This is a genomic window from Streptomyces hazeniae (assembly GCF_031845485.1).
GTDB lineage: Bacteria > Actinomycetota > Actinomycetes > Streptomycetales > Streptomycetaceae > Streptomyces > Streptomyces hazeniae.
Genome location: NZ_JAVREQ010000015.1, coordinates 112,761 through 163,571 on the forward strand (window position 1 = coordinate 112,761; position 50,811 = coordinate 163,571).

45 protein-coding genes (1 of these 45 cut by a window edge) are annotated in these 50,811 nt (G+C 74.1%); 15 read left to right on the forward strand and 30 right to left on the reverse strand.

Going from position 1 to position 50,811, the window contains the following annotated elements:
* Positions 1-202 carry the 3' portion of a wax ester/triacylglycerol synthase domain-containing protein gene (locus RM572_RS17500; protein ID WP_311674297.1) on the forward strand. 1,058 nt of this gene lie to the left of the window's left edge, so the window shows 202 of its 1,260 coding nt (coding positions 1,059-1,260); the start codon falls outside the window, past its left edge; its stop codon occupies positions 200-202.
* A gap of 107 nt (positions 203-309) precedes the next feature.
* Here the strand turns inward: RM572_RS17500 and RM572_RS17505 are convergent, their stop codons facing one another.
* From RM572_RS17505 to RM572_RS17530, 6 genes are all read right to left on the reverse strand, one after another.
* Entirely contained in the window at positions 310-1,212 is a 903-nt protein-coding gene (locus RM572_RS17505; RefSeq protein WP_311674298.1) for an SAM-dependent methyltransferase, read from the reverse strand.
* Positions 1,213-1,217: 5 nt separating this feature from the next.
* Complete coding sequence (locus tag RM572_RS17510) at positions 1,218-2,768, reverse strand: ABC1 kinase family protein (protein ID WP_311674299.1); 1,551 nt, start codon at positions 2,766-2,768, stop codon at positions 1,218-1,220.
* 60 nt (positions 2,769-2,828) lie between these two features.
* Entirely contained in the window at positions 2,829-3,353 is a 525-nt protein-coding gene (locus RM572_RS17515) for a hypothetical protein (protein ID WP_311674300.1), read from the reverse strand.
* Positions 3,354-3,473: 120 nt separating this feature from the next.
* A complete protein-coding gene (locus RM572_RS17520) occupies positions 3,474-3,956 on the reverse strand; it encodes an RNA polymerase sigma factor (protein ID WP_311674341.1) in 483 nt (160 codons plus the stop codon).
* A 528-nt stretch (positions 3,957-4,484) separates the two neighbouring features.
* On the reverse strand, positions 4,485-5,717 hold the full coding sequence (locus RM572_RS17525; RefSeq protein WP_311674301.1) for an acyl-CoA dehydrogenase family protein: 1,233 nt from the start codon (positions 5,715-5,717) through the stop codon (positions 4,485-4,487).
* 80 nt (positions 5,718-5,797) lie between these two features.
* Entirely contained in the window at positions 5,798-7,063 is a 1,266-nt protein-coding gene (locus RM572_RS17530; RefSeq protein WP_311674302.1) for an acyl-CoA dehydrogenase family protein, read from the reverse strand.
* Positions 7,064-7,338: 275 nt separating this feature from the next.
* Between RM572_RS17530 and RM572_RS17535 the strand changes: the two genes are divergently transcribed.
* A complete protein-coding gene (locus tag RM572_RS17535) occupies positions 7,339-8,697 on the forward strand; it encodes a WS/DGAT domain-containing protein (RefSeq protein ID WP_311674342.1) in 1,359 nt (452 codons plus the stop codon).
* Positions 8,698-8,771: 74 nt separating this feature from the next.
* The gene (locus tag RM572_RS17540; protein WP_311674303.1) at positions 8,772-9,725 is read left to right on the forward strand and encodes an alpha/beta fold hydrolase; all 954 of its coding nucleotides are present in this window, start codon (positions 8,772-8,774) and stop codon (positions 9,723-9,725) included.
* A gap of 97 nt (positions 9,726-9,822) precedes the next feature.
* Here the strand turns inward: RM572_RS17540 and groL are convergent, their stop codons facing one another.
* Both groL and groES read right to left on the reverse strand, forming a co-directional pair.
* Complete coding sequence (gene groL / locus RM572_RS17545) at positions 9,823-11,454, reverse strand: chaperonin GroEL (RefSeq protein ID WP_136182785.1); 1,632 nt, start codon at positions 11,452-11,454, stop codon at positions 9,823-9,825.
* Positions 11,455-11,570: 116 nt separating this feature from the next.
* Positions 11,571-11,882 carry a co-chaperone GroES gene (gene groES / locus RM572_RS17550; RefSeq protein ID WP_027763338.1) on the reverse strand — a complete coding sequence of 104 codons (312 nt, stop codon included), beginning with the start codon at positions 11,880-11,882 and terminating at the stop codon, positions 11,571-11,573.
* Positions 11,883-12,140: 258 nt separating this feature from the next.
* Between groES and RM572_RS17555 the strand changes: the two genes are divergently transcribed.
* Positions 12,141-12,716 carry a Uma2 family endonuclease gene (locus RM572_RS17555; RefSeq protein WP_311674304.1) on the forward strand — a complete coding sequence of 192 codons (576 nt, stop codon included), beginning with the start codon at positions 12,141-12,143 and terminating at the stop codon, positions 12,714-12,716.
* A gap of 13 nt (positions 12,717-12,729) precedes the next feature.
* On the opposite strand, the gene RM572_RS17560 is transcribed toward RM572_RS17555, so the two are convergent.
* Complete coding sequence (locus RM572_RS17560; RefSeq protein ID WP_311674305.1) at positions 12,730-13,869, reverse strand: polysaccharide deacetylase family protein; 1,140 nt, start codon at positions 13,867-13,869, stop codon at positions 12,730-12,732.
* Positions 13,870-13,980: 111 nt separating this feature from the next.
* On the opposite strand from RM572_RS17560, the gene RM572_RS17565 reads away from it, so the two are divergent.
* From RM572_RS17565 to RM572_RS17580, 4 genes are all read left to right on the forward strand, one after another.
* The gene (locus RM572_RS17565) at positions 13,981-15,267 is read left to right on the forward strand and encodes a class I SAM-dependent methyltransferase (protein WP_449657222.1); all 1,287 of its coding nucleotides are present in this window, start codon (positions 13,981-13,983) and stop codon (positions 15,265-15,267) included.
* Positions 15,268-15,344: 77 nt separating this feature from the next.
* Positions 15,345-17,495 carry a hypothetical protein gene (locus tag RM572_RS17570; protein ID WP_311674306.1) on the forward strand — a complete coding sequence of 717 codons (2,151 nt, stop codon included), beginning with the start codon at positions 15,345-15,347 and terminating at the stop codon, positions 17,493-17,495.
* Positions 17,485-18,819, forward strand: coding sequence for a hypothetical protein (locus RM572_RS17575; protein ID WP_311674307.1), 1,335 nt, complete (start codon positions 17,485-17,487; stop codon positions 18,817-18,819). Before RM572_RS17570 ends, RM572_RS17575 begins: the two co-directional genes overlap by 11 nt.
* 162 nt (positions 18,820-18,981) lie before the next feature.
* Positions 18,982-20,481: a hypothetical protein gene (locus RM572_RS17580; protein ID WP_311674308.1), complete on the forward strand. Its 1,500-nt coding sequence runs from the start codon at positions 18,982-18,984 to the stop codon at positions 20,479-20,481.
* A 58-nt stretch (positions 20,482-20,539) separates the two neighbouring features.
* Here RM572_RS17580 and RM572_RS17585 read toward each other — a convergent pair whose 3' ends face one another.
* The 5 genes from RM572_RS17585 to RM572_RS17605 form a co-directional block, all read right to left on the reverse strand.
* Positions 20,540-20,797: a hypothetical protein gene (locus tag RM572_RS17585; RefSeq protein ID WP_027763346.1), complete on the reverse strand. Its 258-nt coding sequence runs from the start codon at positions 20,795-20,797 to the stop codon at positions 20,540-20,542.
* The gene (tsaD, locus tag RM572_RS17590) at positions 20,794-21,963 is read right to left on the reverse strand and encodes a tRNA (adenosine(37)-N6)-threonylcarbamoyltransferase complex transferase subunit TsaD (protein ID WP_311674309.1); all 1,170 of its coding nucleotides are present in this window, start codon (positions 21,961-21,963) and stop codon (positions 20,794-20,796) included. The genes RM572_RS17585 and tsaD overlap by 4 nt, the downstream gene beginning before the upstream one ends.
* Positions 21,956-22,450, reverse strand: a complete 495-nt coding sequence (gene rimI, locus RM572_RS17595) for a ribosomal protein S18-alanine N-acetyltransferase (protein WP_311674344.1) — start codon at positions 22,448-22,450, stop codon at positions 21,956-21,958. The genes tsaD and rimI overlap by 8 nt, the downstream gene beginning before the upstream one ends.
* 143 nt (positions 22,451-22,593) lie before the next feature.
* Positions 22,594-23,265, reverse strand: coding sequence for a tRNA (adenosine(37)-N6)-threonylcarbamoyltransferase complex dimerization subunit type 1 TsaB (gene tsaB, locus RM572_RS17600; protein ID WP_311674310.1), 672 nt, complete (start codon positions 23,263-23,265; stop codon positions 22,594-22,596).
* A 482-nt stretch (positions 23,266-23,747) separates the two neighbouring features.
* Positions 23,748-25,118 (reverse strand): chloride channel protein, encoded by a 1,371-nt coding sequence (locus RM572_RS17605; RefSeq protein WP_311674311.1) that lies wholly within the window; start codon positions 25,116-25,118, stop codon positions 23,748-23,750.
* Between the two features lie 342 nt (positions 25,119-25,460).
* Here RM572_RS17605 and RM572_RS17610 point away from each other — a divergent pair, with 342 nt between their 5' ends.
* The gene (locus RM572_RS17610) at positions 25,461-26,039 is read left to right on the forward strand and encodes a hypothetical protein (protein WP_311674313.1); all 579 of its coding nucleotides are present in this window, start codon (positions 25,461-25,463) and stop codon (positions 26,037-26,039) included.
* An 88-nt stretch (positions 26,040-26,127) separates the two neighbouring features.
* Here RM572_RS17610 and RM572_RS17615 read toward each other — a convergent pair whose 3' ends face one another.
* The 15 genes from RM572_RS17615 to RM572_RS17685 form a co-directional block, all read right to left on the reverse strand.
* Positions 26,128-26,322 (reverse strand): hypothetical protein, encoded by a 195-nt coding sequence (locus RM572_RS17615; protein ID WP_027763350.1) that lies wholly within the window; start codon positions 26,320-26,322, stop codon positions 26,128-26,130.
* Positions 26,323-26,447: 125 nt separating this feature from the next.
* Positions 26,448-26,993: a tRNA (adenosine(37)-N6)-threonylcarbamoyltransferase complex ATPase subunit type 1 TsaE gene (tsaE, locus tag RM572_RS17620; RefSeq protein ID WP_311674314.1), complete on the reverse strand. Its 546-nt coding sequence runs from the start codon at positions 26,991-26,993 to the stop codon at positions 26,448-26,450.
* Positions 26,917-28,098 carry an alpha/beta fold hydrolase gene (locus RM572_RS17625; protein ID WP_311674315.1) on the reverse strand — a complete coding sequence of 394 codons (1,182 nt, stop codon included), beginning with the start codon at positions 28,096-28,098 and terminating at the stop codon, positions 26,917-26,919. Before RM572_RS17625 ends, tsaE begins: the two co-directional genes overlap by 77 nt.
* Positions 28,099-28,103: 5 nt before the next feature.
* Complete coding sequence (gene alr / locus RM572_RS17630; protein WP_311674316.1) at positions 28,104-29,333, reverse strand: alanine racemase; 1,230 nt, start codon at positions 29,331-29,333, stop codon at positions 28,104-28,106.
* Positions 29,334-29,377: 44 nt separating this feature from the next.
* The gene (locus RM572_RS17635; RefSeq protein ID WP_311674317.1) at positions 29,378-30,355 is read right to left on the reverse strand and encodes a L,D-transpeptidase; all 978 of its coding nucleotides are present in this window, start codon (positions 30,353-30,355) and stop codon (positions 29,378-29,380) included.
* A 113-nt stretch (positions 30,356-30,468) separates the two neighbouring features.
* A complete protein-coding gene (locus RM572_RS17640) occupies positions 30,469-31,908 on the reverse strand; it encodes an NAD(P)H-hydrate dehydratase (RefSeq protein WP_311674318.1) in 1,440 nt (479 codons plus the stop codon).
* A gap of 86 nt (positions 31,909-31,994) precedes the next feature.
* Positions 31,995-32,363, reverse strand: coding sequence for a holo-ACP synthase (locus RM572_RS17645; RefSeq protein WP_311674319.1), 369 nt, complete (start codon positions 32,361-32,363; stop codon positions 31,995-31,997).
* Positions 32,364-32,379: 16 nt separating this feature from the next.
* Complete coding sequence (gene glmS / locus RM572_RS17650) at positions 32,380-34,227, reverse strand: glutamine--fructose-6-phosphate transaminase (isomerizing) (protein ID WP_311674320.1); 1,848 nt, start codon at positions 34,225-34,227, stop codon at positions 32,380-32,382.
* A 36-nt stretch (positions 34,228-34,263) separates the two neighbouring features.
* Positions 34,264-34,515, reverse strand: a complete 252-nt coding sequence (locus RM572_RS17655; RefSeq protein ID WP_311674321.1) for a hypothetical protein — start codon at positions 34,513-34,515, stop codon at positions 34,264-34,266.
* A 112-nt stretch (positions 34,516-34,627) separates the two neighbouring features.
* Positions 34,628-35,437, reverse strand: a complete 810-nt coding sequence (locus RM572_RS17660) for an ABC transporter permease (RefSeq protein WP_311674322.1) — start codon at positions 35,435-35,437, stop codon at positions 34,628-34,630.
* Entirely contained in the window at positions 35,434-36,435 is a 1,002-nt protein-coding gene (locus tag RM572_RS17665) for an ATP-binding cassette domain-containing protein (protein ID WP_311674323.1), read from the reverse strand. The genes RM572_RS17660 and RM572_RS17665 overlap by 4 nt, the downstream gene beginning before the upstream one ends.
* Before the next feature lie 693 nt (positions 36,436-37,128).
* Entirely contained in the window at positions 37,129-38,490 is a 1,362-nt protein-coding gene (gene glmM, locus RM572_RS17670; protein WP_311674324.1) for a phosphoglucosamine mutase, read from the reverse strand.
* 172 nt (positions 38,491-38,662) lie between these two features.
* Positions 38,663-39,166 (reverse strand): 30S ribosomal protein S9, encoded by a 504-nt coding sequence (rpsI, locus tag RM572_RS17675; protein WP_027763361.1) that lies wholly within the window; start codon positions 39,164-39,166, stop codon positions 38,663-38,665.
* A 41-nt stretch (positions 39,167-39,207) separates the two neighbouring features.
* Entirely contained in the window at positions 39,208-39,651 is a 444-nt protein-coding gene (gene rplM, locus RM572_RS17680) for a 50S ribosomal protein L13 (protein ID WP_311674325.1), read from the reverse strand.
* A 449-nt stretch (positions 39,652-40,100) separates the two neighbouring features.
* Positions 40,101-41,729, reverse strand: coding sequence for an ABC-F family ATP-binding cassette domain-containing protein (locus tag RM572_RS17685; protein ID WP_311674326.1), 1,629 nt, complete (start codon positions 41,727-41,729; stop codon positions 40,101-40,103).
* A 55-nt stretch (positions 41,730-41,784) separates the two neighbouring features.
* Here RM572_RS17685 and RM572_RS17690 point away from each other — a divergent pair, with 55 nt between their 5' ends.
* From RM572_RS17690 to RM572_RS17715, 6 genes are all read left to right on the forward strand, one after another.
* Entirely contained in the window at positions 41,785-42,954 is a 1,170-nt protein-coding gene (locus RM572_RS17690; protein WP_311674328.1) for a MalY/PatB family protein, read from the forward strand.
* A gap of 389 nt (positions 42,955-43,343) precedes the next feature.
* A complete protein-coding gene (gene egtA, locus RM572_RS17695) occupies positions 43,344-44,879 on the forward strand; it encodes an ergothioneine biosynthesis glutamate--cysteine ligase EgtA (RefSeq protein WP_311674329.1) in 1,536 nt (511 codons plus the stop codon).
* Positions 44,876-46,240, forward strand: a complete 1,365-nt coding sequence (egtB, locus tag RM572_RS17700) for an ergothioneine biosynthesis protein EgtB (RefSeq protein WP_311674330.1) — start codon at positions 44,876-44,878, stop codon at positions 46,238-46,240. The genes egtA and egtB overlap by 4 nt, the downstream gene beginning before the upstream one ends.
* A complete protein-coding gene (gene egtC, locus RM572_RS17705) occupies positions 46,240-47,097 on the forward strand; it encodes an ergothioneine biosynthesis protein EgtC (RefSeq protein ID WP_311674331.1) in 858 nt (285 codons plus the stop codon). The genes egtB and egtC overlap by 1 nt, the downstream gene beginning before the upstream one ends.
* Positions 47,094-48,065, forward strand: a complete 972-nt coding sequence (egtD, locus tag RM572_RS17710; RefSeq protein WP_311674332.1) for an L-histidine N(alpha)-methyltransferase — start codon at positions 47,094-47,096, stop codon at positions 48,063-48,065. Before egtC ends, egtD begins: the two co-directional genes overlap by 4 nt.
* Before the next feature lie 100 nt (positions 48,066-48,165).
* Entirely contained in the window at positions 48,166-49,017 is an 852-nt protein-coding gene (locus tag RM572_RS17715; protein ID WP_311674333.1) for a hypothetical protein, read from the forward strand.
* Positions 49,018-49,109: 92 nt separating this feature from the next.
* Here the strand turns inward: RM572_RS17715 and RM572_RS17720 are convergent, their stop codons facing one another.
* Entirely contained in the window at positions 49,110-49,940 is an 831-nt protein-coding gene (locus tag RM572_RS17720; RefSeq protein ID WP_311674335.1) for a hypothetical protein, read from the reverse strand.
* Positions 49,941-50,811 lie beyond the last annotated feature (871 nt).

The following is a 50,811-nucleotide window of genomic DNA, read 5'->3' on the forward strand; positions in this document are numbered from 1 at the left end:
CGGCGGCGACACCGCGGTCTCCGCCGGGATGTTCACGGGCCTGGCCGGCGGAGTGCTCTGCTACACGTCGCTGACCGGGTATCACGGAACGGCACGACTCACCCTCGTGCACGATCTCGCGCTGCGAGGCGTCGACGCCCTGACGGAGCACTGGCTGAGTGCCCTGGACCAGCTCGACGACCTCCGTCCGTCGCCGAGATAGGGCGTGCCGCCGGTCCGGCACGACGGGAGCGGAAGCGGCCCCGAAGCCTCCGGGGCTTGGGGGCCGCTTCCTCGTGCCTCGTCGTGCCGGACCGGCGGCACGGTGCCCTACCGTGTTCCGGTGACGAGGAACAGCCACTCCTCGACGCCCTCGACGTCCTCGGCGCTCAGTCCGTCGAGGTGCGGCAGGAGCTTCTCTGCCACGCCGGGGAGTTCGAAGGGGTCGGCGATCTCGGCGTTCCACCCCTGCCGGCCCCACCAGTCCGCGGGGTCCGGGAGGCTCCACTTCCACCGCAGTCCGGCTCCGGCGAGGGCGTCGAGGAACGAGGCCACCAGCGGCGAGCCGCTGCTCTGGGCGTTCACGCACTCGGCCGCGAGGGCACTGCCCGGCGGGGACAACTTTCCCATCGCGTCGACGATGCCCGCGACCTCGCCCGGCTCCAGGTGGTAGAGGAGCGTCTCGCACAACCAGACCGTGGGCAGCCCGGGGTCGAATCCGGCGAAGGCCAGAGCCGCTACCCAGGATCCCGTCGGGTCGGCGCGCACCGGGAGCCGCCTGGCCCGGTGTGGGCGCCGTCCCCCGAGTACCCGCTCCTTGAAGGCGTGGACGTCCGGCCGGTCCACCTCGAACACCGTCACCCCGTCCGGCCACGGAAGCCGGAACGCACGCGTGTCCAGCCCCGCACCCAGCAGGACGACCTGGCGGCATCCGGTCCCGGCCGCGTGCACCAGGTAGTCGTCGAAGAAGCGGCTGCGGACCACCATCCATCCCGGCAGCAGTCGCTGCAGCGGCCCGCTTCCCGGTGGCCCGCCGGTCGCCCCGGCGGCCCGCAGGAACTCCGCGGCCAGCGGGTCCCGGAGGCACGGGTTCCCACCGACGGTCTCCGCGGCGTGCGCCTGCGCGGTCCACAGTGCGACGGGGGACAGACCGGCCGGGCCACCGAGGGCTGGGGCGGGCGGGCCTTCGCCCCGGTCGTGGGCGTCGGAGCGGCCGTCGCGCGTGAGGTTCATCCGGTTCACTTCCTTCTTCTCGTACGGATCAGCAGGGCAAGGAGTCCGAGGGCCATCGCACCGGTGGAGGGCCGTAGGCGACGTTCGCCGCCCATCGCGGACGACGTCCTCGGCTCGTGGACCTGGAGGGCGAGTTGGCGGTTGGCGGTATCGGAGAGAAGGCCCCGCAACTCCTGCGGGACGCTGGACGCGGAGACCAGGAACTCCATGCCGTTGCGCAGGAGCTGCGTGGGGGAGAGGAACTCGCAGAGCAGGTCGCGCAGGATGCCCGGCGCCTCCTCACGGAAGACGTCGGGCACGACGATCTCCGGTGCCAGGCAGCGCACCGAACCGTCCAGGTTGGCGAACGACTTCCCGAGCAGGGAGAGCGCGGGCGGCGAGGCGATGCCCCGTTTCGTCGCCCGCTGCAGCACCTTCGTCAGCGAGACCCCGAAGTTGAAGTCCTCCAGGGAGAGGTGGGAGATCTGGGGCACGAAGGAGGCCATGTCGTGGGCGAACCCCGGCATGTCGGACCAGGGCGTGACCCGTCCCATCTCCGCCCAGTGCCGTGCCAGGTCGTGGCCGTCGTTCTGCACCAGTGCCATCAGCAGCGGAAACAGACGGAGGCTGGTGCGCCGGTCGAGGCGCCCGACCATGCCCCAGTCGATGAGCGTGGCCGGCTCGCCGGGTGCGGCGAACACGTTCCCGGCGTGCGGGTCGGCGTGGTACATCCGGTCGACGAAGTAGCCGCGATACATGTAGCGGACGAGATCCCTGGCGATCTCGAGCCGCTCGTCGTCATCGAATTCGGCACGATCGACATGACGCACGGAGGAACCCGGCGCCATCGACTGCACCAGGACCCGCGGGGTGGCGTGGAGCACCTTCGGTACCCGGAGGGTCCGATACCTGCGTACGTGTTCGCGGGCGTCGTCCATGTTGCGGGCCTCGCCGCGGAAGTCCAACTCGGGCTCCATCGCGTCGAACACCGACGTCAGCATGCCCTCGACGTCCAGGACCTCGTTGAAGCGGGGCGCCACCCGGGCCACGATCCGCGCCGCCTTGCGCATCAGCGCCATGTCCGCGAGCACCCGGTCACGGATCCCCGGCCGCTGGATCTTGACGACCGCCGGGCGGCCTCCGGGGAGCGTGACCCGGTACACCTGGGCCAGGGAGGCCGCCCCGAGGGGCTCCTGCATCTGCACGTCGTCGAACCGCATTTTCCAGTCCGGCCCCAGGTCCTCGGCCAGCACCGGCTCGAAGAACGAGAACGGCTGAACGTCGACCCGGTCGTGCAGGTTCTCGAGCTCGTCGATCATCGACTGCGGCACCATGTCCGGCCGTGTCGACAGCATCTGCCCGAGCTTGACGTAGAACGGGCCGAGGCTTTCCAGCGCCTTCCGCACCGCCCTGGCACGGCGGTGCTCGTTCCCGGCGGAGGACTCGGCCTCCGCCGGGAACGGGCCGTTCCATCCGACGCCACCACGCCTGCCCCTGGCCGTTCCGACCTCGTCGGCGACGAGACCGCCCAGAACTTTCACGACCAGGCGCAACCGCTCGGTGACGTGGGACCCCATCGTGAGGCTTCCTCCTTTCGGTTCAGGTCCGCGCCGCCCGGCGCGGGCCGGGCGGACGGGTCACTTCTGGGTGCCGGTGGCCTGCGTCAGACCGCCGGCCAGACCCCCGAGCCCGCTGGTCAGGGATTCAGCTCCCTGCTGCACCCCCTGCAGGGTGGTGAGGAGCGAGCCGATGAGCTCGGAAAGCTGTGTGATCTGCTGCGGGAGAGCCGCCATCGCCTGGGTGGCGCCTGCCATGCCGGACAGGGCGTTCGCCGGGTTGGCGCCACCGAGGGCCGCCAGCGGGTTGCCCCCTCCGGCGCCGCCGCCGAGGGCCGCCAGGGGATTGGCCCCTCCGAGCGCCGCGAGGGGGTTGCCCGCACCGCCCAGCGCCGTCAGCGGGTTCCCTCCTCCCGGGCCGCCCATCGCGCTCAGCAGGCCGGCCGGGTTCGCAAGGGCCTGAAGACGGGCGGCCTGCGAGAACCAGTCGTCGTCGCCCTTGTCGTCGTCCCGGTCGAGGAGGTCGTCGAACGCTCGCTTGTAGCTGTCGCCGACGTCCCCCAGCAGGTCCTTGAACGTGTTCTGCGTGTTCCTTTTCCTGGCCATGGGCCGATACCTCTTCCTTGTCGTGTGCTTTCCTTCGACTGCACGGGCGTCCGGCCGCGGCCTGACTCCCGTCCTGTGGGGCGCGATGTCCCGCGCTGGGAACGGACCGGCGTCGGGCCTTCAGTGGCCGGTGCCTTCCAGCGCCCTCGCGCAGGCCATACGCAGACGCGCCCGGCCTCGGGTGAAGGCGCCTTCTGCCGCCTTCACGGAAATCTGGTGGATGCGGGCGAATTCCGCCGTCGAGATGCCGCGGGCCCGGGCGAGCATCACCTGCTGCTCCCGGCCCCGGAGTCCGCGCGCCTGCTCCAGCAGCCAGCGCCCGAACTCCTGGTCGCAGACGCCGTCCTCGGGCACTTCGCACTCCACCGTCACCGCCCGCGGCAGTAGTTGCCGGCGCCGCCTCTGCTCGCGGTGGTGGTCGATGCACAGCCGCGTCGCCACGGTGGTGAGGAAGGCGCCGAGGCGGCCGCAGTCCAATCCGTTGTGCACCGCGGCGCGCAGCATCGTCTCCTGCACGCAGTCCTCGGCGTCCTGGCGGTTCGGGAGCTTTCGCCGGACCAGCCTCATGAGGCGTTCCCGGTGCTCGAGGATCTCCTCCCAGATGTGACTCTGCTGTGGCTCCCCGGACCGCTCCGTCCTCTCGAGAGGCGGCTGGGGCGCAGAAGGGACCTCGGGCCCGGTCACGGAGTTCAAGCGGAGCGCGAACGCTGCACGTTCACCCGCTAACAGACGCGGCTCCTCCCAGGGCGAGTTCGTTTCGTCTTCCCACTGCGAGGGGTTTGCCTCCGCTGAGGGTGCGTGTTCAGCCATCACGTAGGCACAGGGCGGTGCCATGGTCTTCCTCCGATGCGCAGGAGAAGGGTGGGCAGGGCGAAGCTGCGGCGCGGCGGCCGCACGGCTCTTCGGGGGCCCGCTGACGCATCCGTGCGTCCGGCCGTCGTACGGACGGCAGGCGGGCAGGGGAAAGGGGGTGGGGGGGGGAAGAGGGTGGCGGAAGAGGCGGGGGACGTCGACGGCACGACGGCCGGGCGTGTGACGGGCCTGCGGGCCGACGTACGGGAACGGAGGGGCGCCGGCGGCGAGGAGACCCCGCGGGGCGTTCTGCGGGCCCGGCCGGCCGGGCCGGCGTGCTCAGACGAGCATGCTGACCGGCTGATCGATGCCGAGCATGGCCTTACCCAGGGCCTCGTATCCCACCGAGGAGACGAGCGCGGCGTGGCGGGCGGCCACGGAGAGGTCACGCCAGATACGCTGCAGCGGATGACTGTTCGCGAAGGCTCCGGCTCCGTGAGCGTCGAGGAGAAGCTCGACGGCCTCGGTGGTCAGGTCGGCCACGTAGCCGATGTCCGCACGGATGCGGGCCCGTGCGGAGCGGTCCAGCCGCACCCCGGCTGCCGCCGCACGGTCGATGACGTCCGCGGCACGGCAGACGTGCATGTGCGCCGAGTCCACCTTCATCGCCGCCTGTGCCACCTGCGCCTGGACGAGGGCGGACTCGGCGCGGTTGGCGAAGAAGGTGTAGGCGAACGTCTTCGTCGAAGCCTCCTCGCTGACCACGCGCAGGGCTTCACGGGCGAGGCCCGGGAGGGGGCCGGCGAGGAGTACGGAGAGCACCGGGGCCACGGAGGACTGGTACAGGGGGGCGTGCGGGTACCGGTCGGCGTTGTCGCCCGCCAGGAACTCCAGCACGGAGAGGACACGGGCCTTCGGCACGAACACGTCGTCGACCACGACGCAGGCGCTGCCGCTGCTCCGCAGCCCGGACACGTACCAGGTGTCCTCGACCGTGAAATCCCTCCGGGGGACGAGCGCGAGAGCGTGGTCCACCGTCGCGCCGGACTCGTCCCTCAGCGGGACGCCGAGCAGAGCCCAGCCGGAGTGCCACGACCCGGAGGCGTAGTGCCAGCGGCCGGTGACCCGCCAGCCGCCGGCGACCGCTTGTGCCTCTCCCGACGGCGCCACCACACCGCAGAGGTGGGCTGTGGGGTCCGCGCCGAACACCTCTTCCTGGATGAACTCGGGGAAGAGCGAAAGACTGAAGGCGTTCGAGTTCCCGACGGCGGCGATCCACGCGGCGCCGGCGTCGGCTTCGGCGAGAACCGCGCTGACCTCCGTCTGGACACGCAGCGACGCCTCGTAGCCGCCGAACCGCCTCGGTACGGACAGACGCAACAGCCCAGCCTCGGCCAGGGCCCGGTAGCTGTTCTCGGGCAGTCGGCGGTCGTTCTCTCCCTGGGCGCTGTACGTACGCAGCAGCGGGCGCAGCTTCCGGGCCCGAGCGACGAGTTCGGCGGGGCCGGTCGGTCGCCCGGTGACTGGACTTCCCTTCTTCGGCCGTGCCGTGGCCGTAGCGGGGGTGGTCATCGATACTCCTTCTACAGATGTGGGGGGACGGCGTGCGGGGTACGGCACCGCCGCGCGGGCGTCGTTCGCGCGCGTGACGCTCAGACGAAGACGCTGAGGTTCTGTGGGACACCCAGCAGGGTCTTGCCGAGAACCTCGTAGCCGATTCCCGGCTGCAGCGCCCCGTGCCGGGCGGCGATGTGCACGTCCCGCCAGATGCGTTGCAGGGCGCCCGCATCGGCGAACGCGCCGGCACCGTGAGCCGTGACCAGCAGGTCGACGGCTTCCAGGACCGACTCGGCGACGAGCCCGACGTCCGCCCGCACCCGGGCCCGTACGGCGGGGTCGAGGGGGACTCCGGCGGCCGCGGCCCGATCGATGTCGTCCGCCGAGCGGTAGGCGTGCAGGTGCGCGGTGTCGATCTTCGTCGCGGCACGGGCGAGCTCGGCCTGGAAGGCGGTGGACTCGGCCTGGTTGGCAAGGAAGGTGTAGGAGACCGGCTTGCCGTGCGCCTTCTGCGTGACCAGCCGCAGCGCTTCGCGCGCGAGTCCGAGCAACGGGCCGACCACGACGAGCGTGAGCAACGACGCCACCGACGAGCGGTACAGCGGCCCGCCGGGGTGGTCGTGCACGTTGTCGCCGGCGAGCCGGGCCAGGGCCGACCCGACACGGCGTTCGGGGACGAACACGTCGTCCGCGACGATGCAGTTGCTGCCGCTCGCGCGCAGTCCGCTCACCCGCCAGGTGTCCTCGACCGTGAAGTCCGTGCGCGGCAGCAGGACCATCGCCTGGTCGATCAACTCGCCCGACTCGTCGGTGACCGGGATGCCGACCGCCGCCCAGGTGGCGTGCCAGGAGCCGGAGGCGTAGTGCCAGCGGCCACTCACCCGCCAGCCGCCGGACTCCCGGTGGCCGTGCCCGGTCGCCGCGACCACGGGTGAGATCCGGGCCGGCTCCTCGACGGCGAAGACCTCGTCCTGCACTTCCTCGGGAAACAGGGCGACGCTGAAGGCGCCGGAGTTGAGGACCATCGTGACCCAGGCCGCGGCTCCGTCGGCCTCGGCGAGGGCGGAGTAGACGTCCAGCAGGGACCGGACACCGGCTTCACAACCGCCGTACCGCCGGGGCATCGTGAGCTGGAGAGCGCCCGCCCCGCTGAGCGCGCGGACACTCTCCTCGGGGAGCCGACGGTCCTCCTCGCCCTGAGCGCTGTGCTCCCGGAGCAGCGGCTTCATGCGTGTCACCCGGCTCAGAACCTCGTCCACGGTCGGGGCGTCGGCCGCACCTTCGGCCTCACGGTCCGCGTGCCTGCGCCGCGTGCGGCGCCGCGTCGGCGACAGGGAGAGCGGGTTGTCGACCGGGGTCATCTCAAGCTCCTTCGTCGTGCGCTGTGAACGCTTTCACCCTAAGAGGCACAAAGCTCGATTCGGAACTTTTCAAGGCATCTCCCTTCTTATGAGTGCATAGTTGGTCATAGTGCGAGGGGAAGCCGCGGTGCAGGCGTAATCTCTCTCATCTGCCGGTGGCGAAGCATCCTTCTCCCGCCATCCGGGTGCAGCCTCGATCCGTCCCGAGGGAAGGCGACGCCGGGCACGTAAGAACACCACGGACACCCGAACGAAAGGATGTGGCCGTGGTACTCATGCGGCGAACGGCGCAGCCTCCGGCGGTTCCCGAACGCGACGTCAGCCGCCGGCTGCCCGCCCTCGACACGTTGATGGCCGTCGGGCAGGAAGCGTGCGGCACCTCGTTCTCACTGGCCGTGGTGGCGACGGTGCAGGGGGCAGCACCACAGATCGGTGAACTGCGCGACAGGGTCGAGCAGTACTGGGCGCCGCCACCGCGCCTGCGGCTGCGCCGTCATGCGGACGAGAACGCTCCGGGCACCGGCCGCTGGACGGAGGCAGCCCACCTCGACCCGGCGGAGCACGTGAGCGTCGTTCCTGCACGGCCGGGAGTCACCACCGCCGAGGTGACGGGCACACTCGTCACGGAACGCATGCCCCGCGTGCCGGGCGGCGCGTTGTGGCACCTGCACCTCCTCCCGGACACCGCCCCGGAACGCTTCACCCTGGTACTGCGCGCCCACCACGCACTGCTCGACATGGCGTCGCTGGGCACGATGATGCGGGCGCTCTGCGACGGCCCGGGCGCGCTTCCCGCTCTCCCGCCGTACCCGGAAGCCACGAGCCCGGCCTTCCGCCCCCGCCGGGGTGTACCGCCGGTGGTGCACGCGCTCTGCGGCATGACACGCCGCTCCGCAGGACCGACAGACGCCCCACCCGACCGCGGCAACCGCCATATCGCCTGGGCGACCGTGCAGGACGAGGTGGTCCAGGCCGCGCGGGAGGCAGCCCCCCTCCTGCGGGCGACGGTCAACGACGTGGTTCTCGCCGCCTTCGCCGGAGCCCTCGGCGTGCTGCCCGCCGGCCTGAGTCCGGCCGCCTCCGGGGGCCGCCGCTACGTGTCCGTCCCGGTGAACCTGCGCTCCCCCTCGGAGGCCGAACGCCTCGGCAACGGGGCCTCGGCGGTCCGGATCCCCCTTCCACCCGCGGCAGCGGACCCCGTCACGCGGCTGCGGGCGGTGCACCGGGCGATGGCCCGCAACAAGGCCCTTCACAGGGCCGAGGGCGCGGCACGGCTCTCCGCCGCCGCCGTCCAGCTTCCCGCGCCCGCGCTCGCCTCCTTCAGCCGCAGCTACTTCGGCCGTCGGCGGCTGTACTCCCTCGTCTGCTCGAACGCCCGGCTGTGCGCAGACCGGCTGACGTTCGGGGGCAGCCCGGTGATCTCGCTGTTCGGTGTCCCCCCGCTGCTTCCCGGGGCGGGGATGCAGGCGATGTTCACCACCTTCCGGGAGACCCACACCGTCTGCCTCTCCGGCGACGACGCCCGGCAGCCGCTGCTGCAGTCGACGGCGGACCGGTTCGTCGAGGAAGTGCGGGCGCTGGCCACACTGGCGCGCCGCGGCGTGCGGCGACACCACAGCACCGCGCATACCTGACGTACTGTCAGATACAGCTCGTAGTGGCGTCTCGCCTTCCGATCCCCGCTCGCCCCACCAGAGGAAGGAATCCCATGGCATCCGCGAACAGAGGAGAGCACCGCGAGGAACGCGGCACCGGCACGGGGACACGCGTCCCCGGCGCGCCGGAGTTCACCGGCCCGCGGGTCGCGGACTTCCTGCGCGCCCCCTACAGGCAGGTGGAGGTGACCGGCGGCGCGCTCCGTTACCGCCGTTCGGGTCACGGCCCGCCGCTCGTCTTCCTGCACGGCCCCCTGGTCAACGGCAACCTGTGGCGCAAGGTGGTCCCCCTGCTGACCGACCGGTTCGACTGCGTGGTGCTGGACCTGCCGTTCGGCTCCCACACCTTGCCCATGTCCCCCGGGGCGCGGCTGGACCCGCCCGCCATGGCCCGGCTCGTCGCGGAAGCCGTCGAAACACTGGGGCTCGCACCCGCGCGACTCGTCGGCAACGACACCGGGGGCGCGTTGGCGCAGCTGCTGATGGCGCACCGGCCGGAGGTCGTGCACGACGTCGTACTCACCTCCTGCGACACCTACGAGAACTTCCTCCCTCCGGTCTTCCGGACCCTGCCGCTGCTGGCGAAGACGCCCGGTGGCATGGCCGTGCTGGCACAGCTGCTGCGATCCGGCGGGCTACGCAGACTTCCGTTCGCCTACGGCCTGCTGACCCGTCGGCCGATCGAGGCCGCGGCGCTCACCTCGTACGTCACACCGATGCGCCGCGACGCCGCTGTCCGCCATGACCTCGCCAAGGCGCTGCGAGACCTCGACGCGCGCCACACCCTCGGCGCGGTGGAAGGCCTGCGTCGGTTCCCCCGCCGGGTACTGCTCGCCTGGGGCGAGTACGACCGCGTCTTTCCGCTGCGGCATGCCTACCGGCTCCACCGCGATCTCCCGGACTCCGAACTCGTCACACTGCCGGATGCGGGCGCCTTCGTACCCGAGGACTCCCCGGTCCAACTCGCAGAGCTCATCCACGACTTCTTCCCCCCGGGCTCGCGCTGAGGAAGACGCGAGGTCGAAGCTGACGGAACGGGCGAGGCCCGGCACATCCCCGCGGGGATGTGCCGGGCCTCGTCGTCGGCGTGCCGAGCGGGCAGGCTCAGTGCGCGTGGCCGTGGCCGTGACCGCCGCCGGCGGCCTCGTCCTCCTCGGCCGGCTTCTCGACGACCAGGGTCTCGGTCGTGAGGAGCAGCGACGCGATGGACGCGGCGTTCTCCAGCGCGGAACGGGTGACCTTGACCGGGTCGAGGACGCCGGCCTTCACCAGGTCGCCGTACTCGCCGGTGGCGGCGTTGAAGCCCTGGCCCTTGTCGAGCTCGGCGACCTTGGAGGTGATGACGTAGCCCTCCAGGCCGGCGTTCTCGGCGATCCAGCGCAGCGGCTCGACGAGCGCGCGCCGGACCACGGCGACGCCGGTGGCCTCGTCGTCCTTCTTGTCGAGCGAGCCCTCGAGCACCTTGGCGGCGTGCACCAGCGCGGAACCGCCACCGGAGACGATGCCCTCCTCGACCGCGGCGCGGGTCGCGGAGATGGCGTCCTCCAGGCGGTGCTTCTTCTCCTTGAGCTCGACCTCGGTGGCCGCGCCCACGCGGATCACGCAGACGCCCCCGGCCAGCTTGGCCAGGCGCTCCTGGAGCTTCTCGCGGTCCCAGTCGGAGTCGGTGGTCTCGATCTCGGACTTGATCTGGGCGACGCGGCCCTGCACGTCCTCGGCCTTGCCGCCGCCGTCGACGATGGTGGTGTCGTCCTTGGTGACGGTCACGCGGCGGGCGGTGCCCAGCACGTCCAGACCGGCCTGGTCGAGCTTGAGGCCGACCTCCTCGGCGATGACGGTGCCGCCGGTGAGGGTGGCCATGTCGCCGAGCATCGCCTTGCGGCGGTCGCCGAAGCCGGGCGCCTTGACGGCGACGGCGTTGAAGGTGCCGCGGATCTTGTTGACGACGAGGGTGGACAGCGCCTCGCCCTCGACGTCCTCGGCGATGATCAGCAGCGGCTTGGAGCTGTTGCCGGCCTGCATGATCTTCTCGAGCAGCGGCAGCAGGTCCTGGATGGAGCTGATCTTGCCCTGGTGGATCAGGATGTACGGGTCGTCGAGGACGGCCTCCATACGCTCCTGGTCGGTGACCATGTAGGGCGACAGGTAGCCCTTGTCGAAGGCCATGCCCTCGGTGAAGTCCAGCTCCAGGCCGAAGGTCTGCGACTCCTCGACGGTGATGACACCGTCCTTGCCGACCTTGTCCATCGCCTCGGCGATCAGCTCGCCGACCTGCTTGTCCTGGGCGGACAGCGCGGCGACCGCAGCGATGTCCTCCTTGGAGTCGATCGGGCGGGCGGTGCCGACCAGGTCGTCGGAGACGGCCTTGACCGCGGCGTCGATGCCCTTCTTCAGGGCGGCGGGGGAGGCGCCGGCGGCGACGTTGCGCAGGCCCTCGCGGACCAGCGCCTGCGCCAGCACGGTGGCGGTGGTGGTGCCGTCGCCCGCGATGTCGTTGGTCTTGGTAGCCACCTCCTTCACCAGCTGGGCGCCGAGGTTCTCGTAGGGGTCCTCGGCCTCGACCTCGCGGGCGATGGTGACACCGTCGTTGGTGATGGTCGGGGCGCCGAACTTCTTGTCGATGACGACGTTGCGGCCCTTGGGGCCGATGGTCACCTTGACGGTGTCGGCGAGCTTGTTGACGCCGCGCTCGAGGGCACGACGGGCGTCCTCGTCGAACTTCAGGATCTTGGCCATGGGAGCTATGGGTCCTCTCGAATGAACCGCGCCCCGGTCCCGGAAGCTCATGCACGGCGGGTACCGGGGCGCGGATCGAAAGCTTCTCTTCGGCTTTCTCGGCTTGCTGGAGGTGCTTACTTCTCGACGATCGCGAGGACGTCGCGAGCCGAGAGGACGAGGTACTCCTCGCCGTTGTACTTCACCTCGGTGCCGCCGTACTTGCTGTACAGCACGACGTCGCCGACGGACACGTCGAGCGGCAGACGGTTGCCGTCCTCGAAGCGGCCCGGGCCGACGGCCAGGACGGTGCCCTCCTGGGGCTTCTCCTTCGCCGTGTCCGGGATGACCAGGCCCGAGGCCGTGGTCTGCTCGGCGTCGAGCGGCTGGACCACGATGCGGTCCTCGAGCGGCTTGATGGCAACCTTGGAGCTGGTGGCGGTCGTCACGATCCGACCTCCCCCTTCGGAGTTCTCAGCGGGGTCATGAATGTCTGGGGTGGCGACCTGGAAGACCCGTCGTCGCGGGTGCCGGATCTGCCCGTCGCGCCTTTGGCACTCACCGGTGGAGAGTGCCAGAACCGAGATTATGCCGCGGTTAGCACTCCGTCAACCAGAGTGCCAACGACCGGAGTGTCCCGGGGCCTCGGCGGTACGCTGAGCGGCATCGACGCGTCGAGGCGTCCGCCCTGCGAAGGAGTGCCGACGGTGAGCGCGCAATCCCTGCCGGACTGGCTGTGGCCGGCGCCCCCGGACGGCTGGACGGCCGACGACCTGGACCGGCTTCCGCCGTCCGCCCCGCGCACCGAGCTGATCGACGGAGCTCTCATCCTGAAGTCGCCGCAGACCGAGTTCCACAGCATCGTCATGCGGCGGCTGGCCAACGCCATAGAGCTCGCGGCCCCGCACCACCTTCGCGTACCCGCCGAGATGACCATCCGTCTGGGTGAACGTCAGCGCCCGGAGCCGGACATCCTGGTCGTGGACGCGCCCCCGAAGAAGCAGCGCACCTCCTACCTGCCCGGGGAAGTCGTCCTCGTCGTCGAGATCGTCTCGCCGGAGTCCGTCGCGCGGGACCGCGAGACGAAGCCGCTGAAGTACGCCCACGCCGGCATCCGGCACTTCTGGCGCGTCGAGGAGGAGGACGACCGGACGGTCGTGCACGCCTACGAGCTGGACGACACCACGGGCGCCTACGTGGCCACCGGCATCCACCGGGACACGCTCTCGGTCGTCGTCCCGTTCCCCATGGAGATCAACCTCACCACGCTGTACGGGCGGTGAGCGGGCGGGCCGCTCACAGGTAGTCCTCCAGCCGGCCGACGGCGTAGCCCTGCTCGGCGGCGGCCTCCAGCACGCCGCGCAGCATGTCGGCCATGGTGCCGCCGTCGCCCCAGGAGGCCGGGCCGCGGTAGTGGGTGAGGATCACGGCGCCCGGGTAGAGGTCGGCGCCGGGCTCCTGGAAGTCGATGCGGTCCGCCCAGGCCTCCATGCCCCACAGCACGACGGCGTCCAGGCCGCAGGCGCGGGCCGCGCGCAGGGTGTCCCGGTCGTAGGCGCCGTACGGCGGACGGAACAGGCGCGGCTGGGGACCGCCCATCTCCTTCTGGATGCGGTCCTGCTGCCCGCAGATCTCGCGGCGCTGCTCCCGGTAGGAGAGCGCCGGCAGGTAGGGGTGGGTGAGCGTGTGGTTCTGGACGGTCCCGCCGAGGATCTCCAGGCGGCGGAAGTATCCGTATCCCGGGCCGAGCACCGCCTCGTCGTCGGCGAGGAAGGACGTCACGGGGATGTCGAGGTCGTCCACCATGCGCAGGAACTCGGGGCTCTTCCGCGCGCCGTCGTCGATGGTGAGGAAGACGACCCGGTCGTCCGTGGGCACCCGGCGCACCACCGTGGCGCCACGGACGCGTGGCTTGACGACGGGCGGCGCGGGGCGCGGTGGCGGCGGCTGAAGCCCCCAGCGGTGGTACGCGGCGACCCGCCGCTGGATGCGTGCGGCGTGCGCGGCGAGGGTGTCGGCGGTGGTCAGCGCCCGGGCGCGCGCGGCGGGGCCCACGGCGGCGGAGAGCGCGAGCGGGCGGCGTGCCGGTGCGGCGAGGCGGTCCGCGGCGCGCGGGCGGGCGGCCGGTTCCCCGCCCCCGTGACCGGGGGGCCGGCCGTCGTCGCGGTGACGCGTCGCGGACGGTGCCCCGGTCCGGCCGTCCCGTCGCGAGGCGTCCTCCCGCTCCCCCGGTGCCGCCCGGTCCTCGCGGGGGCCGGCGGCTCCGGCACCGGTCGCCGTGGCGGCCCCGGGTCCCGCTCCCTCTGCGGCGGACCCGTCCGCCTGCGCCGGGTCGCCGGCGGCCGAGGCGGGCGTCGGCTCGTCGGTCGCTCCCGCTCCGGGGGCGAGGGCGGCGAGTAGCGCGAGGGCGGAGAAGGCCAGGACGGGACGGGTCATGCGTCCGGCCATATTTACCTTTTGTCGTATTACTCGCATGACGCCGGATCGTGCCACCCGCTCCCGGGGACACCCCGCAGACGTTCCGGCGCGGCGGGGAGAATGAGCCGTGTGGCCGTATCCGACACCCCCGACACACCAGGTCCCCCCGACCCGCCGGACGACGCACCGGGCGCCGTACCCGACTCCCCGCCGGACGACGTACCAGCGGACGTCGCCGCGTTCGCCGCGCTGCTGACGCCCGAGGGCGCGACGCTGCTGCACGCGCTGCGCGACCACGACCCCGCGGACGAGCTGGCCGTGGTGACCCGGCTGCGGCGGACGCATCCGCCGTCGCTGGTGACCGCGGCCGTCGCGCAGGCCCGGCTGCGGCAGCGAGCCGTCGCCAAGTTCGGCGCGGCGGACGCGGCCCGGATGTTCTTCACGCCGAACGGGCTGGAGCAGGCCACCCGTACGGCGGTCGCGGAGCACCGCGCCGCCCGGTTCGCCGCGCACGGGGTGGGCCGCGTCGCCGACCTGGGCTGCGGCGTCGGAGGCGACGCACTCGCCCTGGCCCGGGCCGGCCTGTCCGTCCGGGCCGTCGACCGCGACCCGCTGACCTGCGCCGTCGCCCGCGCCAACGCGGCGGCACTCGGGCTGGACGGCCTGATCGACGTGCGCTGCGGCGACGTCGCCGCGGCGGACCTCACCGGCTGCGACGCCGTGTTCGTCGACCCCGCCCGGCGCGGCGGGCGCCGGGGCGGCCGCATCTTCGACCCGGAGGCCTACTCCCCGCCGCTGAGCTGGGCGATCGACACCGCGCGCGCCGCGCGGCACGCCGCTCTCAAGGTGGCGCCCGGCATCCCGCACGACGTGGTGCCGGAGGAGGCCGAGGCTGAGTGGATCTCCTGCGCCGGGGACGTGAAGGAGGCCGTGCTGTGGTTCGGCGGGCCCGCGGGCGGAGACGGTCCGCGCGTGCGGGCCACGCTGCTGCCGCAGGGCGCGACCCTGCACGGCGCCGGGCTGCCCGACCCGGAGCCGGGCCCCGTCGGCCGCTACCTCTACGAGCCGGACGGCGCGGTGATCCGCGCCCATCTCGTCGCGGAGGTGGCGGCGGCCGTCGGCGGCCGGCTGATCGACCCGACGATCGCGTACGTCACCGCCGACGCGCTCACCCCGACCCCGTTCGCCACCGCCTACGAGATCACCGACGTGCTGCCGTTCCACCTCAAGCGGCTCCGCGCGCTCCTGCGCGACCGCGACGTCGGCACGCTCACCGTGAAGAAGCGCGGCTCGGCCGTCGAACCCGAGGAACTCCGCCGCAAGGTGAAGCCGCAGGGGCGCGCCTCGGCGACCGTCTTCCTCACCCGCGTCGCCGGCGCCCCCACGATGCTCCTCGGCCACCCGGCGAGCGGGTAGGCCGCTTCGGCCCCCGGGGTTCGCAGGGCGCACGTCGCCCGGCAGGATGGTGCCCACACGCGACACCGGGGGGCACCGTGGGACGAGCCGTACGCCTGATCCTGCTCACGCTCGTCCTGGTGCTCGCCGGCCCTGCCCCGGCCTTCGCAGGCGAAGGCGAGGGGCAGGTCTCCCGGTCCGCCTACCTCGCACGGCAGTTGGCCGAAAACCCGGTCTACGTCAGCGACCAGGTGCCGAGAGCCGTCCCGCGGTCCGCCGCCCCGCTGTTCGCACGCGCCGCCGCCCGCCTGGACGTTCCCACGTACCTCATGGTGCTGCCGTCCGACGGGCTCGGCGTGAACGACGAGGCGCTGCTGGCGAGCGTGCACGACCGCCTGGGGAAGGACGGCGTGTACGTCGTGCTGGGCGAGGACGGCATCTACGGCGCGGCCGCCGCCTACGGCGTACGGGCCTCCGCCGGGGAGGCGATGCGCGCCGCGCAGTACGAACTTCCCGGCGACGCCGGGGCGGTGGCGGCCTTCGACCGGTTCGTGGAGGTGCTGGACTCCGGCGAGGCCGCCGCCCGCGCGGACGCGGCGGCGCGGGCGTACCGCCGGGGTGAGGACCCCGCCGACCGGTACCCGAGCCGCACCGACCGCAACAATCAGAGCTTCGTCACCGGTGCGCTGATGTCGGGCTCGGCGCTGGCCGTCGTGCTGTGCGGCTGGCACGTGGTGCGGCGCGGCGAACGGCGCCGGGACGGTACGGCCGCCGCCCCGCGCGAGCGCCGCACCGACCTGTCCACGTCGCCCTCCTCCAGCGGGCGTTCCGCCGCCCGCGGCCCTTCCCCCGTCCGCCCCGCACGGCGACGCCCGACCCCCCGCGTCGCGCTGGTCCTGGCGGGTGCCGTCACCGCGACGCTCGTCGGCGTGGGCGGCCACGTGGTGTGCGACGAGACCCGCAGCGACGCCGGCCCGCCGCCCACCGCGCAGGACCTGCGGGCCCGCGTCGAACGCGTCGCCGCCGGCCTGCGCGAGAGCCCGTTCTACGCCGACCCGGAGAGCCCCGCCGTCTTCGACGCCGCCGAGCAGCGGCAACTGCGGGACCGGCTCGCGGAACTGGACGTCCCGGTGTACGTCGCCGCGCTGCCCGTCGTCACCGAGGACGCCTGCGCGGGCGACGAGAGGCTGCTGGCCGAACGCCTCCACGACGAGCTGGGGCAGGACGGCGTCTTCGTCGTCGCGGACTCCACCGGCAGCGGCCGCATCACCGTCTCCAACTACGGTGCACGGCTGGACGAAGCCGCCCTCTACCGCCTTCCCGACGAGGTCGAGAACTCCACGGAGGCGGTCTGGGAGGCGGAGGACCGGCTGCTGCCGGAACGGCTCACCGCCCTGTTCGCCCACATCGAGAAGGCTCCGCAGGGCCCGCCCGGCGAGCCGTACTACGACCCGGAACCCGCCCCCGACGCCGCCGCCGAGGACCTGCTGCCGCCACTGGTGTCGGAGGACTTCTGGCCCGGCCTCACCGTGATCGGCCCGCTCGCGGCGGTCCTGCTGCTGGGCGTCACCGCGGTCGTCCTCGGGCTGGCGGGCCTGAGGTCCCCCACGCGCGCGGGAGCGGCCGCCGGTGCCCGTACGTCTACCGGCGGCGCCCGCGGCACCACGGCGGGCCCGCCGTCCCCCGGCTCCGGCGCGCCCGCTCCCGACCGCCCCACCCCGGGCTGGCTGCGCCGCACACTGCACGCCGAACTCGGCGACCTGGGCACCGTCTTCGACGCGGAAGGGCCCGCCCTCCCGGCCGACGTGCGGAAACGGGTGTGGTCCTGCCTGGACGCCGCCCGCCTCCTCGTCGACGAGGACGGCGACCACCGTCTCGACCGGGACGCGGACCCGCTGGAACTCGCCTGCGCGCTCACCCTGGTCCGGGCGGGCGCGCACGCCGCACGGGCCCGTTCCGTGCGGCACGCCGACGTGCCGTGTCCGCTCAACCCGCTGCACGGACCCGCCACCGCCCGGCACCGCGTGCGGCTGCCCGGTGCGGCGCAGGCGACCCGGACCCCGGTCTGCGCGCACTGCCGGGACGAGCTGGCCTCGGGGCGGCCGGCCGTGGACCTGATGCTGCGGCTGCCGCCGCCCGACGGCGGAAGCGCCGTGCGCTACGACGAACTCGACGGCCCCGTCCAGCTCTTCGACACCGACACCGAGGACCTGGTCGACGACATACGGGAGTACCTCGGTGTCCACTGAACCCCTCGCCCCCCGACGCCTGCGGCCCGTCGTCCTCGTCGCCGCAGCACTGCTCCTCTGGCTGGGCGCCGCCTTCCCCGCCAGCGCCGCACCGAGCCCCGGCGAGGAGATCGCCGACGCCCTCCGCACCTCGCCCGTCTACGTCGGCCCCGGTCTCGAGCACGCGGTCACCCCGGAGGAGCGGCGCGATCTGGTGGCGCGGATCGAGAAGACCGGCATCGACATCCGCGTCGTCCTGGTGCCGCTCGTCAAGGGCGACCCGTGGAACGGGGACGCGGAGCAGCTCGCCCATGTCGTACGGGACCGGCTCGGCGGCGGCGACATGGTCGTGCTCACCTCCGGCGACGACTTCGGCTCCGGCGACGTGCAGGGCTTCGACTGGCCGCGCGACCGGCACCAGGCCCGCGAGGCGGCGAGCGCCGTCTACCACGAGGAGGAGATGAAGGAGGCCGGCCTCGCGGCCCGCATCGAGAGGGCGATCGAGATCATCGACGCCGGGAACGGCAGCCAGGCGTACGAGGACGCGACCGCGGACCTGCGCACGGACGCCCCGGGCGCGGGCACGGGCGCGGGGGACTCCCGCGCCGCGGGCGACGACGACACGGGCGACGACGCCACGGGAACGACGGTCGGCGTGCTCGCGGTGGCGGCCGCGCTGCTGCTCCTGGGCACCACGGTCCTGGTCCGCCGTCGCGGGCGCGGCGGCGGACGGCGTACCGGCCCCGCCTCCCCGTTCGCCGCGCCCCAGGCGGTGTTCGCCGCAGCCCGTGCCGCCGACGAGGAGACGCTGCGGCGGCGCGCCCACGAGGAGGTGGTCGCCCTGGGCGAGGAGACGGGCGACCGCGAGGGCGCCGGCCCGGCCCTGGCGCGTGCGCTGGACGCCTACGCCGCCGCCGGGACCGTGCTGGACGGTGCCCGCGGCCTGCCCGACCTGGCGGGCGTGCTCGCGCTCGTCGCGGAGGGCCGGGACGCGCTGCACGAGGCCGACGGCGGGGGCGGCGGGAAGGGCGCGCGGCAGGCGCCGCTGCCGCTGTGCTTCTTCCACCCGCTGCACGGCCGCGCCGACCGCACGATCCGCTGGCGTCCGATGGGGCGCCGCGACGGGCTGCGGGTGGCAGCCTGCGCGGCGTGCGCGAGCGCCGTACGGGAGCACCGTGCGCCGGAGGTGCTGACGGACCGCGTGGACGGCCGGGACGTGCCGTACTTCGAGGTGGCGTCCGAGGACAGTCTGTGGGCGGCGACCGGGTACGGCTCGCTCGGTGACGCGTCCCTCGCCGCACGGGTCGCCCGCGGCGACTTCCGCCGGACCGCGCGGGGGCGCTGAGACCCCCGGCCCGGCCGGTGGCCCGGGCCGCCGGGACGGCCGAGCGGGTCGCCGGGACGGTCGAACTCCCCCATAACGGCCCGCTGTTCGCCGCCGGTCGAGGGGCGGGCAGGATGGTGGGCCGTTGTGCCCACCTCAGGGGGAATCTTGCTCAGACGTGTCGTGACCCTGACCCTCGTGGCCTTCGGACTGCTGCTCGGCGCGGCCGCTCCGCAGGCCGCCGCCGACGAGCGCGCCGGTGACCGGAGGCAGGGCGGCTACGCCGCCCAGGCCGCCTACCTGGCCGAGCAGTTGCGGAAGAACCCGGTCTACGTCAGCGACCAGGTGCCGCGCGCGGTGCCGCGGTCGGCCGCGCCGCGGTACGCGCGGATCGCCGAACGCACCGGCGTGCCCACCTACGTGGCGGTGCTGCCCGGCCGCAGCGCCGGCACCGAGGGCCACGCGCTGCTCGACGCCGTGCACGCCCGCACGGGCGAACGCGGCCTGTACGTGCTGCTCGACGAGGAACGCGTGGACGCGGCGAAGGCGTACGGCGTCGACGTCCCGGCGCGGGACGCGCTGGCCACCGTCCTGTACGAGACCCCGGAGGACGCCGGGTCGGAGCACTTCTTCGACCGCTTCGTCACCGTCCTGACCTCCGGCGACGCCGCCCGCCTCAAGCAGCGGGCGGAGAACGCCCACGGTCCGGGCAAGCCGCGGCCGGAGGAGCAGTACCTCGACCGCACCGTACGGCTGGACCGGATCGCCCTCGCGGCCGTCGCCGTCATCGGCGTCCCGCTGGCGGTCTTCCTCTGCGCGGGACTCACCCTGAACCGGCGCACGGAGCGGCGCGCCCGTGCGGCGGCCGCCGCACAGGGCTCCGGCGGGCGGAAGAAGGCCAGGAAGGGCTCCGGACCCCTACCGAAGTCCTGGGACCCGGCCACGAAACGGCTGCACGCGCGCATCGGCTACGCCTGCGTGGGGCTCGGCACCGCGCTCCTCGCCGGCACCGTGTTCCTCCTGAGCGGCGGGAGCTGGAAGCCGGACACCATGCCCACGCGGGCGGACCTGGACGCCCGCGCCCAGCGCGTCGCCCAGGGGCTGGCACAGGCCCCGGTCTACAGCGACCCGGAGAGCCCCAGCACCCTGTCCGAGGCCGACCGGTCACGGCTGGAGAAGCGGATCGCAGGTCTCGACGTGCCGATGTACGTCGTCGAGATCCCGAACCTCTCCCACGCCGCGAGCAACGGCGACCTGCCGGTCTTCGCCGAGGAACTCCGGTTCACGACCGGCCGCACCGGCGTCTACGCGTTCGCCGACCCCGTGGGCGGCGACATCGCGGTCACCAATTGCGGCACTCCGATCGACGACACGCTGCTCTGGGACGTTCCGCTGGACGTGGAGGAGCCCTTCGGCCCGGCCCGGAACGCGTCCGACCTGGACGTGCCCGACCGGCTGGACCGCCTCGTCCGCTACGTCGGCGACATACCGGAGGACGACTACGCCTCGGACTGCTACGCCCTCGACGCGGCACCGGCCGTGGAGGACGACGCCCTGCCGTCGCCGCTCACGACCGGCGTCTTCTGGACGTACCTGCTGGCATGGGGGCCCCTGCTGGCCTTCCTGCCGTTCATGCTCCTGCACGGCGTGCACAGGCTGCTCGACCGGCGCGGCGCCTGGTGACCTGAGCCGCACGGGTCCGGCCCGCCCGGCGGCGCACCACCTCCGAGGTGGTGGGCCGTCAGGCGGGCTGGACCTGCTCGAAGCGCCAGCGGTGCACCGGGCGGGCCGTCAGCTCGGCCGGCGGTTCGGGCACTTCGGGGAGGTCGGCGTCGTAGCCCGCGTGCCACCAGGCGATGACGAGCACCCGGTCGCCGGGCGCGCGGTAGGTCTCGCGGCGCAGCGGCGCCGGAGAGAGCACCTGGTGACGGGCCCAGGAGAGCAGCTCGTCGCCGCGGCCCTCGACGGCCTTGGCCTCCCACATCAGCGCGACGGTCATGCGTACAGGTTCTTCCTGCTCAGTTCGTGCACGTGGTCGTGGTCGTGGCGGTGGCCGTGCGCGTGACCGTGGGCCCCGTGAGCGTGGTCATGGCCGTCCGCCTCGCCGTCCTCCTGCCCGTCCCGGCCCGGAACATGCGGTTCCGTGACCGGCAGGGACGAGTCGGCGGGCAGATCCCAGTCGGACGCCGCCCGGTTCCGGGCGACCATCTCCGCGCCGAGCGCGGCCACCATCGCTCCGTTGTCCGTGCACAGCTTGGGCCGTGGCACGCGGAGCGTGATGCCGGCGTCCGCGCAGCGCTCCTCGGCCATCGCCCGCAGCCGGGTGTTGGCCGCGACGCCGCCGCCGATCATCAGATGGTCGACGCCCTCGTCCTTGCAGGCACGGATCGCCTTGCGGGTCAGCACGTCGGTGACCGCCTCCTGGAAGGACGCGGCCACGTCCGCGACGGGCACGTCCTCGCCCGCGTTGCGCTTCGCCTCGATCCAGCGGGCGACGGCCGTCTTCAGGCCCGAGAAGGAGAAGTCGTACGGCGCGTCGCGCGGGCCGGTGAGCCCGCGCGGGAACGCGATCGCCCGCGGGTCGCCCTCGCGCGCGTACCGGTCGATGACCGGGCCACCGGGAAAGCCGAGGTGCAGGATGCGGGCGACCTTGTCGAACGCCTCGCCGGCCGCGTCGTCGATGGTCGAGCCCAGCGGCCGCACGTCGGAGGTGATGTCCGGGGCGAGCAGCAGCGAGGAGTGGCCGCCGGAGACCAGCAGCGCCATCGTCGGCTCCGGCAGCGCGCCGTGCTCCAGCTGGTCGACGCAGATGTGCGAGGCGAGGTGGTTCACCCCGTACAGCGGCTTGCCGAGCGCGTAGGCGTACGCCTTGGCGGCCGAGACGCCGACGAGCAGGGCCCCGGCGAGGCCCGGACCGGCGGTGACGGCGACGCCGTCGAGGTCGCGGGCGGACACGCCGGCCTCCTTCAGCGCCCGCTCGACGGTGGGCACCATCGCCTCCAGGTGGGCGCGGCTGGCGACCTCGGGCACCACGCCGCCGAACCGCGCGTGTGCGTCCACGCTGGAGGCGATGGCGTCCGCGAGCAGCGTGTGCCCGCGGACGACGCCGACACCGGTCTCGTCGCAGGAGGTTTCGATGCCGAGGACTAGGGGCTCGTCAGCCATGGCGGCTTCCTTGGGTCTCGTCGTGCTCGTCGCGCGGCGCGGGATCGCGGTGGCGCCGCATCACGTAGGCGTCGACGTTGCCGGGCTGGTAGTAGCCGCGGCGGACGCCGACGATCTCGAAGCCGAAGCGCTCGTACAGGCGCTGGGCGCGCGGGTTGTCGACGCGCACCTCCAGCATGACGCTGCGGCAGCCGAACGCGCCCTCGGCGGCGTCCAGCAGTGCGGTGAGCAGCCGGGAGCCGAGCCCGGTGCCCTCGTGGGCGGGAAGCACGCCGATGGTCTGGATGTCGCCGACCCCGTCGACCGCGGCGAGCCCGCCGTAGCCGGCGAGGCCCCCACCGGGTGCGGCGGCGACCAGGTAGCGGCGGGTGGCGTGCGGGCCGCGGGCGTGCGCCAGCTCCGACCAGAACATGCCCGCCGACCAGGCGTCCTGCGGGAAGAGCGCCTGTTCCAGCCCGAGCACGGCCTCGATGTCCCACCACCGCATCTCGCGCAGGGCGACCGTCTCCGCCGACGTCTGCCCATCCGTCGTTCCGGTGCCGTCGGCGGTGCCGTCAGGGGTGCCGGTGCCGGACGTCGGGGCGTCGCCCGGGGACTTCCGGGTCTCGGCGGGGCGTGCGTTCCGGATGCTCACCGGGGGGTGACCACCTTGTAGTTCTTGGGCACCTGCGCGTCCGGCCGCCGCAGGTACAGCGGGCGCGTCGGCAGGAACCCGGTGCCGCCGCCGGGGTCGGCGGTCAGCAGTTCCGCCGCCAGCCCGGCCAGCGCCGCGGCCGACACGTGTTCGGGCAGGTCCTCGCGGACGGCGGTGAAGGTGTCGGCGTACAAGCGGGCGCCCGCGCCGGCGGCGGGCACGCCCGCCACGGCGTCCGCGATGTCCGCCGGGCGGTCCACGGACGGTTCACTCCGCCGGGTACGGGCGTCGGCGTAGTGCGCCCAGTACACCTCCTTGCGGCGAGCGTCGGTCGCCACCACGAACGGGGTGTCCAGACCGGCCGCCCAGGCGATGCCGTCCAGCGTGCACAGGCCGTGCACGGGCACGCCGAGGGCCGCGCCGAACGCCTCGGCGGTGGCCAGTCCGACGCGGAGGCCGGTGTACGGGCCGGGGCCGACGCCGGCGACGACGTGCGTGACGTCGGCGAGGGTGCGCTCCGCCTCACGGAGCACCCGGTCCACGGAGGGGAGCAGCAGCTCCCCGTGGCGGCGGGCGTCGACCTGGTCGGCGCGGGCGAGTACCTGCGCACCGTCGTGCAGGGCGACGGTGACGGCGGGCGTGGCGGTGTCCAGAGCGAGCAGCAGCACGGTGCCAGCCTACGGCCGATCGGTCGGCCTCCCGTACCACGTCTCCGCGGCGCACGTGCGCGTCAGGGCTACGCGGAACGCCGCGCGAGCCGGGCCGGCGCCGGGGCGCGCACGGGTGCCACGTCCCACGGGCGGGCCCCGTCCGGCGGCGCGCGGGGCTCCGGGAACGAGACCCGGAGGCGGGCGGAGGCAGGGCGGTGGATCACCCGCGTACGCCCTCGGCAGACGGTCGTGGTCGCGGCGGGCGGACCGGTCGGCACTGCACGGTGCGGACGCACGGGAAGGTGCCGTCGCCCCGCCGCCGTTCGGGCCCGGCCCGTCGCCACCGCCTCCTGGCGGAGTCGACGCGCGTCGGCGCGCGGGCCGAGGCGTACGGCGCCCGGAGGGGAAGAAGTGCGCCGAACCGGACCGTTGCGCACGGCGCCCCGCAAGGCGCGCGCCAGGGGATGCGCGCCGCCCGACGCCGGCGCGCCGTCGCGCACTCAGCGGTCCGCGGTGTCCCCCGCCGTCCCGGGAGGGCTGAGCACGGCGGTGCCGACGTAGGCCGTGACCACCGCGACGATCACCAGCGGCATCACCGTCAGCCCGGCCTTCCCGAGCAGCAGGGTCGCCAGGAGGACCGAGGTCAGGGGCAGCCGGAGCATGGCGGTTCCCATGGCGCCGATGCCGATGGCGAAGCCGGACAGTGGGGACAGCCCGGGCAGGTGGGCGAGGAGCAGCCCGCCGGCGGCGCCCACGAACATCGCGGGGAACACCGGGCCGCCCCGGAAACCGGCGAGGCACAGCGCGTACATGACCGTCTTGCACACCAGCAGCAGCGCCAGGGTGGCCGCCGAGTAGCCGGCGGCGTCCGCCAGCAGCGGGCTGAGCGCGGACTGTCCGGAGTAGAGCACCTCGCTCGCCTCCCGGTCCGTACCCGCCGCATAGCCGACGGCGACGGCGCCGACGGCCAGGCCGAGGCAGACCGTGCCGGTCACCCGCCGGGGCTCGACCCATCGGCGCACCCGGACGGCGACCCTGCGGACGACCGCGCAGGCCAGGGCGGCGACGACACCGGTCAGCACCGCGTAGCCGAACTCGGGAACGGTCGGGTCCTGGGCCGGGGGTACGTCGGTCAGTTCCAGCGCGTAGGTGCCGAGCCCGGTCCAGGACCCGAGGCCGACGAAGAGCAGCGAGCCGACTCCGGCCGCGAGCAGGCCGGGCACCAGCACCGGCCCCAGCATCGCCCCGGCCAGCCCGGACGCCTCCATCAGCAGGAACGCGCCCAGCAGCGGCGAGCCGAGCAGGGAGCTGACGGCCGCGAAGCTCCCCGCCGCGCCGAGCACGGTGCCCGCCTGCGGTGCCGGATCGCGGCGGGCCAGGCGTACGGCGTTCGCGGCCAGTCCGGCGCCCAGTGCGAGCAGCGGCGCCTCCGGCCCGAGCACCGCGCCGAAGGAGAGCGACGCCAGCGCGGCCAGCACGATGCCCGGCAGCTCGACCGCACGCGGCGGGGCACCGGGCGCGAAGCCGGCGGAGGGCTCGTGACCGCCGTTCCCCGGCAGGTGGCGGATGGCCAGGCCCGCGCACAGGCCGCCGACCGCGAGCAGCGGCAGCGGCCACCACAGCGGGGTACCGGCCAGGCCCAGGGCTTCCGGCAGGTCCTTCCACAGCACGTGCTGGAGGCTCTCCGTCAGCGCGAGGAACCCGAACGCCGCCGCACAGACCGGCACTCCGAGCAGGGCCGACGCCACCAGCAGCACCGCGTAGCGGCGGCTGCGCACCAGGGCGAGAGGGTCGTCGACCGCGCCCGTCGGGGCGCCGGGGCCCGGGCGGGGGCCGGGCGACGGTGAAGGGGTGCCGGACCCGGCTGCCATGCGCTGCGCCTCCTCGTCCCGGCCCCGACCGGTCCTCACCTGCCCCCACCGGCCCCGACACGGACTCCCGCGGTCGTGGGAGTCCCGGGATCGGGCGGCGCGTCGGCACGTCGCCTCCCGTGACGACCGGAACGGGACGCGCCACTGTGGCACGGGCGGCGGCGGGCCCGGTTCCGCGGCGCGCGGGTCCCGCCGTACCGGGCCCGAACGGCGCCGGGAACAGCGCCCGAACGGAGCCCTCCCGCCGGGGGATCCGGGCGCTCGGCCACGCCCGGGGGCGCGCCGCCCGCGCGCACTGCTAACGTCGGGCCGCGAACGCAGGCAGACGGAGGGTGGCAGCCGGTGACAGGCAACAGCGGCCGCAGCGCGGGGAGTTTCGTCGCGGTTCTCACCGCGCTCGCCTTCGCCGTGGTGTCCTTCCTCGCCTACCAGGCGGCCGCGGCCCAGGACGACGGGCGCACGACCCCGAACGGCCCGAGCACCGGGGCGAACGGCTCCCCCACCCCCAGCGCGTCCGCCCTGGACCGCAAGGAGTCCGAACGCGCCCTGCCCGCCGACTCCGGCACCGGGGAGCGCGTCGTCTACTCGCTGCGGCGCGACCGCGTGTGGCTGGTGGGCGCCAACGAACGGGTCTCCCGCACGTACGAGGTCTGGCCGGGCACGGTGGACCCGGAGCCGGACGCGTACGAGGTGACCTCGCGCACGGCGCAGGTCACCGGAACCGACGGCGTGCCGATCGAGAACGTGGTGATCTTCGGGTACGCGGACGGGACGGTCGTGGGCTTCAGCGCCGCGGCGGACGGCTCCCGTCCGGAGCTGGACCCGGCGAAGAAGACCGGCGGCATCCGGGAACGCACCGCGGACGGCGAGGCCATGTGGCGGTTCGCCACCCCGGGCACCCCGGTGGTCGTCGTTCCCTGACGGCGCGGGCGCGGGCGGCGGCGCGGGCACCGCAGGCGCGGGGAGCACCTGCGCGGGGACAGGTGGAAACCACCCGTACGGGCGACGCTCAGGCCGCGTCGCGACGCACCTGCGGCACGGCGGGACGCGCGGTGCCCGCCTCCTGCTCGGCTTCCGCCGCAGGGGCGTCGGGCGTGCGCGGCGGCCGGGAGACCGCGTCGGCGGCCGCGCACGACGCGAGCAGCTCGCTCATGGACGGCGACTGGTGCCACGCACGGGGGCGGACCCGCTCCTCTGCCGACATGGACACCTCCGGAAGTTAGGCTGACCTAACCAGCTCTGGGCCTCCATGGGACCACGGGCGCGCCCACCTGCGCAACCTCTTCCCGACGCGTTGTCGGAAACCTTCACCGGGTGCACGTCGCCCGTTCAGCCCAGGAGGGTCAGGTCCTCCCCCGACCAGCGCCCGCCCACCGCGGTGACGGCGACCCGGCGCACGTCGTCCGCCCCGGCGTCCGCCCCCTCCGCCTCGGCGCCCAGCGCGCGTGCGATGACGACGTGCAGCCGGTCGTCGGTCAGCTCCTCGACCTTGCCCTCGCCCCACTCCACGACCACCACAGACTCCGGCAGCGAGACGTCGAGGTCGAGGTCCTCCATCTCCTCCAGGCCGCCGCCCAGCCGGTACGCGTCCACGTGCACCAGAGGCGGCCCGTCGGAGAGCGAGGGGTGGACACGCGCGATCACGAACGTCGGCGAGGTCACCGCGCCGCGTACGCCCAGCCCCTCGCCGAGGCCGCGCGCCAGCGTGGTCTTGCCCGCCCCCAGCTCGCCGGTCAGCAGCACCAGATCGCCGGCCCGCAGCAGCTTCGCCAGCCGCCGGCCCAGCTCCCGCATCCGGTCAGCGGTCTCGATCTCGACGGTGTGCGCGGCCCGGACGGCGTGCGGCCGGGGGGCGCTGTGCTGCGGTGCTTCCATGGGTCCGGATGGTACGCGCCAGCAGCGCGGCGAGGTGCGCGTCGACCACCTCGGGCCGCTCCAGCGGAACCAGGTGCCCGGCCTCCTCCACGGCCACCAGCTCCGTCGTCCCGGCGGGCAGCGCGGCGGCGATGCGCTCGCTGTGCGGGAACGGCGTGAGCTGGTCGCGGTCGCCCGCCAGCACCAGCGCCGGGACGTGCCCGAAGGCCGCGAGCGCCGTCGTCTTCTCGTGAGCGGCGAAGGCGGGATAGAACTCGGCGACCACATCGACCGGCACCGACTCGATCATCCGCTCCACGAACCGGGCCACCGCCGGGTCCGCGTCCGCCGGACTGCCGAAGGAGTAGCGGCGCACCAGGGAGGCGAAGGCGTCGGAGGCCGCCTGCCGGCCGCGTTCCACCAGAGCGCTCTGCGCCGCCATCGCCCGCAGCATCCCCGGCGCCAGCCGCCGCGCGGCGCGCACCCCGGCGGCCGGCAGCCCGTAGGTGACCTCGCCCAGTTCGCCCGCCGAGGTGCTGAGCAACGCCACGCCGGCCACCCGCGCGGCGACGTACTCCGCGTGGTGCTCGGCCAGCGCCATGACCGACATGCCGCCCATGGAGTGGCCGACCAGCACCACCGGCCCGTCCGGAACGGCCGCGTCCAGGACGGCCCGCAGGTCGTGGCCGAGCCGGTCGATGCTCACCGGGCGTCCTTCCGCGCCGCGGCCGGACCGGCCGTGGCCGCGCTGGTCCCAGTAGACGCACCGGTGCGTGCCGGCGGCGCGGAGCGCGGCGCGCTGGAAGTGCCAGGAGTCCTGGTCCAGGCAGTAGCCGTGGGTGAAGACCACCGTGGGGGCGCCCGGGACCGGCGAGTCCGGCTCGTCGGTCTCGTAGTGGAGCTCCACGCCGTCGTCCGTCCACGCCGTGCCGGGGGCGCCCCGCAGCGTGCCGTACGGGCCGGAGGCGTCCAGGGCGAGCCGCGCGCGGCGGCGTACGGCCCGGTTGACCGTCAGCCGCTCCGCCGCGAACCCGGCGGCGACCACGCCGACCACCGCGCCCGCGATGCCGGCCCGGCGCGCCCAGCCCGCCGGGCGCACGACGGCGCCCCCCGCCCCCTCGGCCATCGCCCTCAGCCCCCGACCGGCTCGGTCGCGCCCGGCTCGGCGGCCTCCGGCGCCTGGGCGTGCACGTGCACGCGGGGCACGCGGGTGCCGATGCGGGTGACGATCTCGTACCCGATGGTGCCCACCGCACGGGCCCAGTCCTCGGCGGTCGGCTCGCCACGGTCGCCGGGCCCGAAGAGCACCGCCTCGTCCCCCACCTGCGCGCTGTCCCCGCCGAGGTCGACGACGAACTGGTCCATGGCCACCCGCCCGGCCACCGTCCGCAGCTTCCCGGCGACCAGCACCGGCCCGGTGCCCGAGGCGTGCCGGGGCACGCCGTCGGCATAGCCGGTGGGGACCAGCGCGAGCGTCGTGGCGCCAGGAGTGGTGTACGTGTGCCCGTACGAGACGCCGTGCCCGCCCGGCACCCGCTTGACGTTCGCCAGCGACGCGCTGAACGTCATCGCCGGGCGCAGCCCGAGGTCCGCGGCGACGCCCACCTCCGGCGACGGCGACAGGCCGTACACCGAGACCCCGGACCGTACGAGGTCGAAGTGCGACGCGGGCAGCGTCAGCGTGGCCGGCGAATTGGCCAGGTGGCGCACCTCCGGGTCCAGCCCGGCCCGGGCGGCGGTCGCCAGCGCCTCCCGGAAGGCGGCGAGTTGCAGGGCGATGGAGGGGTGGCCGGGCTCGTCGGCGCAGGCGAAGTGCGACCAGAGGCCGGTGACCCGCACCGTGCCCTCGACCTCGGCGGCACGGGCGGCGGACACCAGGTCCGGCCAGTCGGCGGGCTGGCAGCCGTTGCGGCCCAGCCCGGTGTCGGCCTTGAGCTGCACGCGCGCCGTGACGCCGGAGGCGCGGGCGGCGGCGCGGACCTCCTCCAGCGCCCAGCGGCCGCTCGCCGACACGTCAAGGTCGGCCTCGATCGCCTCCCGCCACGGGCCGCCCGGCGTCCACAGCCAGCACAGGATGCGCCCGGTGTCACCCGCCGCACGCAGCGCAAGCGCCTCCTCGGGGGTGGCCGTGCCCAGCCAGGACGCGCCCGCCTGCCGTGCGGCCCGGGCACACGGCACGGCGCCGTGCCCGTACCCGTCGGACTTCAGCACGGCCATCAGGCCGGCGCCGCCCGCCGCATACCCGCGCAGCGCACGCACGTTGGCGCGCACCGCGCCGAGGTCGATCTCGGCGCGGGCGCGCCTGGTGCCCGCCGGCGGCGGGGACGGTGCCGGGAGCGGCGAGAGGTCCGTGTCGTTCACGCGCCCAGTCTCTCAGGAGCCGCACCCGACGGCTCCCGGCGACGTCAGCGCTCGGGCTTGGCACCCCACACGTAGACCCGGTCGCCCTTGCCCAGCACCTGCCACAGCCGCTCCGCGTCCTCGTAGCGGAGGTTGACGCAGCCGTGCGAGCCGGGGCCGGTGTAGAGGTCGTCGTACACGCCGTGCAGCGCCTGCCCGCCGTCGAAGTACTGGCTGAACGGCATCGGGGAGTCGTACAGCGTCGAGTGCTCGTGGCGCACCCGCAGGTAGACGTCGTGCCAGCCGGTGCGGGTCTCGTAGCCCGGCTTGCCGCTGCGGATCGGGACCGGGTCGTAGACCATCCGGTCCCCGTCCCGCACCCACATGATCTGACGGCTCAGGTCCAGGCAGGCCACGACGCCTTCGCGGCGCGGACAGCCGCGCAGCTTCTCGGGGTGGGCGCGCGCCCAGCGGAGCGTCATCACCTTCCAGGTCACCGGCCCCGCGAAGCCGCTGTTGGGGTAGATGCCGACCTTCGTCTGCCACTCCTGGATCGCCCTGCAGTCGGCCTTCGACTGCACGCCGTCCTCCTCCAGCCCCAGGTAGCGCTCCACGAAGAGCTGGTACGGGCCGGTCGACGCGGTGCACGGCGGCAGCTTCGGCTTCGGCTCGTCCGCGCGGATCTGCTCGCCCGGCGGCACGTACTCGATCAGCGAACTCCGCACGGCGTACTCGGCGCCCGGCGTGCGGGGCGTGGGGCGGGCCCGCGTGGAGCCCTCCGGGGCGGTCGAGCCGGCCGGGCCGTCCTCGGCGGTGCTCGGCGGGAAGGAGCCCTGGTCGGGTGTGCCCCGCTGGTACGGCTGCTTCTCCGGCAGGGGGTAACCGGGAACGAGGTCGGCCTCGGGCACATGGCCGCGGGGCATCGGGCCGTCGCCGGGTGCGGCGGTCGCGGCGCCGCCGGCGAGGACAAGGGGCAGGGCGGTCAGGGCGGCCAGCAGGGCCGCGCGGAGACGTGGGCGCTTGCGTGGGTTCGTCGAGTGCACGCCCCACCCCTCCCGCACCCCGCGTCCGCCGTGCGCGGAGTTCCCCGCGTTCACCCCGCTGCGGCCCGCCTTTCCCCCGCCGGGAGCAACCGCGGCGGGCGGCACGGGGCGGGTCAGGCGACGTCGGACCAGGCTCGGGGGAGGGCGGCGGCGACGTCGCCGGCGGACGGCGGGGTGGGGGCGAGGCGGCCGGCGAGTCCGTGGAGATAGGCGCCGCAGGCCGCGGCGTCACGCGGAGCGAGGCCCGCCGCCAGCAGCGAGCCGATCAGACCGGAGAGCACGTCGCCCGTCCCCGCCGTGGCGAGTCGCGGCGTGCCGGTGGGGTTGACGCGCACCGGGTCGGCGCCGTCCGGTGTGGCGACCAGGGTCGTCGAGCCCTTCAGCAGGGCCGTCACGCCGAACCGGGACGCCAGTTCGCGCACGGCCCTCAGCCGTCCGGCCTCGACGTCCTCGCGGGTCGCGCCCAGCAGGGCGGCCGCCTCGCCGGCGTGCGGGGTGAGCAGGGTGGGGGCCTCGCGGCGCCGCACCGCGGCGGGGTCGAGCAGCCGCAGCCCGTCCGCGTCCACGAGGACCGGGACGTCCGACTCCAGCACGTCCTCCAGTGCGCCGCGCGGTCCCGAGCCGTCACCGAGCCCCGGCCCGATCACCCACGCCTGCACCCGGCCCGCCTTGGAGGGCGCCGCGTCCGACACCAGCGTCTCCGGGAACCGCCGCACCACGTCGTCGGCGGCCGGACCGACGTACCGCACCGCGCCGGCGCCGCCGTGCAGGGCGCCCGCGACGGCCAGCACCGCCGCCCCCGGGTAGCGGGCGGAGCCCGCGACCAGGCCGACGACGCCACGCCGGTACTTGTCGCTCTCCGCGGACGGCCGCGGCAGCAACGCGGCGACATCGGGGTGCTGGAGCGCCTCCAGTTCGGGACGTTCCGGCAGGTGCGGGCCGAGGCCGATGTCCACCAGCCGCAGCGCGCCCGCGTGCCCGGCGGCCGGGTCGACCAGCAGGCCCGGCTTGTACGCGCCGAACGTCACGGTGGCAGCCGCCCGTACGGCCGCGCCGCGCGCCTCCCCGCTGCCGGCGTCCACCCCGCTGGGCAGGTCCACCGCCACCACCGGCACCCCGGCCTCCTCGACGCGCCGCACCAGCGCCTCCGCGTCGGGGCGGAGGCCGCCCGTGCCGCCGATGCCCACGATGCCGTCCACGACCAGGTCGGCTCGCGCGACGGCCGTTCCGGCCGCGTCCGGGCCCGTCGTACGGCCGCCCGCGGCGCGGAAGGCGGCGAGTCCGCCGGGGTGCGCCCGGTCCGGTGCGAGGAGTACGGCCGTCACCCCGGCGCCGCGCCGCGCCAGCCGCGCGCCGGCGTACAACGCGTCGCCGCCGTTGTCGCCGCTGCCGACGAGCAGCACTACGCGCGCACCGTAGGTCCGGTGCAGCAGGCCCGCGCAGGCCGCCGCCAGTCCGGCCGCCGCGCGCCGCATCAGCGCGCCCTCCGGCAGCTGAGCCATCAACTCCCGCTCGGCCGCCCGCACACTCTCCACGCCGTACGCAGTCCTCATGCGTCCCAGTGTGACCGCTGGGACGCGTCGGCACGCACCCTCGATGCCACCCCGCCCGGCCCAGCCGGCGCGTGCGGGGGACCGGCTCAGCCCTCGGCGACGACGACGGCGGAGGCGACGCCCGCATCGTGGCTGAGGGACACGTGCCAGTGCCGGACGCCGAGTTCGACGGCGCGGGCGGCGACGGTGCCGCGGACCACGAGGGAGGGCTGCCCGGAAGCGGCGACGACGACCTCCGCGTCCGTCCAGCGCAGGCCCCGCGGTGCGCCGAGGGCCTTGGCCAGGGCCTCCTTGGCCGCGAAGCGCGCGGCCAGCGAGGCGACGCCGCGCGGGTCGCCGTCCGGCAGCGTCCGTTCGGCGTCGACGAAGAGCCGGTCCGCGAGCTGCGGTGTGCGTTCGAGCGCGGCCGCGAACCGGTCGATCTCCGCGACGTCGATGCCCACCCCGATGATCATGCCTGCCCGCCGACCGTCACTCCACCGTCACGGACTTCGCCAGGTTGCGCGGCTGGTCCACCTCGTTACCGCGGGCGGTGGCCAGTTCGCAGGCGAAGACCTGCAGCGGCACGGTGGCGACCAGCGGCTGGAGCAGGGTCGGCGTCTGCGGGATCTCGATGAGGTGGTCTGCGTACGGGCGGACCGTCGCGTCGCCCTCCTCGGCGATGACGATCGTGCGGGCGCCGCGGGCGCGGATCTCCTGGATGTTGGACACGATCTTGTCGTGCAGGACGGAACGGCCGCGCGGAGACGGGACCACCACGACGACCGGCAGGTCCTCCTCGATCAGGGCGATCGGCCCGTGCTTCAGCTCGCCGGCGGCGAATCCCTCGGCATGCATGTAGGCGAGCTCCTTGAGCTTGAGCGCGCCCTCCATGGCGACGGGGTAGCCGACGTGACGGCCGAGGAACAGCACGGTGTTCTTGTCGGCCAGGCCGCGCGCCAGCTCCCGCACGGGCTCCATGGTGGTGAGGACCTCCTCGACATGGGTGCCCATGGCGGAGAGTTCCTTGATGACGGCGAGGACCTCGTCGCCCCACTTGGTGCCGCGCACCTGGCCCAGGTAGAGGGCCACCAGGTAGCAGGCGACGAGCTGGGTGAGGAAGGCCTTCGTGGAGGCGACCGCGACCTCGGGGCCGGCGTGCGTGTACAGCACGGCGTCGGACTCGCGCGGGATCGTCGAGCCGTTGGTGTTGCAGATGGCGAGGACCTTCGCGCCCTGCTCGCGGGCGTGCCGCAGGGCCATCAGGGTGTCCATGGTCTCGCCGGACTGACTGATGGCGATCACCAGCGTCCGCGAGTCCATGATCGGGTCGCGGTAGCGGAACTCGCTGGCCAGCTCGGTCTCACAGGGGATGCGCGTCCAGTGCTCGATCGCGTACTTGGCGATCATTCCGGCGTGGAACGCGGTCCCGCAGGCGACGATGACGACCTTCTCGATCTCACGCAGCACCGAGTCCGGGATGCGCACCTCGTCCAGCCGCAGCTCGCCGGCTGCGTCGATGCGGCCGAGCAGGGTGTCGGCGACCGCCTTGGGCTGCTCGGCGATCTCCTTCAGCATGAAGTAGTCGTAGCCGCCCTTCTCGGCGGCGGAGGCGTCCCAGTCGACGTGGTAGCGGCGCACGTCCGCGGTGGCGCCGTCGAAGTCGGTGACCGTCACACCCTCCCGGCGCAGCTCCACGACCTGGTCCTGCCCCAGCTCGATGGCTTCGCGGGTGTGGGCGATGAACGCGGCGACGTCGGAGGCGAGGAAGTTCTCGCCGTCGCCGACGCCGACGACCAGCGGCGAGTTGCGCCGGGCGCCGACCACGACGTCCGGGTCGTCGGCGGAGACGGCGACGAGCGTGAACGCCCCCTCCAGACGACGGCACACCTGCCGCATGGCTTCGGCGAGGTCACCGCTGGCGGAGAAGCACTCGGCGAGCAGGTGCGAGACGACCTCGGTGTCGGTCTCGGACAGCAGCTCGTGGCCGCGCTCGGCCAGCTCCTCCCGGAGCTGGGCGAAGTTCTCGATGATGCCGTTGTGCACGACGGCGACGCGCCCGGCGTTGTCCAGGTGCGGATGCGCGTTGGCGTCGGTGGGGCCGCCGTGGGTGGCCCAGCGCGTATGGCCGACGCCCGCCGGGCCGCTCGGCAGCGGCCGGTCGCTCAGCTCCTTCTCCAGGTTGGCGAGCTTGCCCGCCTTCTTCGCCGCGGCCAGCCCGCCGTCGGCGAGCACCGCCACACCGGCCGAGTCGTAGCCCCGGTACTCCAGCCGGCGCAGGCCGGCGATGACCACATCGAGGGCGGACTGCCCTCCCACGTAACCGACGATTCCGCACATGCGCAGCAGCCTACGTTGCGGCGGACCGCCCGCCGGTCACCCCTCGCGCGACATCCGGTCGACGGCGTCCTGTATGAGGTCCCGGTACTCGGCCTCCTCGCAGCGCGGCTTGCTGCCGCTGCGGTAGAGGTCGAGGGTGTCGGCGAGGTCCTCCGACAGGTCCTCGTCGGGGAGTTCGGCGGCGATCTCGTCGTAGACCGCGCTGGGGCCGTACGGGCCGGGCGGCGGACCGGCGACGTCCGTACGGCCGCGGCGCAGCCGCATGCGCGGGATGGGCACGTGGAGCATGTCTCCCCCCGGGAGCGTCGCGAGTGAGGGAAACGTAGTGGAAGTCCGCGCGTGCGTACACCCTTTCCCCACGCCCGTGCGTGAATGAGGGAAGCGTCACGCGGTCGGCGCGTCACGCCTGCGAACGGTAGGCGCGCATGGCGAGGGGGATGAAGACCGCGGCGATCGCCGCCGCCCACACCAGCGACCACAGCACCGGCTGGCCGACCTCGCCGCCGACCAGCAGCCCGCGGAACGCGTCGGAGAGATGCGTCACCGGGTTGATGTCCACCCAGGCCTGGAGCCAGCCCGGCATGGTCTCCACCCGCACGAACGCGCTGGAGGTGAAGGTGATCGGGAAGATCAGCGTGAACGCGAAGACCTGCACCTTCTCCGGGTCGCCCGCGAGCATCCCGATCAGCACCGCGCTCCAGGACACCGCGGCCGCGAACACCATCAGCAACAGCGCCGCGCCGAGGAAGCCGCCCACGCCGGTGGTGATCCGGAAGCCGAGCGCCGCGCCGAGCCCGATCATCAGCACCATCGCCCACAGCTGCTTCGCCAGGTCGGCGGTGATCCGCCCGAACAGCGGCGCGGACCGCGCGATGGGCAGGCTGCGCAGCCGGTCGAAGACGCCCTTGGTGAGGTCGCTGTTCAGGGACATGGCCGTGTACATCGACATGAACAGGGTGTTCTGCACGATGATGCCGGGCAGCGCGTACTGGAGGTACTCCTCCGGCGAACCGGCCATCTGGCCGCCGAACACGTAGGTGAACAGGAACACGAACATGATCGGCGTGATGCTGTAGTCGACCAGTTCGAGCGGGTTGTGCTTCACCGAGACCAGGCTCCGCCAGGCCATGGTGCCGGTCTGCCGCACCGCGGCCACCGGACGCACCCGGCCGGTCTTGGTCAGCGGCGCGGTGATCGTCGCAGCGGTCATGACGCACTCTCCACGGGCTCGGCGAGGGACTCCTCGGCGGCGGCTTCCTCGTCCTCGGGCGACTCCGGCTCGGCACGGTGGCCGGTGAGCGCCAGGAACACCTCGTCCAGGGAGGAGCGGCGCAGCGCCAGCTCTCCGACGGCGATCCCCTCCTGGTCCAGCCGGCGCACCACGGCCGGCATCAGCTCCGGATCCATCACCGGCGCGGTGATGACCTCGCCCTCGATCTGGGTCTGCGGACCGGCCGCCTCGGCGACCAGGGCGGCGGCGGTGGCCAGGTCGGAGGCCTGCACCGGACGCAGCTGGAGCACCTGCCCGCCGACGGCCGACTTCAGCTCGTCGGGCGTGCCGTCGGCGATGACGCGGCCCTTGTCGATGACCACGATCTCGTCGGCGAGCCGGTCGGCCTCCTCCAGGTACTGGGTGGTGAGCAGCGCGGTGACGCCCTCGGCCACCAGGCCGCGCAGCATGTCCCACAGCTCTCCGCGACTGTGCGGGTCGAGGCCGGTGGTCGGCTCGTCGAGGAAGAGGATCCGCGGCCTGCCGACGAGGCTGGCCGCCAGGTCGAGGCGCCTGCGCATGCCGCCGGAGAACGTCTTCACGGCGCGGCCGGCCGCGTCGCTCAGCTGGAACCGCTCCAGGAGCTCGGCGGCCCGCCCCTTCGCCTCACGCCGCGATATGCCGAGGAGGCGGCCGATGAGGAGCAGGTTCTCCGTGCCCGTGAGGTTCTCGTCGACGGCGGCGTACTGGCCGGTGAGGCCGACGAGCGAGCGGACGAGGCCGGCCTCGCGCACCACGTCGTGACCGGCGACCGTGGCCCGGCCGGCGTCGGGGCGGAGCAGTGTCGCGAAGATGCGGACGGCGGTCGTCTTTCCGGCGCCGTTGGGGCCCAGCAGGCCGAGCACCGTCCCGGTGCGGGCCGCCAGGTCCACACCGGCGAGCGCCTCCGTCTCCTTGAACCGCTTGGCCAGGCCCTCGGCCTGGATCGCGTAACTCATGGCGTGGTCCCTTGTGGTCCGTGGGCGCCCGGGTGGCACCCACTCTCCACAACTGTGACTCCTGCCACTGACATTTCTCATCGAAGACGGATTTGCCCGACCTTTGCGCTCGCCCCTCCGGGGTCCGGCCGACCCACGCCCCCGGCAGAGTCCGGCGGCACGCACGAGGGGCCGAGCGCGCGCCTCGTTCCGCCGGGCCCCGCGCAGGGGCCGAGCGTGGCGGCGGGAGAAGGTACGCCGACCGCTCCCCCGCGCCGGGTCACGCCCCTGCCGCCGCGGCTGCGCGCACCCCGCGACGGCCGCTGCCCCGGCGGGCCCGGGCGACGAGTCGGGTCCAGCCCGCCGGGCACGGCGTGGGAGGCCGGGTGCAGTGCGGCGAACCGGGCGGCGCCGATGACCTCGTGGGCCGGTCACGCCCCCGCGGCAGGGCGACCGAACGGGGACCGGTCCCGCCCCAGGCGGGCGCCGCGGGCGAAGCGCCGCCGTCGCGGGCGCGCCAGGCCGCCGGCTACGGGCAGAAGCGCACACCCCCTCCGCGACGGGCCCGCCTCGCCGGGCTTGGACGGCACAGGGCCGTAGGACGACCGGCACCCCCTTCCCGCTGAGCGGGAAGGGGGTGCCGGAGGGTCGATGCGCCGTGCTCCGCGCGTGGGGGCGTGACCCGGCGCCAGGCGGAGACGTCAGCCGGACACGTCAGCCGAGGGAGCGCTTGACGGCGTCGGCGAGACGGTCGGCGACGTCGCGGGCGACATCCAGCTCGGGAGCCTCGACCATGACGCGCACCAGCGGCTCCGTGCCGGAGGACCGCAGCAGCACGCGCCCCGTCTCGCCCAGCTCGCGCTCGGCCTCCTGGACGGCCGTCGCGAGCTCGGCCGACGTGCCGACGCGGGACTTGTCCACGTCCCGCACGTTGACCAGCACCTGCGGAAGCCGTTCCATGACGGACGCGAGGTCGGTCAGCGTACGGCCGGTGGCCGCGACGCGGGCGGCCAGCAGCAGGCCGGTCAGCGTGCCGTCGCCGGTGGTGGCGTGGTCCAGGACGATGACGTGGCCGGACTGCTCGCCACCCAGCGAGAAGCCGTTCCGCTTCATCTCCTCCAGCACGTAGCGGTCACCGACGGCGGTCTGGACGAGTTCGACGCCCTCCCGCTTCATCGCCAGCTTGAAGCCGAGGTTGGACATGACGGTCGCGACCACGGTCCCGCCGCGGAGAGTGCCGGCCTCCTTCATGGCGAGGCCGAGGACGGCGAGGATCTGGTCGCCGTCGATCTCGTTGCCGTCGGCGTCGACGGCCAGGCAGCGGTCGGCGTCGCCGTCGTGCGCGACGCCCAGGTCCGCGCCGTGCGCGGCGACGGCGGCGCGCAGGCCGTCCAGGTGCGTGGAGCCGCACTCGTCGTTGATGTTGAGGCCGTCGGGCTCGGTGCCGAGCGTGACGACGACCTCCGCCCCGGCCCGGGCGAACGCCTCGGGCGAGACGCGGGCGGCCGCGCCGTGCGCGCCGTCGATGACGACCTTGAGGCCGTCGAGGCGGTTGGGGAGCACGCCGACGAGGTGGGCGACGTAGTTGTCGAAGCCCTCGTCGTAGTCCCGGACGCGGCCCACGCCGGCCCCGGTGGGGCGGTCCCACGGCTCGCCGGAAGCGTGCTCGCGGTAGCGGGACTCGATGCGGTCCTCGAGCTCGTCCGCGAGCTTGTGACCGCCGCGCGCGAAGAACTTGACGCCGTTGTCCGGCATCGGGTTGTGGCTGGCGGAGAGCATCACGCCGAGGTCCGCGCCGAGCGAACCGGTGAGGTAGGCGACCGCGGGCGTCGGCAGCACGCCGACCCGCAGCACGTCGACGCCGGCGCTGGCCAGCCCGGCCACCACGGCGGCCTCCAGGAACTCCCCGGACGCACGCGGGTCCCGTCCGACCACCGCCACCGGGCGGTGCCCCTCGAACGTCCCCGCCTCGGCGAGCACGTGCGCCGCCGCGACCGACAGGCCGAGTGCCATCTCGGCCGTCAGGTCCTCGTTGGCGACGCCGCGCACCCCGTCCGTACCGAAGAGTCGTCCCACGTGTGTTCCTCCGCGTTCGCGGTGCCGGAGCCTCGCCGCTCCGCCACCGATGTCCGATGTCCGCCCCGTCGCCTCCGTCGCGCGCCCCGGCCGTTCGCCCGTACGACGGACGCCCCGTCGGCACCGAGGTGCCGACGGGGCGTCTGCAGGGCGGCTCCAGCCAGCGCGGGCGTCAGCGCTTGCTGTACTGCGTGCCCTTGCGGGCCTTCTTCAGACCGGCCTTCTTGCGCTCGACGGCGCGGGCGTCACGGGTCAGGAAGCCGGCCTTCTTGAGCGGGCCGCGGTTGTTGTCCACGTCCGCCTCGTTGAGGGCACGGGCCACGCCGAGGCGCAGCGCACCGGCCTGACCGGAGATGCCGCCGCCCGCGATGCGGGCCACGACGTCGTAGCGGTCGTCGAGCTCGAGCACCTTGAAGGGCTCGTTGACTTCCTGCTGGTGCACCTTGTTGGGGAAGTAGCCCTCGAGGGTGCGACCGTTGATCTTCCACTTGCCGCTGCCCGGGATGATCCGGACGCGGGCGATGGCGTTCTTGCGGCGGCCGGTGCCGGCGGCCGGCTGCGGCTCGCCGAAGCTGGACGCCAGGGACTCGGAGGTGTACTCCGCCGGGGCCTCGGGGGTCTCGGTGGTGTACTCCTGCACGTCCTCGACAGGGGCCTCAGGGGTGGTCTCGGCCACGATTCTCCTCAGATTCTCTTCGTCGTAAGGGGTGGCCGGACTTACTGCGCGACCTGGCTGATCTCGAACGGAACGGGCTGCTGGGCCGCGTGCGGGTGCTGGTCACCCGCGTAGACCTTCAGCTTCGAGAGCATCTGGCGGCCCAGGGTGTTCTTCGGGAGCATGCCCTTGACGGCCTTCTCGACGGCCTTCTCGGGGTTCTTCTCCAGCAGCTCGTCGTAGCGGACGGACCGCAGACCGCCCGGGTAGCCGGAGTGGCGGTAGGCCATCTTCTGGGTCCGCTTGTTGCCGGACAGGTGCACCTTGTCGGCGTTGATGACGATGACGAAGTCACCAGTGTCGACGTGGGGCGCGTAAACCGGCTTGTGCTTACCCCGCAGAAGGGTGGCGGCCTGAGTGGCGAGCCGGCCCAGGACGACGTCGCGGGCGTCGATGACGTGCCACTGGCGCTGAACGTCGCCGGGCTTGGGGCTGTACGTACGCACGGTATTGGCCTTCGCTTCTTCAGTGAACTGTGGTCTCCCCCGGCCGCTAGGCCGTGGGGACGGGTCCTGACAGGGCCACCTGTGCAGGTCACGACAGCGCTGACCGCACGCGGTTGACGCAGTCCGGGAGTGCGGTCGCCGGTGACCGGCGGGTGTGGCCGGTGTAAGAGCCCCTCACGTGAGAATGAGCAAGCCAATACACACAACGAACTGGCAGAATACCGGGCCGCCGAACGGCGGTCAAAACACGGTGACGGCGTACGCCGCGCAGCCGCCCACGGCGGGTGCCGTCGCCCGGTCGCCCGCGCCTCCCGTCACACGCCCTCCGCCCCCGCTCACCGGGCTTCCGCCGGGGCGGCCGGACGGCAGGTCCTCCTCGCCGTGCGGCGGCCTGCGGGCGGCGTGCGGAAGGGGCTGCGACGCCGCCCGTCGGCGCTCACGGCGCGGGCCTACCGCGCCCGCGCGACGCGGGCCTCGTCCCAGACGGGCTCCGGCGCCTCCCGCAGGCGGCCGTCGGAGCCGAAGACCAGGAAGCGGTCGAAGGAGCGGGCGAACCAGCGGTCGTGCGTGACGGCCAGCACCGTTCCCTCGTAGCGCTCCAGCCCTTCCTGCAGGGCCTCCGCGCTCTCCAGGTCCAGGTTGTCGGTCGGCTCGTCCAGCAGCAGCGCCGTCGTGCCCGCCAGCTCCAGCAGCAGGATCTGGAAGCGGGCCTGCTGCCCGCCGGACAGCTTGTCGAAGGGCTGCTCGGCCTGCGCCGTCAGCTCGTACCGGCGCAGCGCGTTCATCGCCGTGCCCCGGTCGCGGGCGTGCTCCTCCCACAGGATGTCCCGCAGCCGGCGCCCCTGAAGCTCCGGATGCGCGTGGGTCTGCGCGAAGTGCCCCGGGACGACCCGGGCGCCCAGCCGCCAGCGCCCCGTGTGGGAGACCGGGTGCTCGGGGTCCCCGGCGAGCAGCCGCAGGAAGTGCGACTTGCCGGAACCGTTCGACCCGAGCACGGCGACCCGCTCGCCGTAGAAGACCTCCAGGTCGAACGGCTGCATCAGCCCGGTCAGCTCCAGCTGCTCACAGGTGACCGCGCGTACGCCGGTGCGGCCGCCGCGCAGCCGCATCCGGATGTCCTGCTCGCGCGGGGGCTCCTGCGGCGGTCCGGCCTCCTCGAACTTCCGCAGCCGGGTGCGGGCGGCCTGGAGACGGGAGGCCATGTCGGAGTTGAAGGCCGCCTTCTGCTTGTACATGTTCACGAGCCGCTTGAGCTGGGCGTGCTGCTCGTCCCAGCGGCGGCGCAGCTCCTCGAAGCGGGCGAACCGCTCGCGCCGCGCCGCGTGGTACGTGCCGAAGCCGCCGCCGTGCACCCACACGTCACTGCCGGCCGGGCTGGGCTCCACGCTGACGATCTTGTCCGCGGCGCGGGCCAGCAGCTCCCGGTCGTGGGAGACGAAGAGCACCGTCTTGCGGGTCTCGCGGAGCTGCTCCTCCAGCCAGCGCTTGCCGGGGACGTCGAGGTAGTTGTCCGGCTCGTCGAGCAGCAGCACCTCCTCGGTACCGCGCAGCAGCAGCTCCAGGACGAGGCGCTTCTGCTCACCGCCGGAGAGCGTGGTCACCTTGCGCCACTGCGCCTTCTCGTACGGCACGCCCAGGGCGGCGGTGGTGCACACGTCCCACAGCGTCTCGGCCTCGTAGCCCTGCGCCTCGGCCCAGTCGGCGAGCGCCTGCGCGTACGCCATCTGCGCGGCCTCGTCGTCCACGGTCATGATCGCGTGCTCCGCCTCGTCCACGGCGCGGGCGGCGGTGCGGATGCGGGGCGGGGAGACGGAGACCAGCAGGTCGCGCACGGTCCGGTCGTCCCTGACCGACCCGACGAACTGCGGCATCACGCCGAGTCCGCCGGAGACGGTGACCGTGCCGCCGTGCGGGGTGAGCTCGCCGGAGATCAGGCGCAGCAGGGTCGTCTTGCCGGCGCCGTTCGCCCCGACCAGCGCGACCGACGCGCCCTCACCGACGCGGAACGAGGCGTCGGCGAGCAGCATCCTCCCGTCCGGAAGGAAGTACTCCACATGTGCGGCCTCGACGTGTCCCATCCGGCCGATTCTGGCCGTCTGTCCCCACACGGCCAACCGATTTACCGTGAGGCCCGTGACGGACACCGACGCGATACGGACCGACCCGCTGGTGCAGTGCTCCCTGACGGAGCTGCGCCGCCGCACGAGCACGAAGTGGCGCACCCATCCCGCGGACGTGCTGCCCCTGTGGGTGGCCGAGATGGACGTGCCGCTCGCCGAGCCGATCGCGCGGGCGCTGCGCGAGGCCGTGGACCTGGGCGACACCGGGTACGCGGAGGGGCCGGGCCCCTACGCGGCGGCGCTGGACGGCTTCGCCGCGAAGCGGTGGGGATGGCGCGTACCGGCCGACCGGGTCCGGCTGGTGCCGGACGTGATGCAGGGCGCGGCCGAGCTGCTGCGGCTGGTCACCCGTCCGGGCGATGCGGTGGTGCTGAGTCCGCCGGTGTACACGCCGTTCTTCCAGACCGTGGCCCGGCTCGGGCGCCGGCTGGTCGAGGCCCCGCTGGGCGCGGACGGGCGACTGGATCTCGACGTGCTGGACGCGGCGTTCCGCACCGCCGTCACGGGCGGGGGCCGCGCCGCGTACCTCCTGTCCAGCCCGCACAACCCGACCGGCACGGTGCACACGGCGGACGAGCTGGCCGCCGTGGCGCGGCTCGCCGAGACGCACGGCGTGCGGGTGATCGCGGACGAGATCCACGCCCCGCTGGTCCCGGCGGGCGCGACGTTCACCCCCTATCTGACCGTGCCGGGCGCGGAACGCGGCTTCGCGCTGTACTCGGCCTCCAAGGCGTGGAACCTGGCCGGTCTCAAGGCCGCCGTCGCGGTGGCCCGCGAGGCGGCGGCCGACGACCTGGCCCGGATGCCCGCCGAGGTGGAGAACGGCGCCTCGCACTTCGGCGTGCTCGCGCACGTGGCCGCGCTGCGGGACGGCGGAGCCTGGCTGGACTCCCTGCTCGACGGGCTGGCGGCGAACCGCGCCCTGCTCGCGGACCTGCTGGCCGAGCGGCTGCCGGACGTGCGGTGGCGGGAGCCGGAGGGCACGTTCCTGGCCTGGCTGGACTGCGCGGCACTGGGCCTCGGCGACGATCCAGCCGCGGCGTTCCGGGAACGGGGCCGGGTCGCCGTCGTGCCGGGCCACGTCTTCGGCACCCCGGGCGCCGGACACGTCCGCCTCAACTTCGGGACGACTCCGGAGATCCTCTCCGAGGCCGTCACCCGCCTGGCCGCCACCCGGAGCTGACCCTCCGCGGCTGTGGGGGCCGTCCCGGAGAGTCCCGTGCCCCACGACTGAGCGCTGTCATGTAAGGGCGGATGCCGCCCCTTCCCCGCTCCCGCGCGAGATTCCCGCCCGGCACCGACGCGGAGCACCGGTTCCCGGCCGACGTGCCCAGCCGGGCGCACACCGCGGAACGCGCCGCCCGACCCGGCCCGCCGGACGCGCGGGCGGACACGGCGGGCGGACGGGAGGGGCCGGAATCGGCGGTCCCGCGCGGCGGGAAGTGTGCCGTCGCGGGCGAGGGGGAACCGCCATACGATGACCGAGGACGGGCGCCGGCCGGTGACCGTCCGCGACCCGCACCACGAACGCCGTACGCCACCGCGAACCGTTCACCTGCGAGGGGAGCCCCCGTGGCCCGTGCGCATCCCGTCCCGAGTGGAGACCCGCTCACCGAGTCCGAGGCCGCGGCCCACATCCGGGGCATCTGCTTCAAGACCGGCCCGCCCCGCCGTCTCGGCGTCGAGCTCGAATGGCTGGTGCACGACGTGCACGCCCCTCCGCCGGGGCGCACCGGCTCCCGACGCCCGCACCCGCGCGCCGCCACGACCCCCGCACGCGAGCCGGTCGACCGCCCGCCCGATCGCACGCCTCCCGATCGCACGCCCCCCGGCCGCACGCCCCCCGACCGGCAGGGCGACCGCCCACCGCTGGACCGCACCGCCCTCGACCCGGCCCGGTTCGAGACCGCCTACGCCGCTCTCCGCGCCACGCCGCTGCGCTCCGCGCTCACCGTCGAGCCCGGCGGCCAGATCGAGCTCAGCTCGCTGCCCGCGGACTCCCTCACCACCTGTCTCCGGTCCCTCCGCACGGACCTGGCCGCCGTGCGCGCGCGGCTGGGCGAGCACGGCCTCGCCCTCGTCGGTCACGGACTCGATCCGTACCGACCGCCCCGGCGCCTGCTGGACCTGCCGCGCTACCGGGCGATGGAGGCGTACTTCGACCGCTCCGGACCGGCCGGGCGGGCCATGATGTGCAGCTCGGCGTCCGTGCAGGTCTGCGTGGACGCGGGCACGGAGGAGCCCGGCCCGCTCGGGTACGCCCGCCGCTGGCTGCTGGCGCACCTGCTGGGCGCCGTTCTGGTCGCCGCGTTCGCCAACTCTCCGCTGCACCGGGGGCGGCGCACCGGCTGGCGGTCGACCCGGCAGGCCGTGTGGGCGGCGATCGACAACGGCCGCACCCTCGCCCCCGCGCCCGGCCGCGACCCGCGCGCCGCCTGGACCGCCTACGCGCTGGACGCCCCCGTGCTGTGCGTCCGGGCGGCGGAGCCGGACGAGCCGTGGGACATCCCGGCGGACTGCGGCTACTCGTTCCGCGCCTGGTTGCGCGGAGCCGGTCCGCGGCCGCCCACCGTGGAGGATCTCGACTACCACCTGACGACGCTGTTCCCGCCCGTGCGGCCGCGCGGGCACCTGGAACTGCGGATGATCGACGCCCAGCCCGGTGACGACGGCTGGATCGTGCCGACGGCGGTGACCACGGCGCTGTTCGACGATCCGGCCGCCGCCGAGAGCGTCTACCGCACGGTGAAGCCCCTGGGGGACACGGCCGGGCCCTCGCCCGCGCCGCGCAACCCGCTGTGGCGGCGCGCCGCGCGGTACGGGCTCACCGACCCGGAGCTGCACGCCGCCGCCCGCGCCTGCTTCGCCGCCGCCCGCGAGGCGCTGCCCCGCCTCGGCGCCGGGCCGGAGGTGCTGGCGGCCGTCGACCGGTTCCGCGAGCGGTACGTCGAGCGGGGCCGGTGCCCCGCCGACGACGTGCTGGACGCGGGGCGCCCGCGGCCCCCGGCCTCCCCGCGCACCGCCCGTCCCGCCGTTCTCGCAGACCCCGTAGACCCCGCAGACCCCGTCGGCACCACCACGGACGTACCGAGGGAGAGCCGCTCATGACCACCGCCGAGGACCGGACGGTCCCGTACGACCCCGAGGTGCTCCGCGCCCGGGCCCTGGAGACGCTGCTCGCGGCCCGCGCCCGCACCACCGGGCTGACCGGCTGCGTCGACGAAGACGACCTGACGGCGCAGCACTCCCCGTTGATGTCCCCGCTGGTCTGGGACCTGGCGCACATCGGCAACCAGGAGGAGCAGTGGCTGCTCCGCGCCGTGGGCGGGCGGGACGCCATCCGGCCCGACATCGACCCGCTGTACGACGCCTTCGAGCACCCGCGCGCCGCGCGCCCCTCCCTGCCGCTGCTCTCCCCCGCCGAGGCACGCGCCTACGTTGCCGAGGTACGCGGCCGGGCGCTGGACGTGCTGGAGGCCAGCCCGCTGCGCGGCACCGGTCTGCTGGACGGCGGCTTCGCGTTCGGCATGATCGCCCAGCACGAGCAGCAGCACGACGAGACGATGCTGATCACCCACCAGCTGCGGCGCGGCCCGGCGGCGCTGACCGCTCCCGAGCCGCCCCCCGCACCGGGCGACGCGGCGCTCCTCCCGCCCGAGGTGCTCGTCCCGGGCGGTCCGTTCGTCATGGGCACGGACACCGAGCCCTGGGCCCTGGACAACGAACGCCCCGCCCACCGCAGGAACGTTCCGGCGTTCTTCCTGGACACCCTGCCGGTGACCAACGCCGCCTACGCCCGCTTCCTGGAGGACGGCGGCTACGACGACCCCCGCTGGTGGACGGAGGCCGGCTGGGAGCACGTACGGCGGCACGGCCTGTACGCACCCCGGTTCTGGTCCCGGGCGGGCGGCCAGTGGCTGCGCGACCGGTTCGGCGTCACCGAACCCGTGCCGCCCGAGGAGCCCGTGCTGCACGTGTGCTGGTACGAGGCCGACGCGTACGCCCGCTGGGCCGGGCGACGACTGCCCACCGAGGCCGAGTGGGAGAAGGCCGCCCGCCACGACCCGGCGACCGGCCGGTCACGCCGCTACCCGTGGGGCGACGCCGACCCCGGCCCGCAGCACGCCAACCTCGGTCAGCGGCACCTGCGTCCCGCACCCGCGGGCGCCTACCCCGAGGGCGCGTCCCCGCTGGGCGTACGGCAGTTGATGGGCGACGTGTGGGAGTGGACGGCGTCGGACTTCCTGCCGCACCCGGGCTTCCGCGCGTTCCCGTACCGCGAGTACTCCGAGGTGTTCTTCGGCGGCGACTACAAGGTGCTGCGCGGCGGGTCGTTCGCCGTGGACGGCGTCGCCTGCCGGGGCACGTTCCGCAACTGGGACCACCCGGTGCGGCGGCAGATCTTCTCCGGTTTCCGCACCGCGCGCGACGCGAGCCCCCGTGCCGACGGCGGGGAGGTGACCGCCTGATGTGCCGTCACCTCGCCTATCTCGGGCCGCCGGTCGCCCTGCGCGAGGTGCTGCTGGCACCCGCCCACTCGCTGTACAGGCAGTCCTGGGCCCCGCGCCGGCAGCGGTACGGGACCGTCAACGCCGACGGCTTCGGCGCCGGCTGGTACGCACCCGACGACCCGGTGCCCGCCCGCTACCGCCGCTCCGGGCCGGTGTGGGGCGACCCGTCGTTCCAGGACCTGTGCCGGGTGGTCCGCTCGCACGCCGTGCTGGCCGCGGTCCGCGACATCACCGAGGGCTGCGTCGCCGACGAGTCGGCCGCCGCCCCGTACGCCGCCGGGTCGTGGCTGTTCAGCCACAACGGCGCCCTGGACGGCTGGCCCGCCTCCGTCGCCGGCCCGGCCGCCACCCTCCCCGCCACCGAACTGCTCGCCCTGGAGGCACGCTGCGACTCCGCGCTCGCCTGGGCGCTGATCCAGCACCGGCTCCGGTCCTCCGGGAGCGACCCGGGCGACGACGCCCTCGCCGGCGCTCTCGCAGGCGTCACGCGTGACCTCGCCGCGGCGGCCCCCACCTCCCGGCTCAACTTCCTCCTCACCGACGGCCGCACGATCGCCGCCACCGCGTGGGGCGACGAGCTGTGGTACCTGCACCTCGGCGACCACTCCCTCGTCGTGGCGTCCGAGCCGTACGACGACGACCCGCGCTGGGCGACCGTGCCCGACCGCCATCTGCTCACCGGCGACCCGTCCGCAGTCCACCTCACCCCGCTCGACGAGCGCGCCGGGGACCGCCCGGTCCACCCCTCCGTCCACCCGCAGGACGCCCGTACGCAGCACGCCCGCCGTTCCCAGCGACAGGAGCCCGCACTGTGAGCCCCTTCTCCCTCACCCGCACCCTGCCGCCGGACGCCACCGCCGCGGCCCTCCGCGCCGACGTGCAACAGGGCCTCGCGCGGCAGCCGAAGGAGCTGCCGCCGCGGTGGTTCTACGACGCCCGCGGCAGCGAGCTGTTCGAGGAGATCACGCGCCTGGCGGTCTACTACCCGACCGGCGCGGAACGGGAGATCCTCCAGGCCCGCGCCACCGGGATCGCGGACGTCACCCGGGCCCGCACACTGGTGGAACTGGGCTCCGGCTCCTCCGAGAAGACCCGCCTCCTCATCGACGCCCTCACCGCGCGCGGCGGCCCGCTGCACTACGTGCCGGTGGACGTCAGCGAGTCCGCGCTGACCGGCGCCGGGAAGGCCCTGCTCGCCGACCACCCCGGCCTCACCGTGGACGCCCTGGTCGCGGACTTCTCCACCGCGCCCGCGCTCCCCGCCACCCCCGGCCCGCACCTGATCGCCTTCCTCGGCGGCACCCTCGGCAACCTGGTGCCCGGGGAACGCGCCGGCTTCCTCCGCATGGTGCGCTCGCTCCTCGGCGACGAGGACGCGCTGCTGCTGGGCACCGACCTGGTCAAGGACCCGGCGACCCTGGTCGCCGCCTACGACGACGCGCAGGGCGTCACCGCCGCCTTCAACCGGAACGTGCTCGCCGTACTCAACCGCGAACTGGACGCCGACTTCGCACCCGACGACTTCGACCACGTCGCCGTCTGGGACGCGGAACGCGAATGGATCGAGATGCGACTGCGCGCGCGGAGCGCGGTCACCGCGAAGATCCCGGCCCTGGACATGACGGTCGACTTCGCGGCCGGGGAGGAACTGCGCACCGAGGTCTCGGCCAAGTTCCGCGAGGCGGGCGTACGGGAGGAGCTGGCTGCGGCCGGCCTCGCCCTGCGGTACTGGTGGACGGACCCCTGCGGGCGGTTCGCCCTGTCCCTCGCGTCACCCGCGTAGACCGCCACCCCGCGGGCCCCCGCGCCGCCCACCGGCCCTCGCACCGTCCCGCCGTACTCCGCCGCACGCGTGCGGCGGAGTACGGCTTAGGATGCGGCGCATGAGTTTCAGCCAGGGTGATCCGTTCGGGCGCGGCGGAGCCGGGGGTTCCGGAGGTTCGGGGGGATCCACGCCGGACTGGGCCGCGCTCGCCGAGGAGTCGGAGCGCAAGCGCGCCAGTAAACGGCGCTGGCTGATGATCGGCGGCGGCGCTCTGGCGACGGTCGCGGTGGCGGGCATCGTCGCGGTGGCCGTGGTCAGCGAGAACGGCGACCCGGAGGACAAGCCGTCGCAGTCCCTCCCCACTCCGGAGGACCTGCCGTCGAGCCCCCCGCAGCCGGAGCCCACCTTCGAGAAGGAGCTGCCGCCCGCTCCGCCGCAGGACTACCTGAAGAACCCGGAGAAGGACAAGGCACCCCTCGACACGGGCACGCTCTTCCCGGACACGACGATCACCGTCAACGGCCGCGAGTACACCCGCGAGGCCGTCGACTCCACGAAGAAGTGCACCGCATCCGCCCAGGGCGATCTCGGGCCGGTGCTGGAGAAGAACGACTGCCGGGAGATGTTCCGCGCCACCTTCGTCCGCGACGGGCTGGCCTTCACCCTCGGCATCGCGGTCTTCGACTCCGAGAAGGACGCCTCCGCCGTCAAGTCCGGCTACGAGCCGAACGTCGAGTCCCTCTCCGGCGGCGACGTGCCCACGTACTGCCGCACGGTCGTCTGCCGCACCACCGTCAACTCGCTCGGCCGGTACGGCCTGTTCACCATCTCCGGCCACACCGACGGCAAGCCCGCCGGCGACGACGACGAGCCCGCCAAGCAGGTGGCCGTGGACGGCTCCAACTACGGCTACTCCCGCCTCATCGACCGCGGCGAACGCCAGGCCGCCGCAGACGCCTCCGCGGGCTGAGCCCGCGCCCGGCCGCCGGAAGCGTGCGGTCGCCCCGCACGGGGTGCGGGGCGACATCGCGCGACATCGGGCGACATCGGGCGACCTCCGGATCAGTCCAGCTTGCCGAGCTGCGCCTCGACCACGGCCTCCGGGACTCCCCAGTCCCCGCCGCCCTCGCCGAGCAGCGCGGCGCCGTTCATCGCCATGAACGTGACGACCGTGTCACCGTCCCGGTAGACGGCGAACCTGGACATCGGGATCTTCTTGCCCTCGGTGTCGACGGTCACCGTGAACGTCGTCGCCTCGTCGGTGCCCTGTGCCGGGGCGTCCGGCACCACGTCGGTGACACCCTGCTTCTGCGGGCCCACCGCGAAGCCGCCCTGACACGCGCCGGTCCAGTCCCGGAGCTCCTTCATCGCGTCGGCGGCACCGTCGCCGCCGTACCCGGCGACGCCCACCCGCACCACCTGGACGTCGAACGCGTCGTCCATCGCGTCCTCGAACGCCTCGAGTTCCTCCATGTCGAGGTCGCCGTCACCGTCGAGGGCAGGCGTCTCCTGCTTCTCCGAAACGGTACGGAGCACCGCCGGGCCGGGTTCACCGGGAGCCGTCTTCATGAACAGGTCGACGTACGGCCCGCACTCGGCGGGCTCGGCCTTCGCCCCCTTCGGCGGCGGCATCACGTCGTCGGCCGCGCCCTTCTCGACGGTGAAGCCCTCGACGTCGCCCTCCGCCAGCGCCAGCTTCTCCAGGTCGCCCTGGGACATGGCGGGAGCGGCGGGAGCCTCCGCCTTCTTCTCGCCGCCCGGCTTCGCGTCGTCGGCGGCCTCCGAGGCGCCTCCGCACCCGGTCAGCACCAGTGCCGCGAGCGCGGCGACAGCCGCGGCAGCCGCGGGGGGCGTGGGGGACGTGGGGGTCGTTCGGCGTACGTTCTTCTGCACTTCGTCATCTCTCCACAGATCACCGTTGAAAGGGTGATCTTCGAGCACGCCCCTCCTCCCTACAAGTCCCCATGTCCCACATCTGAACAGATGGGCCGTCACGAACTCATCACGCTTCGTCTACCTTTCCTCTGCACGAACTCCGCCTCGCCAACCGCGCGTTGCGCGCGAACGAGCGGGGCAGCGGTCGGGGCGGTTGGTGAGTCCGCGTGACCGCGTGCGTGGCGGAATGGCTGGTGTCGTGGTGGTGCGGGTGTAGGGGCGGGCTACGGGAGGGGGGTGGCGGGTGCGTTCAGGGTGCTGGTGGCGGGTGTGGTGGGTGGCTGGTGTGCACACCTCTCTGACGTGGTGGGCCAGCGCGGATCTTGGCGGTTGGTCTCTTTCCGGGGTGCCGTGTCGGGCTGCTGCCGCCTCGTGGCGGGGGTTTCGTCTTCTCGCTTCGCTCGTTTCCCGTGCCCTTGGGCTGAGCATCCTCTGCGGGCCGTTCCGGCTCGGCTGCGCGACACCCACCGGTGATGTTCCGGTGCCCTCTTCCCCGTTTCCCGCCCCGGGCGGGCGCAAGAGGGGTTGCTCGCGTGGATGTGGCAACGAGGTTGCCACATCCACGCGGGCGACCCCCGGCGCTGTGACGGGTGTGACGACCGAGGCTCCCGTGAGGGAAGCACGCGCCCCAACACACCCATCGTGAACGCGTACCCGGGCCGGAACGGCCCGCAGACGAACCGCATGCCACACGACAGGTGGAACGAGCGAAGCGAGAAGACGAAAGCCCGGCCACGGGGCGGCAGCAGCCCGACACGGCACCCCGGAAAGAGACCAACCGCCAAGATCGGCGCTGGCCCGCCACGTCAGAGAGGTGTGGACGCCAGCC

Coding starts and splice junctions, on each gene's coding strand:
- RM572_RS17655 (WP_311674321.1), bottom strand. CDS start 34,515: ATGCTCCACGTGCCCATCCCGCGCATGCGGCTGCGCCGCGGCCGTACG.
- egtB (WP_311674330.1), top strand. CDS start 44,876: ATGACCACCGCCGAGGACCGGACGGTCCCGTACGACCCCGAGGTGCTC.
- RM572_RS17510 (WP_311674299.1), bottom strand. CDS start 2,768: ATGGGGTCCCACGTCACCGAGCGGTTGCGCCTGGTCGTGAAAGTTCTG.
- RM572_RS17560 (WP_311674305.1), bottom strand. CDS start 13,869: ATGACCCGTCCCGTCCTGGCCTTCTCCGCCCTCGCGCTACTCGCCGCC.
- RM572_RS17715 (WP_311674333.1), top strand. CDS start 48,166: ATGAGTTTCAGCCAGGGTGATCCGTTCGGGCGCGGCGGAGCCGGGGGT.
- glmS (WP_311674320.1), bottom strand. CDS start 34,227: ATGTGCGGAATCGTCGGTTACGTGGGAGGGCAGTCCGCCCTCGATGTG.
- RM572_RS17685 (WP_311674326.1), bottom strand. CDS start 41,729: ATGGGACACGTCGAGGCCGCACATGTGGAGTACTTCCTTCCGGACGGG.
- RM572_RS17615 (WP_027763350.1), bottom strand. CDS start 26,322: ATGTCGGCAGAGGAGCGGGTCCGCCCCCGTGCGTGGCACCAGTCGCCG.
- RM572_RS17645 (WP_311674319.1), bottom strand. CDS start 32,363: ATGATCATCGGGGTGGGCATCGACGTCGCGGAGATCGACCGGTTCGCG.
- RM572_RS17660 (WP_311674322.1), bottom strand. CDS start 35,437: ATGACCGCTGCGACGATCACCGCGCCGCTGACCAAGACCGGCCGGGTG.
- egtC (WP_311674331.1), top strand. CDS start 46,240: ATGTGCCGTCACCTCGCCTATCTCGGGCCGCCGGTCGCCCTGCGCGAG.
- RM572_RS17530 (WP_311674302.1), bottom strand. CDS start 7,063: ATGACCCCGGTCGACAACCCGCTCTCCCTGTCGCCGACGCGGCGCCGC.
- tsaE (WP_311674314.1), bottom strand. CDS start 26,993: ATGGAAGCACCGCAGCACAGCGCCCCCCGGCCGCACGCCGTCCGGGCC.
- RM572_RS17640 (WP_311674318.1), bottom strand. CDS start 31,908: ATGAGGACTGCGTACGGCGTGGAGAGTGTGCGGGCGGCCGAGCGGGAG.
- groL (WP_136182785.1), bottom strand. CDS start 11,454: ATGGCCAAGATCCTGAAGTTCGACGAGGACGCCCGTCGTGCCCTCGAG.
- RM572_RS17535 (WP_311674342.1), top strand. CDS start 7,339: ATGCGGCGAACGGCGCAGCCTCCGGCGGTTCCCGAACGCGACGTCAGC.
- RM572_RS17540 (WP_311674303.1), top strand. CDS start 8,772: ATGGCATCCGCGAACAGAGGAGAGCACCGCGAGGAACGCGGCACCGGC.
- tsaD (WP_311674309.1), bottom strand. CDS start 21,963: ATGGCTGACGAGCCCCTAGTCCTCGGCATCGAAACCTCCTGCGACGAG.
- RM572_RS17525 (WP_311674301.1), bottom strand. CDS start 5,717: ATGACCACCCCCGCTACGGCCACGGCACGGCCGAAGAAGGGAAGTCCA.
- RM572_RS17625 (WP_311674315.1), bottom strand. CDS start 28,098: ATGGCCGAGGGGGCGGGGGGCGCCGTCGTGCGCCCGGCGGGCTGGGCG.
- RM572_RS17605 (WP_311674311.1), bottom strand. CDS start 25,118: ATGGCAGCCGGGTCCGGCACCCCTTCACCGTCGCCCGGCCCCCGCCCG.
- RM572_RS17585 (WP_027763346.1), bottom strand. CDS start 20,797: ATGACCGTCGCGCTGATGTGGGAGGCCAAGGCCGTCGAGGGCCGCGGC.
- rimI (WP_311674344.1), bottom strand. CDS start 22,450: ATGCGGTGGTGGGACATCGAGGCCGTGCTCGGGCTGGAACAGGCGCTC.
- RM572_RS17665 (WP_311674323.1), bottom strand. CDS start 36,435: ATGAGTTACGCGATCCAGGCCGAGGGCCTGGCCAAGCGGTTCAAGGAG.
- RM572_RS17515 (WP_311674300.1), bottom strand. CDS start 3,353: ATGGCCAGGAAAAGGAACACGCAGAACACGTTCAAGGACCTGCTGGGG.
- RM572_RS17505 (WP_311674298.1), bottom strand. CDS start 1,212: ATGAACCTCACGCGCGACGGCCGCTCCGACGCCCACGACCGGGGCGAA.